The organism is Pseudomonas parasichuanensis, assembly GCF_021601385.1.
GTDB lineage: Bacteria > Pseudomonadota > Gammaproteobacteria > Pseudomonadales > Pseudomonadaceae > Aquipseudomonas > Aquipseudomonas parasichuanensis.
In genome coordinates this window covers 168827-223383 of record NZ_BQHO01000002.1, presented here as the reverse complement: position 1 = coordinate 223383, position 54557 = coordinate 168827, and the positions used below count along the sequence as shown (strand labels likewise).

Here is a 54557-nt window from a genome sequence, read left to right as displayed (position 1 = left end):
CCTGCGCTTCCACCCGTCGGTGAACCTGGGCGTGCTCAAGTTCCTGGCCTTCGAGCAGGTGTTCAAGAACTCGCTGACCTCGCTGCCCATGGGCGGTGGCAAGGGTGGTTCGGACTTCGACCCGAAGGGCAAGAGCGATGCTGAAGTGATGCGCTTCTGCCAGGCGTTCATGAGCGAGCTGTACCGCCACATCGGTGCCGACCTAGACGTGCCGGCTGGTGACATCGGCGTGGGCGCACGCGAGATCGGCTTCATGTTCGGCCAGTACAAGCGCCTGGCCAACCAGTTCACCTCGGTGCTGACCGGCAAGGGCATGACCTACGGCGGCAGCCTGATCCGCCCGGAGGCCACCGGATTTGGCTGCGTGTATTTCGCCGAAGAGATGCTCAAGCGCCAGGACAAGCGTATCGATGGCCGCCGCGTGGCGATCTCGGGTTCGGGCAACGTTGCCCAGTACGCCGCGCGCAAGGTCATGGACCTGGGTGGCAAGGTGATCTCGCTGTCCGACTCCGAAGGCACGCTGTTCTGCGAAGCCGGTTTGAGCGACGCTCAGTGGGATGCGCTGATGGAGCTGAAGAACGTCAAGCGTGGCCGCCTCAGCGAGCTGGCCACGCAGTACGGCCTGGAGTTCCGCAAGGGCCAGACGCCATGGGCCTTGCCGTGCGACATCGCCCTGCCGTGCGCCACCCAGAACGAACTGAACGCCGAAGACGCCCGCACCCTGCTGCGCAACGGCTGCATCTGCGTGGCCGAAGGCGCCAATATGCCAACCACCCTCGACGCTGTGGATATCTTCATCGAGGCCGGCATTCTCTATGCGCCGGGCAAGGCGTCCAACGCCGGCGGCGTGGCTGTGTCGGGCCTTGAGATGTCACAGAACGCCATGCGCCTGCTGTGGACCGCGGGCGAGGTGGACAGCAAGCTGCACAACATCATGCAGTCGATCCACCATGCGTGCGTGCACTATGGCCAGGAAGAGGATGGCAGCATCAACTACGTCAAGGGCGCCAACATCGCCGGCTTCGTCAAAGTCGCCGATGCCATGCTGGCGCAGGGCGTGGTCTGATGTGAGACCGCCGGGGCCGCTTTGCGGCCCGCTCGCGGCACAAGGCCGCTCCTACAGAGGAACGCGATTCCCTTGTAGGAGCGGCCTTGCCGGGGCGCCGGACCGGCCGGAAAGGGCCGTGAAACGGCCCCGGCAATTTCAGCTTTCACCTTTGATCTCGACCACTTCGATCATCTGATCCCCCGCCGGTCGTCGCCACAGCACTTCATCCCCAGGCCCGGCCCCCAGCAGCGCCCGCCCCAGCGGCGATCCCCAGTTGATCAACCCCTGCGTTGCATCGGCCTGATCTTCACCCACCAGTTGCACCTGATGCTCCCGACCGTCTTCATCGACAAACCGCACCCGGCTGCCAATCTGCACCTTCTCAGAAGACGTGGCAGCGGGCACCACCTGGGCGCTCTGCACCCGGGCAGTGAAGTAACGCAGGTCGCGTTCGGTATCCGCTAACTGTTGTTTGTCGGCGTGTTCACCCTGGGCCTGCAACTCGCCACGCCGCGCATTGAGCACGGCCACCCGCTGCTGCAACTGGGCAAGGCCCGTGGCAGTGACATAGTTGGGCTGGTCGCTGACCCGCCGTTCCACCGGCTGGTCAGCCTGTGCGGCGGCCTGGTCCTCGTTGACGAATGCTCGGCTCATGCGGGGCCTCCTTGTGCTGGAGACCATGGTGGCAGGTCGTGGGTTGCAGCGGTTGTCCGTTTGCGACGTCAGTTGTGGCGATAGGCGCGGGCGGCGCCCTGGTCCTTCTCGCGCTGCCAGTCGCGGTCGCGCTCGTCCCAATAGCGGTCATGGTACTGGCGCTGTTCTTCGCTGTTCTGCATGGCCTGGCATTGGCGGAAGCCGTCGTCCCAGCCGCTTTCGTACTGGCGGTTGTGCAGGTAGCGCGGGACGTCCTTGCGAAAATCGCCGGCCATCAGCCCGGCGGCCTGGCGGCCGCTGCTGCAGCCGTCCTGGAAACCGTCGGCGTAGGCGGGGGGATAACCCTGATTGACCATCTGTTCGTGAGTGGTTTCGCAGCCTGCCAACAGCAACAGGACAGACAGGCCCAGCCAGTACCGCGACATATCCACAAGACCTTTGGAGTGATGGTGGAGAGTCTAGGGGGTGGTTTGTCGGGCCAATGTCAAAACAGTGTCAAAGAGTCGGTGGGGCAAGCCCGCTTCCACGCCCTGGCGTGGGAGCGGGCTTGCCCCGCGAGGTATCAATACTGATACCACTTCAACTCCAGCATCACTTCGTTCTGCGCCGTGGCCAGATGGCTGAACTGGCGCGAGGCGCTCAGTCTTAACCCCAGGTCCCGGCTGATCTCCCACTGCTGGTTCAGGCTCACGCTGCGCCGCACCTCGCCATTGGCGAAGTAGTCGCCCTTGGCCTCCAGCGTCAGGTTGCCCAGGCCGTTGCGCCACAACAGGCCGCCATTGAAGCCGGCCGCCGGTGAGACGAATTCGGCGAAGTCGTTGTGATGCTCCACGCGCAGCGTGCCCAGGGCAAAGCCCAGCAGTTCATCACTCAGTTGCCAGGTACCGCCGGCACCACCGTTGACGTGGCTGACCAGCACTTCGTCATCATGCTTGCCCGGCACCCGTTCCAGCCCGCCCGCCACCTGCCACGACCAGGGCTTGAGCAGCTCATTGCGCGGCGTCAGCGAACGAATGGTGGCCAGGTCCAGGCGCTGCACCTGCCAGTCGTTGCCTTCGTACTGGCGCAGCTTGAGCTGGAGGATCTCGATCTGCGCGCCGAGGGGGAAGCTGTACAGGTTGTCGTTAAGGTCGTGGTAGGCCATGCGCAGGCCATATTCGGCGTAGGCGCGGTCATCACGGGTGCCGACGCCCAACTGCCAGGTGCGTGACTGGTGGCCATCCTCCGGCAGGCCGGGGCGCTCGATCTGCAGCGGCGGCGGTGGGTTACGATTGATCGCCCTGAGCAGCTCGAAGCTGCGCGTGGCCTGGGCCGGGTCGCGCTCCTGGCCGTTGGCCCGGTAGCGTTCCAGGCGGTAGGCGGCGTCTTGTACCAAGGCCTGGCGGTCATGGGGCAGGGCGGTGAATTCGGGGCTGCGCAACTGTTCGGTGTTGGCGCTGAGGGCCAGTACCTGCTGCTTTTCCGGTGCGTCCAGCGGCTCGGCGCGGGCCAGCAGTTCGCGCTCGCGCGACGGGCGATAGCGCACGTCGGTCACCAGCCCGGACTGTTTGACTGCCTTGACCGTGTCGGTGGGAATGGCGGTCAGAGGGAACTGCGAGGTGAGGTCCAGGCTCGGGCGCGCCACCTGCAGCAGTTCAAGCAGGCGGTAGGAGCAGTTTTCGTCGAAGAAGAAATAGTCGAACTTGATCTGCTTGAGTTCCCACACATGCTCGACCATGCGCCCGGTCTCTTCCGGCGTCAGGTCCAGCTGGTACTCCCACAGGTCGCGGTTCTCCAGGCTGCGGTACTCGGAGAGCTTTTCCTGGTAGGGCATGATCGCGAACAGCCCGGGGTAACCACCCATCAGGCCTTTCCAGGCGTACAGGATGCTGTTGTCGCTGCCTTCGATGTAGGCGCCGAAGTTGATCGCGTAGCTGAGCAGCGTGGTGTCGTCGCGGCGGGTGTTGGACTGGTCGATGCGCAGCAAGGTGTGGCCGAACATCGACGACGGGCTGTTGAGGTAGGCCGCCGGGAAGATCAGCGTCGCGCTGTGCGGGTCGATCGACTTGTACCAGGTGGCGAACTCCTGGCAATCCGGCCTCGGCAGGTCGGTCAGGCCGAGCTGTTCCTTCAGCCAGCGAGTGCGCGCCGGAAACACGCACTGCGGGTGCTTGTCGCCCAGGCTCGCCTGGGCGTATAGCGCCTCGACAGTGGCCTTGAGCTCCTGGTCCGGGTGGTGTGCGCCGTCCTCGGCGAGAAAGAAGCGCCTATCGTCCACATAGCTGCGCCAGCCGCCGAGCTTGGCGGTTTCGTAATGGCCCAGGGCGATCCAGTAGGGCGTGGCGGCCAGCTGTTGCAAGCGGGCCGGGTCGAGCTGTGGTGCGGCGTGCAGCGGTGCGCTGACGATCAGCGCCAGGGTAGCGAGGCGTTTGAGCATGTCGGGCAACTACATCCTGATGATGCCGGAAGGTGAATCGCCAAACCCGCCCCACTGAAGGGGGCGGGAGGCGCGGGACTCATGCCTCGGTGGCGTACTTGGCCAGTTGCGGGTCGCTCTTGAGCACCGCCAGGGTGTTGCTGTGGACGGTCTCGGCGGTGACGTCGGCGCTGCTGAAGATCTGCTGGAAATGCTCGTGGGTGACGGCGGCGAAATGCGCGCGGTCTTCAGGCGCCACGCCGAGGACCACGGCGTAGGTGGTCAATGCCTCGCCATTGCCCTTGGCCATGTCTTCGGACAGTTCGTTCATCATGCCATTCATGGCGAACCACGACTTGCCGCCATAGGTGAGGGAGGCTTTGGTCGAGCAGCCGTTGGTGCCCGAGGTCATGCCGAAGGTGGCGTTGCCGGATGTGCCGTTGGTGGTGGAGGCCAGGAAGTGGGCCGGGGTGCCGCGCTGGCCCTCGAACAGCATGTTGCCCCAGCCGCAGTTCGGGCCTCCCGGCGCTTCGGCCATGGCGTTGATAGAGACAGCGGCGAACAGGGTACCCAGAAGAATCCGTTTCATAGCGTTGTTCTCGTTCTCAAGTGATTACCAATGGTCAGGGTTCTGGCAACGCGCTTGCCAGTACGGGAAGTCTTGCCACCCCCCCGTGCAGCTTGGAGTTTAGGCACGATCCAAAGGTTGCGTTGTTTATTGCGAAAAATGTCTTGCGTGATTGTCATTGTTGGGCTGCGACATAAAGTCCCGCAGAGCCTTGCAAGCGGCGCGCTGGCGGCGCCAGAATGCTTTCCATCCGCCCCGCCGAAGTAAGGAAACCCAATGCCCGATCCTGTCGCCTCGCGCCTGCGTCTCGCGCCCGAAGCCCTGACCCGGCGTTTCTCCGCTGAACAGTTTGCCTTCTCCAATACCGACGATCTGGAGCCGTTTCGTGGTGTGCTGGGCCAGGAGCGTGCCGTCGAGGCCCTGCAGTTCGGCGTGGCGATGCCGCGCCCCGGTTACAACGTGTATGTGATGGGCGAGCCCGGCACCGGCCGTTTCTCGTTCGTGAAGCGCTACCTCAAAGCTGAAGGCAAGCGCCAGGCCACGCCGGCCGACTGGCTGTACGTCAACAATTTCGAGGACTCCCGCGAGCCGCGTGCGCTGGAGCTGCCGGCCGGCAGCGCCCATGCGTTCATCAGTGACATGAATGGCCTGATCGACAACCTGGTGGCCACGTTCCCGGCAGTGTTCGAGCACCCTTCCTACCAGCAGAAGAAGAGCGCCATCGACCGCGCCTTCAACCAGCGCTATGACCGTGCCCTGGACGTGATCGAGCGCGCCTCGCTGGAAAAGGACGTGGCCCTGTACCGTGACAGCAGCAACGTCGCCTTCACCCCCATGGCCGACGGCAAGGCACTGGACGAAGCCGAGTTCGCCCAGCTGCCGGAGGCGTTGCGCGAGCAGTTCCATGAAGACATCGCCCTGCTCGAAGAGCGCCTGAACGAAGAACTGGCCAGCCTGCCGCAGTGGAAGCGCGAGTCGAACAACCAGTTGCGCCAGCTCAACGAAGAAACCATCACCCTGGCACTGCAGCCGCTGCTGGCACCGCTGTCGGAGAAGTACGCCGAAAACGCGGCGGTCTGCGCCTACCTGCAGTCCATGCAGTTGAACCTGCTGCGTACTGTGGTCGAACAACTGGTCGATGACAGCAAGACCGACGCCGTGGCGCGCAAGATGCTCGAAGAGCAGTACGCCCCCAACCTGGTGGTTGGCCATTGCGGCAATGGCGGCGCACCGGTGGTGTTCGAGCCGCACCCGACCTACGACAACCTGTTCGGCCGCATCGAATACAGCACCGACCAGGGCGCGCTGTACACCTCCTACCGCCAGCTGCGCGCGGGGGCGCTGCACCGCGCCAATGGCGGTTTCCTGATCCTCGAAGCCGACAAGATGCTCGGTGAGCCCTTTGTCTGGGATGCACTCAAGCGCGCCCTGCAGTCGCGCAAGCTGAAGATGGAATCGCCACTGGGCGAGCTGGGGCGCGTGGCTACGGTCAGCCTGACGCCGCAGGTGATCCCGCTTGGGGTCAAGCTGGTGATCATCGGTTCGCGCCAGCTGTATTACGCGCTGCAGGACCACGACTCGGACTTCCAGGAGATGTTCCGGGTGCTGGTCGACTTCGACGAAGACCTGCCCATGGTCGACGAGAGCCTGGAGCAGTTCGCCCAGCTGTTGCGCACCCGGACCAACGAAGAAGGCATGGCGCCACTGACCAGCGACGCCGTGGCGCGGCTGGCCACCTACAGCGCGCGCCTGGCAGAAAACCAGTCGCGGCTGTCGGCGCGTATCGGCGACCTGTTCCAACTGGTCAGTGAAGCCGACTTCGTCCGCCAGCTGGCCAATGAAACCATGACCGACGCCGGCCACATCGAACGGGCGCTCAAGGCCAAGGCCACGCGTACCGGGCGGGTGTCGCAGCGGGTGCTCGACGACATGCTCGCCGGGATCATCCTGATCGACACTGAAGGCGCGGCGATCGGCAAGTGCAACGGCCTGACCGTGCTGGAGGTCGGTGATTCGGCGTTCGGCATGCCGGCGCGGATCTCGGCCACCGTCTACCCGGGCGGCAGCGGCATCGTCGACATCGAGCGCGAGGTCAACCTGGGCCAGCCGATCCACTCCAAGGGGGTGATGATCCTCACCGGTTACCTGGGTAGCCGCTACGCCCAGGAATTCCCCCTGGCAATCTCGGCGAGCATCGCTCTGGAGCAGTCGTACGGTTATGTCGACGGCGACAGCGCCTCGCTGGGCGAGGCCTGCACACTGATTTCGGCGCTGTCGCGCACACCGCTCAAGCAGTGCTTCGCCATCACCGGTTCGATCAACCAGTTTGGCGAAGTGCAGGCGGTGGGTGGGGTCAACGAGAAGATCGAAGGCTTCTTCCGCCTGTGCGAGGCTCGTGGCCTGACCGGCGAGCAGGGCGTGATCATCCCCAAGGCCAACGTTGCCACCTTGATGCTCGACGAGCGCGTGTTGCAGGCTGTCGAGGCCGGACGTTTCCATGTCTATGCCGTCAGCCAGGCCGACGAGGCCCTGAGCCTGCTGGTAGGCGAGGAGGCCGGTGCGCTGGATGACAAGGGCGAATTCGCCGAAGGCAGCGTCAACGCCCGGGTGGTCGAGCGCCTGCGGGTGATTTCCGAAATGATCAGCGAGGAAGAGATCAAGGAAGCCGAGAAGGAGCGGCTCGAGGAAGTGATCGCCCAGGCCAAGCCGGCATAAGTCAATAATCCGGCGCTGGCGGCGAAGTGCTACCGTTCAGCGCCGGTTTTCTAACTTTTCCGTAGGTCGGCTACAGTGGAACTTAAGGACGTCTTCAGGGTTCAGGATGGAAACAGCCTGCGAGTGTCGGGCTGAACAGGGCTCCACAGAGGGGACGCCGCCATGCGCAACCTCAGCCTTACCCGCCAGTGCCTGGGCCTGGTGACCCGCATCGAATGCAGCATTCGCCCACTGGCCGGTGACAACGGCATGTGGACCTTGCTGTTCGCCGCCGGCATGGCCGGCGAACAACCCTCGGCGATCAAGGCCCAGGGGCCGTTCCATGGCCCGATGGTGGCCGAGTCGGTGATGAATGCCATCGTCGACAGCCTCACCCTTCATGGTTACCAGGTTGCTGAAGACCCGCAGATCTGGTGCCTGCACCTGCAGGCGCAGCTGCGCAAGATCAACGGCGAGCGGTGCCGCAATCTTGGGGATTATCAGTTCCATCCTGAGACCTGACCTCACTCCTGTGATGGCGCTATCGCTGGCAAGCCTACGTCCACTGTAGGAGCGGCCTTGTGCCGCGAAAGGGTCGTAGCGCGGCCCCGGGATCTCAGCGTGAATGCAAAAGCGCCGGGGCTGCTGCGCAGCCCTTTCGTGGCACAAGGCCGCTCCTACAACAAGACAGTTGCTCCCGCCGAGTGAGTCGTTAACTGCGGCAAGCCGCCGCAGGCTTTTGCTGTCACGGGTGGCTGGCTATACTCGCGCACGCTTTTCCAGTCACCTTATGAGTCCCCACTGTCCATGGAACGTATCCTCGAAAACGCGATGTATGCCTCGCGCTGGCTGCTCGCACCGATCTACTTCGGCCTCTCGCTGGGCCTGCTGGCACTGGCCCTGAAGTTCTTCCAGGAAATCATCCATGTCCTGCCCAACGTCTTTTCCCTCGCCGAGGCCGACCTGATCCTGGTGATCCTGTCGCTGATCGACATGTCGCTGGTTGGCGGCCTGTTGGTGATGGTGATGATCTCCGGCTACGAGAACTTCGTCTCGCAACTGGACATCGACGAGAGCAAGGAGAAGCTCAACTGGCTGGGCAAGATGGACTCTTCGTCGTTGAAGATGAAAGTGGCCGCGTCCATCGTCGCCATTTCTTCGATCCACTTGCTGCGGGTGTTCATGGATGCGCAGAACATCTCCACCGAATACCTGATGTGGTACGTGATCATCCACATGACCTTTGTCGTCTCGGCATTCGTCATGGGTTACCTGGATCGCCTCACCAAGCATTGATCAGCTCGGACAACAGCCATCGCGGGGCAAGTGGCATCGGCGCCTTGATGCGACTTGCCCCGCGATCTTTCTGACCGACGGAGGCTTGTGCTTTAAAGCGGGCTGTACAAAAAATGAGCACTCACGCGTGGTTCCCGCAGCGAGGTGCACCCATGAACCTGCAGCAGCTCAACGCCGAGGCCAGGGCTGGCCATGTCGACGAACTCAACCTGATCGCCATCGAGGGCGGTGACTACCTGCTCGAAGCGCGGGTCAAGGGCCGTGCCCACCCCCTGTCCAGCCCCAGTGGGGAGCGCTTGCGCGTGCATTCGGTGGAGGATGCGCGGGGTTTGCTCAAGGCCATCCCGATGGTCTCGATGAACCTGATGCACTGGTCCGTGCAAGACGAGATGTGCGGCATGGGTACCCACCCCGAAGAAGACCTCAAAGTCCCGATTTCCCAGCGTTCGGCCTGGTAGCTGCTCGGCGCGGCACCAGTGTGCTAGGCTGCTCGCCCTTTTCATCAGGGCGCAGATGCAGTGCGCCCTCAAGCGGAGCAAGCCCATGTCCGAACTCAATCTGTCCACCGACGAAACCCGCGTCAGCTACGGCATCGGCCGCCAGCTGGGTGGCCAGCTGCGTGACAACCCGCCACCAGGCGTTAATCTGGACGCCATCGTTGCCGGCCTGACCGATGCCTTCAATGGCGCCGAGAGCCGCGTCAGCGAAGCCGACCTGTCGGCTGCGTTCAAGGTGATCCGTGAAGTGATGCAAGCCGAAGCTGCCGCCAAGGCCGAAGCCGCTGCTGCAGTGGGCAAGGAATTCCTGGCCGACAACGCCAAGCGTGAAGGTATCGTCACCCTGGCTTCGGGCCTGCAGTACGAAGTACTGACCGCAGGTGAAGGCGCCAAGCCGACTCGCGAAGACAATGTCCGCACCCACTACCACGGCACCCTGGTCGACGGCACCGTGTTCGACAGCTCCTACGAGCGCGGCCAGCCGGCCGAGTTCCCGGTCGGTGGCGTGATCGCTGGCTGGACCGAAGCCCTGCAGCTGATGAATGCCGGCAGCAAATGGCGCCTGTACGTGCCGAGCGAGCTGGCCTACGGCGCCCAAGGCGTTGGCAGCATCCCGCCGCACAGCGTACTGGTGTTCGACGTCGAGCTGCTCGACGTTCTGTAATGCCCCTATCGCCAGCAAACCGGCCCCTGTGGGAGCCGGCTTGCCGGCGATGAGGCCGGCCCTGCCGGCCTCAATTCCAATCCGTTCCCCCCGGGCGCAATGCCCGCGCGTAGCAGAACAGAAACAGGTTCCTCACCAGCTCCTTCAGCACCCCAGGCTCACTCGAATTCAATCCGTTCATGTCCAGGTCACCCTGGTCACGCAGCTCGTCGAGTGCGTCTTCCTCGAGCACGGCGCACACTTCGCCGGTCTCGCGATGCAGGATGCGTAGGTAGGGGTGGGGGCGGTCCAGCCAGGCGTCGATCAGATAAGTCATGGCTATTCTCCTTGGATAGCGGTTCCAATGAGAATAATTCTTATTATCAAAATAGCAAGTAACAATTGGCAGAAATGTTGCGCAGGGTGCAGGCGATCCTGTTGCAGGATCTGTCAGGGCCACCCTGGGGGCAGCCCCGAAGGGGAGGTCAGACCTTGCGCACGAACTCGGACTTGAGCTTCATCGCGCCGATGCCATCGATCTTGCAGTCGATGTCGTGGTCGCCGTCACACAGGCGGATGTTCTTGACCTTGGTGCCGACCTTGACCACCAGCGAGGAGCCCTTGACCTTGAGGTCCTTGATCACGGTGACGGTGTCGCCGTCCTGCAGCACGTTACCCACCGAATCCTTCTTCACCACATCGTCGCTGGCTTCGGCTTCGCCGCTGGCCGACCACTCATGGGCGCACTCGGGGCAGATCAGTTGCGCGCCATCTTCGTAGGTGTATTCGGAGTTGCATTTGGGGCAGGGTGGCAGAGTGCTCACTTCGGTTCCTTGGGTTGCAGGGCAATTAAAGGCGCACATTGTATAGGGTTTAGTGTTTTTCTGCACAAATGCATCGCGGGGCAAGCCCGCTCCCACGCCAGACCCAGGCGTGGGAGCGGGCTTGCCCCGCGATAGAAGGTAATGCGATTGGTCAGTGCGTGCGCGCTACGGCAAATTCGCTCAGCTCGACCAGCGCATCCCGGTACTCGCTGGCCGGCAGCACTTCCAGGCAGGCAATCGCACGGGCCACGTAGTCGCGGGCCATCTGGGCGGTGTAGGCCAGGGCGCCCGAGGCCTCGACGGCAATGCGGATCTGCTCCAGGTCTTCGATGCCACCTTTCTGGATCGCCTTGCGCACCAGGGCAGCCTGCTCGGGCGTGCCTTCGCGCATGGTGTAGATCAGCGGCAGGGTAGGCTTGCCTTCGGCCAAGTCGTCGCCGACGTTCTTGCCCAGGGTTTCCGAGTCGCCCTTGTAGTCCAGCAGGTCGTCGACCAGCTGGAAGGCCACGCCCAGGTGGTCGCCGAAGGTGCGCAGGGCCTCACGCTGTTCATCGGTGGCCTGGGCCAGCGCGGCGGCGCTGTGGGTCGAGGCCTCGAACAGCATCGCGGTCTTGCCGCGGATGACCTCCATGTACACCTCTTCGGTGGTGCTGGCATCGCGCACCCGCGACAGCTGCAGCACTTCGCCTTCGGCGATCACCCGGGTGGCCTTGGAGAGGATCTGCATGACCGGCATCGAGCCCAGTTCGACCATCATTTCGAACGAGCGCGAATAAAGGAAGTCGCCCACCAGCACGCTTGGCGCGTTGCCCCACAGGGCATTGGCGGTGGAGCGGCCGCGGCGCATGCCGGACATGTCGACCACGTCGTCATGCAGCAGGGTGGCGGTGTGCAGGAATTCGATGGTGGCGGCCAGCAGGCGCAGGTCGTCGCCTTCGCGGCCCAGGGCCTTGCCGCACAGCAGCACCAGCAGCGGGCGCAGGCGCTTGCCGCCAGCGGAAGTGATATAGTCGCCGATCTTCGATACCAGCGGCACGCGCGAGGTCAGCTGCTTCTTGATGATCTCGTCGACGGCGCTGAAATCGTCAGCTACCGCGCGGTAGAAGGATTGGGGTTGCATCGGCTGCTCCATTGAGGTTGCGCGGCATGCTAGGTCGCGGGTATCGGTGTGTCAAGGCGCGGCGCCCGTGGGCCCTGGCCGGTACTTGCAAGCATTTCCGGGGTTGCGTACAATCGCGCACCCTAACTTCCTGGGCAGCACCTGCCTTACGCAATTGCACCGGGCCGTTCCAGCCCCATGCAGCCATGCCAGCCAATACTCATCATATAAAGCGCTGGGTGAGCAGGATTATCGGAGAAATACCATGTCTTACGCAGTAATCGTTACCGGCGGCAAGCAGTACAAAGTCGCTGAAGGTGAATTCCTCAAGATCGAAAAACTGGAAGTCGCCACTGGCGAATCCGTGACCTTCGATCGCGTTCTGCTGGTCGCCAACGGTGAAGAAGTCACCATCGGTGCTCCAGTCGTCGCTGGTGCCAAAGTTGTGGCCGAAGTGATTTCGCAAGGCCGTCACGACAAGGTTCGCATCATCAAGTTCCGTCGTCGTAAGCACCACATGAAGCGCATGGGCCACCGCCAGTGGTTCACCGAGATCAAAATCACCGGCATCCAGGCTTAATCCCCTAGATCCCCTGAATTTATTTGGAGAATTGAACCATGGCTCACAAGAAGGCTGGTGGTAGTACCCGTAACGGTCGCGACTCAGAATCGAAACGCCTTGGCGTGAAGATGTATGGCAGCCAGGTCGTCAAGGCCGGCAACATCATCGTCCGTCAGCGCGGCACCCAGTTCCACGCCGGCTACGGCGTTGGCATGGGCAAGGATCACACCCTGTTCGCCAAGATCGAAGGCGTGATCAAGTTCGAGAAGAAAGGCGAGTTCAACCGCCGTTACGTGAGCATCGTCGCCGCTTAATCGCGACGTCGCTCCAGAAGCCCCGTCATGCGACGGGGCTTTTTCGTTTGTGTTGAGCCTCTTGCAAAGCTGTTTGTTTGGGCTGCCGGCGTTGGGTTCTGATCGTACGGGGCCGCCGCGCTCATCTTCGCAAGAGCCTCAGGATTTTCTGGTTTTCGACTCGTCAGCCGACGAGAGGCGGTATTGAATGAAGTTTGTAGACGAAGTATCCATCCGGGTAAAAGCGGGTGACGGCGGTAACGGTTGCATGAGCTTCCGCCGCGAAAAATTCATCGAGAACGGTGGCCCCAACGGCGGTGACGGTGGCGACGGCGGCTCGGTGTACATGGTGGCCGACGAGAACCTCAACACCCTCGTCGATTACCGTTACACCCGCCACCACGAAGCCCAGCGCGGCTCCAACGGCGGCAGCACCGACTGCACCGGCAAGAAAGGCGACGACCTGTTCCTGCGCGTGCCGGTCGGTACCACCGTGATCGATGCCTCCACCCAGGAAGTCATCGGCGACTTGGTTACCCCAGGCCAGAAGCTGATGGTCGCCCAGGGCGGCTGGCACGGCCTGGGTAACACCCGCTTCAAGTCCAGCACCAACCGTGCGCCACGCCAGACCACCCCAGGCAAGCCGGGTGACCAGCGCGACCTGAAGATGGAAATGAAAGTCCTGGCCGACGTCGGTCTGCTGGGCCTGCCGAACGCCGGCAAGAGCACCTTCATCCGCTCGGTATCGGCCGCCAAGCCAAAAGTCGCCGACTACCCGTTCACCACCCTGGTGCCGAACCTGGGCGTGGTCAGCGTCGATCGCTGGAAGAGCTTCGTCATCGCCGACATCCCCGGCCTGATCGAAGGCGCCTCCGACGGTGCCGGCCTGGGTATCCGCTTCCTCAAGCACCTGGCCCGTACCCGCGTGCTGCTGCACCTGGTCGACATGGCGCCGCTGGACGAAAGCAGCCCGGCCGATGCCGCCGAAGTGATCGTCAACGAGCTGACCCGCTTCAGCCCGTCGCTGGCCGAGCGTGAGCGCTGGCTGGTGCTGAACAAGGCCGACATGGTCATGGACGACGAGCGCGACGAGCGGGTCAAGGAAGTGGTCGAGCGCCTGCAGTGGGAAGGCCCGGTCTACGTGATCTCGGCGATCTCCAAGCAAGGCACCGAGAAGCTCAGCCACGACCTGATGCGCTACCTCGAAGACCGCGCCGACCGCCTGGCCAACGATCCGGCCTACGCCGAAGAGCTGGCCGATCTCGACCAGCGCATCGAAGACGAAGCCCGTGCCCAGCTGCAGGCCCTGGACGACGCGCGCACCCTGCGCCGTACCGGCGTCAAGAGCGTGCACGACATCGGCGACGATGACGGCTGGGATGATGATTTCGAGGACGACGAAGACGGCCCGGAAATCATTTACGTGCGCGACTGATCGGTTGCAGTACACTGAACGCCGCTCTCTGGAGCGGCGTTTTTGTATCTCAGGTATCTACAGATTCGACATAGGTTGGAAGAGAAGATGCGAAGCAAGGTGACTGGCGCCAAGCGCTGGGTCGTGAAGATCGGCAGCGCGCTGCTGACTGCCGATGGCAAGGGCCTGGACCGTGGCGCCATGGCGGTGTGGGTCGAGCAGATGGTTGCCCTGCGTGAAGCGGGCGTGGAACTGGTGCTGGTCTCCTCTGGGGCCGTGGCCGCTGGCATGAGCCAGTTGGGCTGGGCCACCCGACCGAGCGCGATGAACGAGCTGCAGGCCGCCGCCGCGCTCGGCCAGATGCGCCTGGTGCAGGCCTGGGAGTCGAGCTTCGGCGAGCATGGCAAGCACACCGCACAGATCCTGCTGACCCACGACGACCTCTCTGACCGCAAGCGTTACCTGAACGCGCGCAGTACCCTGCGCACCCTGGTCGACCTGGGCGTGGTGCCGGTGATCAACGAGAACGACACCGTGGTCACCGACGAGATCCGCTTCGGTGACAACGACACCCTGGCCGCGCTGGTGGCCAACCTGGTCGAGGCTGACCTGCTGGTGATCCTCACCGACCGCGACGGCATGTTCGATGCCGACCCGCGCAACAACCCCGAAGCCCAGCTCATTTACGAAGCCCGTGCCGATGACCCATCGCTCGACGCCGTGGCTGGCGGCACCGGTGGCGCCCTGGGCCGTGGCGGCATGCAGACCAAGCTGCGCGCCGCGCGCCTGGCCGCCCGTTCCGGCGCCCACACCATCATCATCGGTGGCCGTATCGAGCGCGTGCTGGACCGCCTGAAAGCCGGTGAGCGCCTGGGTACCCTGCTGTCGCCCGAGCGTGGCATGCTCGCCGCGCGCAAGCAGTGGCTGGCCGGCCATCTGCAGACCCGTGGCACCCTGGTGCTGGATAACGGTGCCGTACAGGCCCTGCGCCAGGCCAACAAGAGCCTGCTGCCGGTCGGCGTGAAGACCGTGCAGGGCAGCTTCCGCCGTGGCGAGATGGTGGTCTGCGTCGGCCCCGATGGCCTGGAAGTGGCCCGTGGCCTGGCCAACTACAGTGCGCTGGAAGCGCAGAAGATCATCGGCCAGCCGTCCGATGCCATCGAAAGCGTGCTGGGCTACAGCGCCGAGCCCGAGCTGGTGCACCGCGACAACCTGGTCCTGGTCTGAGGAAGCGAACGTGCTGAAAAGGATGATTGCCGTGGCAGCCCTGGCGCTGCCGATGCTGGCCGGGGCCGAGGAGATCGGCCAGGTGTCCACCGTGTTCAAGTTCGTCGGGCCCAACGACCGTATCGTCGTCGAAGCCTTTGACGACCCCAGGGTTGACGGCGTGACCTGCTACCTGTCGCGGGCCAAGACCGGCGGCCTGAAAGGTGGGTTGGGCCTGGCCGAGGACCGTGCAGAGGCGTCGATCGCCTGCCGACAGGTCGGGCCGATCCACTTCAAGGGTGAGTTGAAAGATGGCGAGGAGGTGTTCAAGGAGCGTACCTCGCTGGTGTTCAAGACCATGCAGGTGGTGCGTTTTCTCGACAAGAAGCGCAATACGCTGGTGTACCTGGTGTACAGCGACCGTGTGATCGAAGGCAGCCCGCAGAATGCGGTGACGGCGATTCCGATCTTGCCGTGGGCGCAGTGATACCTGCTTGATCCTCGGGAGGCCTTCGGCCTCCTTTCGCTGGCAAGCCAGCTCCCACAGATTCAGCGAGACCCCTGTGGGAGCTGGCTTGCCAGCGAAAGGGCCGCAAAGCGGCCCCTATTCCCTCAGGCCAGTTCCTCGGCCTCATCCTCGCGCACGATGGCCTTCACCTCGTCGCGACGGCTGATGTACTTCCAGTCCGCCTCGTCGATATAGATGCCATTCGGCCCGCTACCACCTTCCAGATCGATCGCCACCCGCGCCGACACCTGCGGCTTCACGCTCGCCAGGATCGGCACGAAGCCCAGTTGCTGGCTGGTTTCCAGCAACGCCGCCTGGTTGCGTTCGTCGATGTCCGCCGCCTCGTCCAGGTAGTACGGCAGGCGAATGCGCCCGGCCAGGTCGCGGTCCATCAGGTGCAGCAACAGGTACATGTTGGTCAGCGCCTTGATGGTCATGGTGGTGCCGTTGGAGGCAGCGCCGTCGATGTCGGCGTGGATCACCGGCTGGCTGTTGATCTTGGTGATCTCGAACGCCAGCTCGAACAGGTCCTTCAGGCCCAGCTGGTTGTGGTTGGCCGCCACCAGCCGCGCCAGGTATTCCTTGGCCTCTTCGTTCTTGTGGTCCTGGTCGCTGTTCTGGGTCAGGTCGAACACCGACAGGGTCTCGCCTTCCTCGTACTGGCCGGCGCTGTGGATGATCTGGTCGATGTGCTTGAGCGCCTCCTTGTTCGGTGCCAGCACCACGCGGAAGCTCTCCAGGTTGGACACCTGGCGCTTGTTGATCTCGCGGTTGAACAGCGCCAGCTGGTGTTCCAGGCTGTCGTAGTCGCTACGGATGTTGCGCAGGGTCCGGGCGATGTCGGTGACCGCCGCGCGGCGCGCCTTGGCCAGCGTGAGCGCTTCCTCGGTACGGTGCGAGTAGGCGTTGATCAAGAGCTGCAGGCGGCGCTCCATGTCATCTTCGCTGTCGAACTTGGCCACGCCCTTGAGGCGCACCTGGGCGTACAGCGCCTCGATCTGGTTGTCCACCCGCTGCAACGCCTGCCAGCTGTCCTGGTAGTCGTTGAGCAGCGGCAGCAGGTTGTCCATGGAGTCGTCGATCGCTTCCATGAACGGCGTGCCGAAGGGCAGGTCGGCCGGCAGCAGCTGGCGACGGCGCAGGGCGTCTTCCAGGGTGCGCTGCTTGGCTTCCAGGTCGGCGATCTGCCGGCCTACCAGCTGCAGCTTGGCGGAGAGCTGCTGGACGCGCTCGGTGAAGGCGTCGCTGGAGCGCTTGAGCTCGTCCTGGGCCGCTTCCAGCTGGCTCAGTTGCTCCATCTTCTCCGGCTCTTCGGCGGCCAGGGTCTCGGCGCGGCGGAAGTCTTCCAGGGCCTTTTGCGCATCCAGTACCTGCTGGTACAGCGCTTCGGTCTGTGCCTTGCTGGCGGCGCGGTCGAGGGCCACGGCCTGCTGGGTCTTGAGCTGCTTGAGCTCTTTGTCCAGGCGTTCCTTTTGGTCGCGCAGGGCGGCGCGGTCGGCCAGGGCCTGCAGCGCGGGCGGGTCGATGTGCGAGATGTCGATGGACAGGCCTGGCACTTCGAAGCGCTCGCCCTTGAAGCGGTCGAGCACGCCTTCCAGGGTCTTGACCCAGAGATCGCTGTCATCCAGCTCGATGCCGCGGTCACCCAGTGGCAGGCTGAACAGCGCACCGTTGAACAGGCGCATCAGGCGGTCGACGTCCTGCTGGGAGAACTCTTCGCGCAGGCGGGCATAGCTGTTGTTGTCGGCGTGGTCGAGCTGCAGCTTGACCGCCTTCACGCGCTTCTCGAGGTCGCGCACGCGCTCGTCGAGGTCTTCGGCGGAGAACTGCCGCGACTGGGCCAGGGCGCCGGCCAGTTCGTCGTGGGCGTCCTTGGCGGCCAGCAGTTGCTGCTCCAGGGTCTTGACGTCGGTGACCAGGGCGAAGCGGTGCTTGAGCACCGACAGCTCACCCAGCCAGCGCTGGATACCGGTGATTTCGCGCTCCAGGCGCATCAGCTCCTGGGTGCCGCCGCGCTGGTCGTTCTGCAGGCGGTCCTGCTCGCCACGGTAGTGCTCGGACTGGATGACCAGCTCTTCCTTGCGCGCCATGGCGTATTCCTGCCAGGTACCCAGCAGGTTGTCGAGCAGGGGCGAAATGCGGTGCAGCTTGCCGCGCAGGATGTCGCGCTGGGCCACGCCGCCGGCCAGGGCCTCGACCAGTGGGCCGGCAGCCACCAGGGCGTTGTAGTCGCCCTCCATGCGGCGCACGTCGCGGAAGGCCTCTTCACAGGCGGCGATGTAGTCGACGCTGCCCGAGCGCAGGCTGTGCTCGAAGGCGTCGAGGAACAGCTGCTTGAGCTTGGCGGCGGTGATCTCGCGCATGTGCAGCAGGTTGATGAACAGCGCGCGGAAGGTCTTCAGGCTCTGCTCGCTGGTGGAGCGCAGCGGGATCAGGGTCAGGTCCAGCGGTACCGAGGTGTGGCCGCCGACCAGCAGTCGACGCAGTTCGTCCGGCTTGAGCTCGTAGGCTTTCAGGCCGTTGCGCTCGAGGTTGGTGAACAGCTCTTTCTGGCGCAGGCAGGTGTCGTCTTTCTGGTAGTGGGCCAGGTCCAGCTCGCCCTGGTAGGCGAAGAACTGGTGGCCGAAGCCGCCACCCGGGCCGCGGCCGACCACGCCGATCACGTGGGGGCCGTGGGGCAGGTTCAGTTCGCAGAGGATGTAGCTGGTGTCGCTGGCGAAGTAGAAGCGCCGCGACTGCTCCAGGCTGTACTTGCCGAAGCTCATGTCCGACATGCGCGCCAGGATCGGGAACTGCAGGGCGTTGATCGACGCCGATTTACCCAGGTTGTTGGCGCCATAGACCGACAGCGGGTGTTCCAGGGGGAACAGGCCCAGGCTGTAGCCGGCGGTGTTGAGCAGTGCGAAGCGGCGGATGCCGTAGCGTTCCTGGCTCATGCGTCAATCTCCTGTTGCTCTTCGCGGATGGCCCGGGCCAGGGCGTCCTCTTCGCTCTCCTGGCCGTCGAACGGCGTGAGGTCGAGCGGGTCGTCGGTGCGGTTGAGTTCTTCGGGGGTCTCTTCCACCACCAGTACGGGGATGGGCAGTGGCAGGTCGCTGTGCAGGGTGGCGGCGAGGTCGCGGTCCTGCTGCACCGACAGGCACACGTCGAGGAAGCGGTGCATCGGCGGCAGGAAGCGGTAGATGCCACCCTCTTCGTGGGCGAAGCCGAGCTGGGTCATGCGGCGCAGGATTTTCTCTTCCAGCTCTTCGACGGTCTGCACTTCGGCCTGGAAGAACAAGTCGCGGTACTTGTCCAGCAGCGACGGCAGTTCGTCACGGCCGATGCTGCCGCCGTCGAGCACGGCCATCGGGTCGCGGCCCTGGTCGGCCAGGTGTTCGACCAGGATGAAGGTGAACAGCGACAGGCGCTGGGCGGTCTTGTTGACCTGCGCGGCAGCCTGCTCGGGGACGAAGTAGTAGAAGCCGCGGGTGTCGCAGACCAGCTCGAAGCCGAGGGCCTTGAACAGGGTGCGGTACTGGTCCTGGAAGTTCGACAGTTGGGCGTACAGCTCCGGGTCGCGGCGGCTGACGTGGAAGCCCTTGAACAGCTCGCGGAAGATCGGCGCGAGCTGGGACAGTTCGGAAAGATCAAGATGCATGGGCGGGGCTCGCGGTAGGTTCGGTCGTGGTGGCCGGCGTGTTTTCGCGGCTGGACGTCAGGGCGAAGGAGCGCAGGCTGACCAGGTGTTCGCGGGTGATGTATTCCTGGCGGTCGAGGCGCTGGCGGGCGAAGCGCTTCTCGCGCGACAGGCGCGAGAACCAGTACAGCAGTTCGTCGGTGGCGCCCTCGGGTTCCTGCTCCAGCAGCCAGACCATCAGGTCCGGCAGCGGCAGGGCGTCCTCGCAGCGCTCGAGCATTTCCTTGACCGTGCGCGGGGCGCGGGGCAGCGGGCCCTTTTGGGTCTTGTGCGCTTTCGGGAAGCGCGCAGGCTTGGGCTCGAAGCGGGCCAGGGCGTAAACGTAGGCTTCGACTTGGCTGGCACTGCCGAGGAAGGTGCTCTGCGGGCGGGTGAACATCGGCATGGCCGCTTGCGGCACGGCGTCGATGCCCTTCTTGCGGATCACCGACAAGGCCAGCGCGGCGCCACGGGTCACGGCATTGTGCCGGCGCGCTTCTTCACGCAGCGGCAGCAGCAGTTCGCGGGCATGGCGCAGGGTGAGCTGGGCGCTGGTCTGCATCTCGAGGATGCGCGCGTGGGTGCGCAGCAGCATGTCGTCGTCGACCAGGTGGCCCAGGCGCGCCTGCTCGCCCAGCAGGCGCAGCAGCACGGTCTCGACCTTGCGCACGCCCTGCTCGAAGGCGCCGTCGGCGTTGACCAGCTGGATCATCGGCTCGACGTATTCGTCCCAGGTCGCCAGTACTTCGGCGTAACGCTGGCGCAGGGGGATCTGCCGGTTGCTGGTCTTGGCCCGCTCGGCCACCGCCACCAGCGCCTGCTCGTCGTTGTCGAGCTTCTTCAGCACGTCGCGCACGCGCATGTCGAGCAGGCGCAGCTGGCGCGCCAGGTCGTCACTGTCGCGGTTGTCGAAGGCGTCCTGGATATGCCCGGCCAGGCGCTCCAGGTGGCGCAGGTAGGCTTCGATCTCCAGGCACAGGCCCAGCCGGTGTTCGCGGCGCAGGTAGGCGAGGAAGTCGTGGATCTGCGCGTTGAGCTCGAAACGGTTCGGGCTCTTGGCCACCGGGACCAGGATGTCCAGGCGGATCCACACGTCGAGCAGCTGGGTGATGTCCTGCGGCGTGCTTTCCACCTGCTGGCGGGCCAGCTGCTGGCGCAGTTCGATCAGGCTCAGGGTGCCCTGGTCGAAGCGCTCGCACAGCGGCTCGATCAAGGCCCAGTGTTCGGCTAGGGCGCGCAGGACGCGCTTGGGTTCGATCATTGGCGGGTCGACTCGTTGCCAAATAAAAGGGGCGATTGTACTGCATACGGGGGGGAGGATTTCACCCCTTGGTCTGTAATGGGGATAACCCTGATCTTTCTGAGGGATTCACCGGCTTCATCGCGGGGCAAGCCCGCTCCTGCAGGCTTGCGCAGGCCCTGTAGGAGCGGGCTTGTCCCGCGATGAGGCCGGCACTGGCGATAATTTCCGCCAGCCTGTTGCAGCGCGATCTCCCCAACGGCGTTAGAATGCCCGACTGATTTCTCCCGGATGTCCGCGCCTTGCTGATCGAGTCCCGCCGCCGCGCCTACCTGTCCGCCATGCAAGTGGTGCACTGGCTGCCGCGTGCCGAACTGCCGTTCGCCGCGCCGTCGCGGCCGGAACTGCTGCTGCCGGTGGCGCCGGTCGAGGACATCGACTTCGAAGTACGCCCGGCGGCACCCGCGCCCCGGGAAGCGCCGGTGGCGCCGCAGCCGCGTGCAGAGCGGCCAAAAATCGAGATTCCGCGGCCAGGCAGCACACCAAAGCCTGCTGCCAAACCCGCCGAAACCGAAGAACAGGCGCCCGCGGCGCGCCCGGTGCCCGTGCCACCGCCACGCTTTGCCCTGCAACTGCTGCGCGCCGGCAACTGCCTGCTGCTGGTGGAGCTGGCCACCGGCCAGCCATTCCAGAGCCGCGACCCGTCGTACCTGCTGCTCAAGGACATGCTGCGCGCCGCCGGCCTGCCCGACGCGCCGCAGATCATCGGCGAGCCGGTGCGCTGGCCACTGCTGATGCGCGGCAACATGGACCAGGGCCCGGACGCCGCCCGCGACTTCGTCCAGGGTTTCATCGCCGCCCGCCTGGAAGAAGTGCCCAGCACCTGCCTGTGGCTGATCGGCCTGCCCGCCATTCGCTTCGCCGGTCAGGCCGACGACGAGGCCTATTACCAAGAACTCAAGGTCGACCTGCTCGGCGATGCCTGGGCCTTGCCCGGCCTTGAACTGTTGATGGACGAGCCGCAGCGCAAGGCGGACGTCTGGAAAGCCATGCGCCAGCTGATGGCGCGCTGGAAGAGCGTTGAATGAGTGAGTCGATCAGTTTCCGCCCGATGACCGAGGCGGATCTGGATGCCGTGTTGAAAATCGAATACGCAGCCTTCAGCCACCCCTGGACCCGCGGCATCTTCCAGGATGCGCTGAAGTCGTACGAAGTGTGGCTGATGTTCGATGGCCAGCAGCAGGTCGGCCATGGCGTGATCAACGTGATCATCGACGAGGCGCACCTGCTCAACATCACGGTCAAGCCGGAAAGCCAGGGCCGTGGCATGGGCCTGCGCCTGCTCGAGCACCTGATGGCGCGGGCCTATCAGCTCAATGGCCGGGAATGCTTCCTGGAAGTGCGCGCCAGCAACCAGTCGGCCTATCGGCTGTACGAGCGTTACGGCTTCAACGAAATCGGCCGGCGCCGCGACTACTACCCGGTGGCGGGTGGGCGTGAAGATGCGTTGGTGATGGCCTGTACGCTGCTCGAAGACTGACAGGCGTGTAGCCCGTCAGGCAGGTTTGCAAAACGGGCTGAGCGCACATAGGATGAACTCCGACTACGTAGACAGCAGAAAATTTGTCGGCGGTGCTGCGTAGGCTTTGGTAAGCCAAGGTCATATGAAGGGAATTCGCAGGCGCATGGGTTGTTCCGCTTCAGTGCGGGAGACTTGCTTTCGAGGCCGTCCTTCCTCCGTAGTCATGAAATATTCCGAATCTTGGCCTCCGTCGCGTGATACGCCGTGACGGGGGCCAAGTACGTTTTACCTCCCACACTACAGACTTTCACGACGGCCACGGCGTAGTAGCTACCTGTGCCGATCATCACCTTGCGGCCCGTGTTGAACAGGATGCCTTGGGCATGCTTGGGTTTGTTGAGCCCGACCTGGCTGTAGGCGCTATAGGCGCTGACCAGAATCTGCAGCGTCTCCTGCGCTGTGCATCGGTCCTTCGTTTCCCTCGCGTGCAATGGATGTGCGATGGCTTGTAGATCGATTCGAATACCTCGGCACTGTGGCGTCGGCCAGCTCATTTGTTTGCAGATACGACGAATGCGGTCGAGTTGTTTATTGGTTAGCAGGTAAGTGAACTCGGCTGCCTGCTGCGCTTGATGCAGAGATACGCCTGCTTCCTGCAAGGCGACTGCCTGGTTCAGCAATCTGCTGAACGCCTCAGCGAGGCTTTCGTCTCCCAATTGGCTAAGCGTTTTGTGCATGGCCGACTTCCTGTCGTGTGCAAAAACGAAGAAACCGGCACAAGGCCGGTTTCTTCACCCCAGTAGCCAATGAAGCGAGTCATTGCGGGGCTGCGCGGTGGACGGATTATGTCGTGTGCAAGAGAGGCATCAAAGCGCCGAATCCACCCCATTCGTTTCCAAAGGTTTACGCAAATCCCGCAAGCTACGGGTCACTGCCCCGGTATTGCACTTGGCCGCCGCCTGCTCCGGCGTCATCTTGCGGATGGTGCGGTAGAACAGCTCGCAGGTCTGTTTCTTCTGCGTCACCTGCCATTTGCTGGTGCAGGCCTGCAGGGTCAGCTTGGCGTCGGCCTGCGAATTTCGCCCCATGCCGGCCTGCCAGCAGGCGGCGGAGAGGTCCTGGCCCATCATTTTCAAACCGGCGGCATCGGCCTTGTCCTGATCGCCGTCGTAGCCTTTCGGGTCGGCGGCGTACCAGATGGCGCTGGGGTGGTTGGCGCCCAGCACCGGCACCTTGGCGCCACCTGCCGTGGGGGTGATGCTGACCAGGCCCAGCACGTTGACCTTAGGGCCATACTGTTGCTCGATCCAGGCACGCACCGGCGAGCCGAAGGCGACCATTGGCAGTGCCTTGCCGTCCTTGGTGACGGTCATGTCCTTGACCATGTTCACCTGGTAATCGTGGAAATAATCGTAGACCCCGGCGAGTGCGCCACCTGCATCGGACGGCGCGGCGATCGGGGCGATGTCGACAATGGTCTGGTAGGCTGGGGTCTGGTTGGCTTCGATGCCGTTGAAGGTCAGCAGCTCGGCCCAGCGGTCGGTGGTGTTGGACTGGAGGTAGTCCTGGAAGTGGGTCAGCGAGTAGTCCGGCGGGAAGTGCAGCAGCTCGATGCTGCGGCGGTTTTCCAGGGCCATGCCCAAGGGCAGGAACAGGTACCAGCTGAAGTCCCAGCCACCTTTCTGGTTGAGGCGAGTGGCGCCCTGGTAGGCCAGCTCACCGTTGTCGAGCAGCTTGCGCAAGGGCTCGGTGTAATCGGCCGGTACACCCGTGATATGAGCATGCAGCTTGTCGTTGTCGCGGGTCACCCGCACCTTGGCATTGGCATAACCATCGCGTTGCACGCTCTGGGTGAGGTAGTGCTCGACCGTCTGCTCCAGGGTCCAGGCGCGGTAGCAGATGACGTTGCAGTTGTTGGGGTAGGCGAACAGCCGGGTGGCCCGCTGGGCGTCGCCCAGGTCGATCTGCGCGTCGGCCATGGCCAGCCCGCTGAAGGCGAGGGCGGCCAGGCCCGAGAGTGCAATCTTGTGCATGCTTAACTCCATGTCAGTGGCCGCCAGGACGGCGGGCGCGCCCATGGTGGATGAAGAGGTGGGGCGATGAAAAGCACCAAGGCATGGCTATTGGCGGGTGCGCTTTCCTGCGTGGGCGTAGCCCAGGCCGACGAGCGCGATGTGTGGATGTTCGCCCAATGGGCGGGGGATCACGAAAACCGCAGGTTCCGGGAAATGCTGGTGGATGCACGGTTGTATGGGGTGGTGCCAATTCATCAACTGCTGCGTTCGGCCTCGGACTGGCGCCAGTGCCGGGCCTCGCCGTTTGCGGTGCCGCCGGCCAGCCACTGGCCGGCGGTGCGTTCGACAGTGTCATTGATCAAGCTGCTGGGCGAGCAGGGCATCCTGCGTCAGTTCGAGGTGGTCTCGGCTTATCGCGACCCTGCCCTCAATGCCTGTGCCGGCGGTGCGCCGAGCAGTGCGCATATGCGCGCCTTTGCCGTCGACCTGCTGCTGCCGGCCTGGGCCGACCCCAATCCGCTGTGCAGTTTCTGGCAGCAGCACGGCCAGGCCTGGAACATGGGGCTGGGCCGCTATCCGTCAGGGCGCATCCATATCGATACCGCCGGCTACCGTACCTGGGGCGGCGATGGTGGTGCCGGTTCGTCGTTCTGTGCCAAACCCAAATGAGCCAGGCAGGCCCGGCACTCGCCGCTGACCCACTGGGCGAAGCGCTGGCGCTTGCTGCCATCGTCCAGGGGGTGGGGGCTGAGCAGGTGGTAGCTGGAGCCGTCGCGCAGAAAGCCGAAGGGCGCCTGTAGCTGGCCGCTGTCCAACTCGTCGCGGACCATCAGTGCCGACGCCATGGCCAGCCCCAGCCCGGCACTGGCGGCCTGGATCGACAGGTAGAAGTGCTCGAACTCGCTGCGCTCGCGTTGCGCGATGCCCTGGCCGCTCAGGCGTAGCCAGTCCGGCCAGGCGCTGGGGCGGGTGGCGCTGTGCAGCAGGCGCGGGCTTTCGCGGCCGGGCGCGCCGACCGGGCCGATCCATTCGTCGCAGATCTTCAGGCTGTGCAACTGGCGGTCCCAGTGGAAGTCGTCACGCCTGAGCGCCAGGTCCACGCCGCTGCGGGCAAAGTCCACTGCGCCGCCAGCGGCCACCAGGTGCAGTTGCAGATCGGGATGATTGGCGTGAAAGCGCGGCAGGCGCGGGATCAGCCAGCGCATGGCGATGGTCGGCTCGCAGGACACCACCAGCACGTTGTCGGGGGGCTGCTGTTGCAGGCGCTGCACCGTGCCCTGCAACTGCTCGAAGATCGCCTGGGTGGTGCCGTGCAGTTCACGGCCGGCGCGGGTCAGGAAGATCGCCCGGTTGCGCCGCTCGAACAGTTCCAGCCCAAGGCTCTCCTCAAGCAGGCGTATCTGGCGGCTGACGGCGCCGTGGGTGACGTGCAGCTGTTCGGCGGCGCGCACGAAGCTTTCGGTGCGGGCGGCGACGTCGAAGTAACGGAAGGCGGTGAGTGGGGGGAGTTTCATGGGGCTACCTGTTCCGGCCCTCTGCAAAAATATGTGAAGAAAACTAGCAGATATTTAGCACTATAAATCGATTTTTAGCGGTTCAAAGTCCCTCGATACTCTCGCTATCTGTGAATCATCATTGAGGAAAAATCAGTGAGCGAACTTATCGCCATCGCCCTGTTCACCGTGCTGGCTGTCATCAGCCCTGGCGCCGACTTCGCCATGGTCACCCGCTGTAGTTATGCACAGGGCCGCAAGGCTGGCCTGGCCGCAGCCGTGGGCATCGCCCTCGGTGTGCAGGTACATGTGCTGTACACCGTCTTCGGCATCGCCGTGATCATCAGCCAGAGCCCGGCGCTGTTCCTGGCGATGAAGCTGCTGGGGGCAGGCTATCTGGTGTACCTGGGTTACCAGTCGCTGACCAATACCTCGCCCGTCAGCCTTGGCGGGGAGGGGGCGCCGGCGGGCCTGGGCAGGGCGCTGCGCACGGGTTTCCTGACCAACGCCCTCAACCCCAAGACCATGCTGTTCGTGGTCAGTGCCTACACCCAGGTGGTCAAGCCCGGCAGCCCGCTCCTGCTGGACTTCGCCTACGGGGCGTTCATGTCGTTCGCCCATGGGGTGTGGTTCAGCCTGGTGGCGGTGTTCTTTTCCAGTGCGGCATTGCGCGAGGCCATGATCGTGCGGCAGCGGCTAGTCGATCGGGTGATTGGCGTTGCACTGATCGGGCTTGGGCTGGCTGTGGCGGTCAGCGGGGCGCGATGAGCCTGAGGGATTGTGTCACGGCACGGCAGCATGCTAATGATAGGTATTACTATTTGCGCCTGGCTCTTCCGTGTCCGATCCTGCTGCTGACCTCTATCACGCCAATCATCGCTGGCTCTGCGCCTGGCTGTATCGACGGCTGCACTGCCCGCACGATGCAGCGGACCTGGCCCAGGACACGTTTCTGCGCGCGCTGCATGCGCCGCAGCTGGGCGGCATCGAACAGCCCAAGGCATTCCTCGCCACCATCGCCCGGCGGCTGTTGAGCAATCTTTACCGGCGTCGGGCGCTCGAACAGGCTTACCTGGAAGAGCTGGCCTGCCTGTCCGAGCACTGTCACCCCTCGCCCGAGGAACTGGCCCTGGTGCGTGAAGCCCTGGCCGAGATCGACCGCCTGCTGGACGGCTTGCCGCCACGTGCCCGCCAGGCGTTCGTCCTGTATCGCCTGGAAGGTCTGAGCCAACCGGCCATCGCAGAGCAGTTGGGCATTTCGCTGGCCACTGTGGAGCGCGACCTGCGCCGGGCTTTGCTGCACTGCCTGGGGGTGGGGCAATGAACAGCCACGAACAGGCAACCCGTGATGCGGTGGACTGGCTGTTGCTGCTCGAGCGTCTGCCCCCGGATGACGCCGCCCATGCCAGCTTCCGTCAGTGGCTGGCGCAGGGGCCTGCGCATGTGGCGGCCTGGCAACGGGTCAATGGCGTGCTGGCTGCGCCATTGGCCGATTTGCAGGCCAGCGGCCAGTTACCCATGGCCGCCCGGGCCTTGCTCAGCAGCCCGCAACTGTCACGCCGTCGGCTCATGGGCGGCGGGCTGGCGGGCCTGTTGCTGGCCGCGGGAGGGGTGGCGTGGCTCAACCGGTTGATGCCCGTGGATCAGTTGTTCGCCGACCTGCGCACGGGCACTGGGGAGTGCCGCAGCTTCGTCCTCGGCGATGGCAGCCGTGTGGCGCTCGATGCCCGCAGTGCGGTTGATGTGCGTGTGTCCGGCAGCCAGCGCGAATTGCACCTGAAGGCGGGCGGCATCGTGCTGCAGGTTGCGCAGCAGCAGGCGCTGCCGATGATCGTGCGCTGTCGCGACGGGCGGTTGCAGTGCAGCGACGCGACCTTGCTGCTGCGCCAGCAGCAGGCGACCACTGTGCTCAGCGTGCAGCAGGGCAGCGTGCTGCTGTCCACGGCCCAGGGCGACAGCCTGGCTGTGCAGGCGGGGCAGGTGGTGCGCTTCGACGGTGAGGGGATCCAGCCGCAAGCCGCGTCGTTGTGGTCGCGCAGCACTTGGACGCAAGGCCATCTCGATGTGCGCGACGAGCCGCTGGGCGATGTGGTGGAGGCGCTGCGCCCCTATCGCGCCGGGCTATTGCGCATCAGCCCGCAGGCGGCGCGTTTGCGGGTGTATGGCAGCTTCCCGTTGGCGCAGGTGGAGCGCACCCTGCAGGCGCTGGCCGAGACCTTGCCGGTCGAGGTGTCCCACAGCGGTTTCTGGCTGACGCGTATCGAATTGCAAAACGGGTGAGGGGATTGCCGGCCTGGCGTGTCCTGTCTGCAACATCCACTCACTTTGAGCGTCATCCATGTCCAACCTTGTGTTTCGTCCGCGGGCGCTGGCCTTGGCCATTGCCTTGGCCGCCAGCGGCGGTCTGCCTGCTCTGGCCCACGCCGCCGAGGCGGTCAGCAGCCTGCACAGTTACGATCTTGCCCCAGGCCCATTGGCCGACACGCTGGCGCGTATCGCCCGTGACAGCGGCCAGGTGCTGTCGGCGGCGCCCGGCCTGGTCGAGGGCCGCCAGGCGCCCGCCATCAGGGGGCGGATGAGCGGCGCCGAGGCTGCCACGCGTGCCCTGGCCGGCAGCGGCCTGGTATTGAGCATCACCCCAAGCGGCACCTGGAGCCTGCAGCCAGCGGCAGACAGTGCAGCGCTTGAGCTGGCGCCGACCCAGGTCGACAGCCGTACCCTGGAGAATGCCTGGGGGCCAGTTGAGGGGTACGTGGCCAAGCGCACCGGCACGGCCACCAAGTCCGATACCTCGGTGCTGGAAGTGCCGCAAACCGTGAACATCGTTACCGCCCAGCAGATCACCGCCCAGGGCGCGCAGACCGTGACCGAGGCCTTGCGCTATACCCCCGGCATCACCGGCGGTGGCTTCCCGGACCGTGTCGGCCTGTTCGACGAAGTCACCGCACGGGGCTTCGTGCCCGCGCCGTTGTACCTCGACGGGCTGCACCTGCCTTATGGCAATGGCAGCACCGGTGGCGCCATGCAGATCGACCCCTACACACTCGAGCGCATCGAAGTGCTCAAGGGGCCGGCCTCGGTGTTGTACGGGCAGAATCAGCCCGGTGGCATTATCAACATGGTGTCCAAGCGCCCGACTGCCACACCCCTGCATGAGATCGTGATCGGGGGCGGCAGCCAGGATCGGCGCCATGGCGCCTTCGACTTCGGCGGCCCAGTGGATGAACAGGGGCAATGGCTCTATCGCCTGACCGGCACCGTCACCGACAAGAACGGCGAGATCGACTACGTCGAGCAGAAACGCTACATGCTTGCCCCCAGCCTGACCTGGATGCCCAACGAGCAGCTGACCCTGACCCTGTACGGGCACGTCCAGAAAGACAACGACGTTCCCGAGGCCCAGGGCCTGCCGGCTGTCGGCACGGTCTTCAGTAGCCCGCAGGGGCGCATCAAGCGCAGCACCTTCATCGGTGAGCCGGGCCTGAACAGCTACGACCGCGATCAGTTCAGCATCGGTTACGAAGCGAGTTATGTGCTCAACGACACCTGGACACTGAAGCAGAACACCCGCTATGCCTCGGTCGATGACCGTTATGTCGCGCCCCTGCATGGCTATCGTTTCGTCACCAACCCGCAAACCGGGGCGAACGATCAGCGTTACATGACGCGCTATGGTGTGGACTGGGCGCAGAACAACAAAGTGCTGGGCATCGACAACATCGCCCAGGCGCGCTTCGCCACCGGCGATATCCAGCACACCGTGCTGATCGGCGTTGACCGCTACCACTTCAACTCCAAGTTCCTTGGCCGCTATGACTACAACCCGCCGATCATCGACCTGTACAACCCGGTCTACGGCCAGGGCTTGAACTACGTCAACCCGAACCGTTGGGACAATACTATCGACCAGACGGGCCTGTACCTGCAGGATCAACTCGATTGGGGGCGCTGGTTCCTGACCTTGGGCGGCCGTTACGACTGGGCCAAGACCGACAATCGCCAACCGTTGGCCGGCACCCGCACAGGCAGTCGCGACGAGCAGTTCAGTGGGCGTGCGGGCCTCGGGTACAAGTTCGACAACGGCGTCACGCCTTACGTGAGCTATGCCGAGTCGTTCCAGCCGCTCAGTGGCACCGATGCCGATGGCAAACCGTTCGAGCCGTCGACCGGCAAGCAGTACGAAACCGGGATCAAATACCAGCCGGTGGGGCAGGAGAGCTTCGTGCAGTTGTCGGTGTACCAGATCGATCAGAAGAACGCCCTGACCACCAACCCCGGCAACCCGAGCTACAGCAATCAGTCCGGGGCTCTGCGCTCGCGCGGCGTAGAGCTGGAGGGCAAGTTCAATGTCGCCCGCGACCTGAACGTGATCGCGTCGGTGGCGCGTAACCAGGTGAAGTTCACCAAGGACAATGACGGCCGCGAAGGGCGCAACCTGGCCGGGACGTCGCCATTGACCGCCGCGTTGTGGCTGGACTATCAGGTGCGCGGCGACACATCGTGGCGCGGTGTGGGCGCAGGCATCGGTGCGCGCTATGTGCGTGGCAGCGATGGCACGGAAACCGCCGAGGACCACTTCGTGATCCCGTCCTACACGGTCTACGACGCCATGCTGTCCTATGACTTCGGCGAGTCCCCGTTGCAGGTGCGCGGGCTGAAACTCAAGGTCAACATGCACAACCTGGAAGACCGTAAATACATCAGCAGTTGCACCAGCGATGTGGACTGCTATTACGGCGAAGGGCGCACCATGACCACAGACCTGACCTACAACTGGTGAGGTCCCGTTCACCTGCCTGCGCTGAGCGGGCAGGTGATTGGAGGAATGGGTTTTTCGCGGACAAAGAAAAAGGGCTTATCTTTCGATAAGCCCTTTTAGAAGGTGGTTACACAGTCATTTGAACCTGATCGTAATGTGCCTGTATTTAAAGGGTTTTCCGGTTTCGTGTTTTTTGGGGATACACCAGGGGATACACGGTGCTCGTTGCTGGGCCGTTTTTGCCCGTTTTTCTCATGCTTGCCGGTGATCGTCCCGGAGCACGCTGCGACGTTATCGCCACCCTGTTTCGGGGTAGTGCCTGGCACCTGTCACGGCAAGATCGCGGTAAGGCCACCGGGTGAACGGATCGTTCACCCCCACCGGGGAATACCAGCGGCCAGGAAGGGGGCGATTTGAAATCGAACCCAGGCCTAACCAGCCGGTTTTGCTCATCGCTACAAGCCCTAGATTCCGGGTATGTAACCTGGCGTCCCGTTTCGGCGTATCAGGCGTGACGCTCCATGCGGTGCCGCTGGCAATTACGGGGAATCCCGTAATTACAGCCCCATTTGCCTGATGATCCTGCGCGGTTCCATTCCATTGCGAAGCGCTCGGCTGGCGTCCATGGTCATCTGGTCCAGCGCCTTGCTCTCGAATGCCTCGGCCATGGCGGCGGCCTTTCTGACGATCAGTAGCGCCAGCTCAGGCGGGAAGGTGATCGGCTCCGGGTCGGGTAGGTAGTCGCAGTCGATAACGGACATGGTGCGGCCCTCGATGTGGTGGCGCCTGATTATCTGATAACTACCCAGCATCCGGGTAGTTTGCCCACGGCTACCGGCCACCTGTCCCGGCCTGCTGTCAGGGTTTTAAATTTTCGCGCAGTCTGTCCGTCTATGTAGGTAACGCTGCTGGCGTTAGCTCGCCAAAGCGGGGCGAGACTACCAATATCAATCGAGACTGCCGGAATTGGTAATTTCGGCGCTCAGGGCTTCCCTGATTTGCCTGCGGGGTTTCCCCATGCAAGCCTGCTGGTTTTCCGCATCCTTGGCCGCTGGTTTGCCCCAGGCTGATATCAGGGGTACATCACTTTGGTCGCCCCCTTCACAGGCCCGGCATGTCAGGTTTTGTCAGGTTCTGAACCGCCCGATTTCTCTTGACGAGCACACTTGGAAATTCTTGACGGTTTCCGCTCCCACAGGTCAATCGGATACAGCGCCAGACCTTGCACAGCAAGGCTTACAGCCAATCCTGCTCAAGCGCCAGCGGCTGAATCCGTCAAGGCCCTGTCAAGGATTCCGTCAAGGCCTGTCAAGAATTTCGCCGCCCCTGGCCATTCTGGACGAGTAGACGCCGGTCGATGGTGGACAGCCTCCCGCGCATCAGGAAATTCACCGCTCCTACGGCATTCCACCTGCTGGTGCTGGCGCTGATCCGTCCAAAGCTGTCCAAAATCCGTCAGGGGTCTGTCAGGGGTATGAGACGGCCACGGCCTCGACTTTGACGGCTTCCCGCATAGGCCGGGCTTCTGACGCCCACCCGGTGCTGGTTCCGTCTCATGCCTGTCTCACATTCCGTCAAAGCGTGGTCAAAGTGGCAGGCACTCGGCGCCGTGTGGATTCCTACACAGTGTGTCGCTTTCGACACGGTGGAACCTGAGAAAACCTGAGATCGGATCGGCTGGCGCTGGGCAGCGAGCATTGTGGTTTTCATGTGGTCGTTCATGGGGTTGTTTTCGCAAAGCGGCATGTTGCCAGGAGAAAACACTGCAATACCGTGGAAACCACAGTGGAAACCTCCACCTGGAAACCATAACTTTTGATAACAGGCAGGTCGCCCAGGTTCGCACGGAAGGTTCGCGCTATGGGGTTGCGAACATGTGTGCGAACCACCGGTGCGAACTGGCGCAGCGCCAGCGCCAGAATGCGTACTAACAGTGCGTACCTGGCTGCGCACCGTCGCAGGGTTGCGCACTCCGACTGCGTGACGATCGTGCGTGAAGCGCTGCGCGAACCAGGCCAGGGCACTGCCTGCTGGAGCTGCTCATTTCGTGGATACCAGGGTGGATACCGAGTGATCTGTTCCGCGCCAGCGCCCCGCCAGACGTTGACAAATGTTGACATCGGAGCGGCCCAGCACCGCCCGCCGGGCTCCCGCCCTGTTAGCAAATGTTAGTGCCTGGCCGGGGTGGGCCTAACTCCCCTCAGCATGTGCCCCGTGCCACGAAACGGCGCCTTTTGGGTATATGGCTATACGGCCAAACAGGGTGGCAAAAAGTACTGAAACGATCCTGCTCATCATGAGCCATTTTGCGTAAGCCATCAGCATCGCTATTACTTAGCCATCTGCCGGGGAGGCGCGAAACATGCAACCAAGATTCGTTATCGTTCCTGCCGTGCCAATCGAGGGTGAATCCTTCCGTATTGGCAATCGTCTTTACGTCGCCACCACTTCGGGCGGCTTTGATATCTACGACAACCAGGAAAAGGAAAGACTGAGGCGCGGCTTTGCTAACCGTTCAGAGGCGGCGGCTGCATGTGATGAGATGAACGCCGAATCACGCAATCCAGAGGCACGATTACCCTAGATGCGAAGAGACTGAGGCGCCACGAAACGGCGCCCCTCAGTTTCGTGGCGCGGCCTACCCGATCAGGTTGAAAACAATGGCCTCGCTCTCGGCCATGTCGTCGCGCTCACTGGCGATCAGGTAGCGGAACACCGCCAGCGCTTCGGCCTTGTCTCGGGGTCGTATCTGCGCCAGCAGGCCGAACACAAACCAATCCCGCGCCGTGGCTTCGGGCGGTCCGTCGCTGGCGTCACGGTCTGCGGCGTTGCGAAGGCGGTAAAGCTGATCCCAATACCCCAGTTCGTACAGGCAATCGGCCAGCGTGTGAGGCAGCAGCTCAGGGTGGGCGTTGAACCGGGCAGCCACCTGGCCCTTGTCGAAGTCACCGAATTGGCCGGTAGCCTCCAATCCGCTCAGCGCTTCGATGCAGAACGTTTCCGCCTCAGTGTCGGCCAGCAAGGCGTCACCGAATCGAGCGGCGCCCTCTAGCCTCAGTCTGTGCTGCTCAATGGCCCGAGTAGCCAGCGCCTCCAAGTCAGCGAAGCCAAACGACGATATGGCGGCGAACGGGTGGCCGGGGTTGGTGGACACTATGTGATCGCGGTAGCGCTTCTCCAGCACGTCGAGCGGTGTCCTGATCTTCTTGGCGCCCTCCATTGCCCGGTCAATTAGCGCAGCCTGGCCGGTGCCGATGATCGAGCGCAGCCACAGCACCGCATCCACCTCCTTGTCACCAGTGACCACCTCCTGCGGCGGCAGCTCGGGCACGCTCGGCAGCGTCTCAGCGCTGGCGCTGATCGGTGGCAGGGTGAACAGGGCGCGGTGCTGCTCGTTATCCCGGAACGCCCCCGAGCGCGATACCAAGGTCTTCACCGTTCCCAGCGGCAAGCCGGTAATCTCGGCCACCTCTCGGAGCGAGTGACGGCGGCGCAGGTCCAGCACCAGGCGGCGCTGATCGTCTGAAACCCGGTGTCTCATCTTTTCGGCTGAATCAGCCTGTTTCAGCATGACCATGGCTTACACCACCCTCAGAGTGGGTGGCAGCTTCGGCCCGAACGGCGCACCAGGTGCGAACGGGTCAGGCAGTACGCCATCGGGGCATTCCCTGATGAAGTCCGCCATGGCCGCGTGGCAGGCGTTGAACAGCGGCGCATCATTCCAGTCTTGCCCCCGGCGCTCTGCGCTGTCCTCCAGCGCATGAGTAAACACCAAATCTCCCAGACTGACGGCGCCATCTTGCCTGGCCTGCTCGCGCTCCACGTTGTTCACGCTCAGCAGGTCGCACAGAAGGTCGAACCCCAGGGCAGGGGCCAGACCGTCACGGTCGAACAGCACTGACCGCCCGAACCCGGCTAGCGCGGCCTTGGCCTTGCTCCACTCATCCTCTCGGTGCGCCGTTGCCATCTGATCCAGATCGGCAATGGCCTGGCGGGTGAACGGCAGGAACGCTTTCAGCTTGCCCGCCTGGCGGCGCATGGCACGTCGCTCAGAGTGGACCGTATCGAGGTTGCGGCTGATGTTGCGGCAGATGCGCCGGGTGGTGATGAGTTGCGTGCTGGCGCTGATACCGGGCTTTGAAGCGATATCGCACAGGCGCATGGTCGGAGTGGGCGTCATGGGTTGGCCTCCATGGGCGTGTTGTCGTAGGTGGTGCGCAGCTCGGCACCAATCGGGCAATAGCGGCCACCAGGCGCATAGCAGCCCCGGCAGGTCATGACATGGCTGATGTATTGGTCGCGGGCCTGGCGCCATTCAGGGGTGGCATTGGCAGCGTTGGTGTACGGGCTGGGCGGCAATGGCGCAGGCTCGACCAGCACCAGGCGTGGACGATTCGGGGCGCGTTTCGCCATGGGTGGTTTGCCAGCGCCAGCAACGTTCGGCGGCATGTGATTGAGCAGGTCGGAAAGGAGGCTCATGGCGTCACCTCACCCGGATTTCCGTAATGCCCAAATGTGTCTGTGAAAAAAAATCGGGGGAACGGGGGAACGCGGGGAACACCCAGTGTTTCCGGGGCTTCCAGAGGGGGTATGTGTTCCCCACGCAAAAAACGGGGGAACAGTGATAACCAAACGAAAGGAGCACCACAGGCGCTTATATTCAAAAACATGTTTGTGTTCCCCCTGTTCCCCAACACTTCAATAAGGGGGAACGGCTACAGGCCGCGTATTTGCTGGCTGTTCCCCCGTTCCCCCTGTTCCCCACGTTTTTAGGTTCCTGTGAATTCGGGCATTGGCGCTTTGGCTTCGGGGTTTGGTTCATGGCGTCACCATGCCCTGATAGCTGCTAATCAAATGTTCCTGTGAATTCAAAAAGTGTGGGAACAGTGGGAACAGTGGGAACAACCCAGTAAATACGCGGCCTCCAGCGGTGTTTTTCTGTTCCCAGTTTGTTCCCACCCCGTTTTTTGTGGGAACTGTGATAACCAAACAAGGCAGACTGGCCGCGCCCTTATATTGGAAAGCGATTGTGTGTTCCCACTTGTTCCCACTCTTTTTATTAGGTGGGAACGGCTGGAAGCCCCGGATTTCAAGGCTGTTCCCACTGTTCCCACTGTTCCCACCGAATCTAGGTTCCTGTGAATATGGGCAATCTCGGCTAGTGGCGTTGGTGGTCATACAGCACCACCTTCACTGTCCAGGGCTTCGGGGTCGATCACATACAGCCAAGGTGAACCGCCACCCGGTACGCGGTACTTCTTGGCGTGCCGCTTCCGATCCGCTCCACGCTCAGCAATCGCGCTGGCGCCATCCAGCGCTTTCACGATGCGGCTCAGCCCGTACCCATGCGCTGCCTCGATCAATGCCGACTTGTTGAACAGGTACAGTTGCTTGCCGCCTGAGACTTTCCAGTACCCGGCCCGGTTGAACACCTTGGCGTCAGGCGTCTGGTCATTCACGTCCGAAAACCGGCTACTGCCGTGCTTGTCGATGAAATCGAGGATGCCCGCCAGTATCTGGCGATCCTCGGCATTGCCACCGCCCACCCGGCTCAGCCATTCGCCATACAGCAACTGGCAATCGGCCAGAGCGCTACCCGGCGTCCAGGGCAGCAAGTCATAGGCAATGGCCATTTCCCCCGCCAGCGCGATCACTGCGAAGCGATCCGCCACCCGTCCGGCTTGGGCGTTGTCTTCAACAAACTGGGCGCGGATACCGGCGAAGTCTTCTAGCAGGCCGGGGCGGTCGTCGCTGGCCAGCAGCTTCTCCACGAATGCCGGGCCGATGTGCCCGTGGTTCGCTCCCGCAGCCACGGTGAGCTGGCGGTGGAAGTCGGCTCCCTCCAGGCCGTGCAATTCGTCGAAGGCGCGGTGTGTACGCGTACCGGCGTTCACGTCCACCATGCGCAGCTCAGCGCCAGCGTGGGCGGCGTTGCCGCTGATGGCCGCGTGTTCAGACAGGGAACGCTCACCGCTGGAGAGTGCCAGCAAGCGCCAGCTCAGTTTGCCGCGTGCCTCCCGGTCACGGGTCATGGTGCCCTTGCCCTGGCCGTTGGCGAGCGAATAGGCCATTTCCTGTACGCGCTTGGGGTCAGCCCGTTTGATTTCGTCCAGGGGCAGCATGGTGTCGTTGCGGCTCGATGCCTCGATTTCCAGACCGCCCTTGGTCATATCCCACGATGCGGCGAATATGCCGGGGTCGCCCCATACGGATGAGCCGATCAATTGCGCCAGTGACTTGCCGCTGGAGCTGTCGCCCACCAGGTGAACACCGCCACCCAGCACGCCCACCAGGCTCAGCAGCGGGCCAGCCAAGGCGCAACCAATGGCCAGGGTCAGTACCGGGTTCCCCTCGCACTTCGCCGCTACCTCGGCCTTCCAGCCGTCCAGGCTCCCGCGCACGCTGAATAGGTTTTGCCCTTTGCCGCTGGCCTGATAGCGCACCTTGTCACTGCCGATGGTGCGCCCAGGCAGCACGAAGGCGCCCGACTCATGCCAGCCGGGGCGGCAGGTGGTGGCGAACACTTCGGCGGGGCGCTGGTCCAGCAGGTACTCCATGAACTGGCCGCGCTTCTTGAGCGCGATAATCACGCCCATGCCAAACAGTGTCCGCCTGGCGTCTTCACCGCTCCCGCCGAACACCTCCATGGGAATGATCCAGTCCTTGGGGCCGCTGTCGGTGAGCAGGCGCAGATACCGGCCTTCGCTGCCATCGTCGCTATTGGTGGTGCGTGCCACCACCGTCACGGGCGTGGCGATCCATTCATCAGTGATGGGGCGGTCGGTCTTATCGTCGTCGCTGTCATCATCAGCGGCGCTGCGCTTGAACCCGTGCCAGTACACGCCGGGCTTGAGCCTGCGGCCTTTCTCATTCGTTACCCAGTGCTCGTACACGCCCCAGCAGGGGCGATCTGGCTCGACCATGGGCGCCTCTGGGCGCAGGTTGATAACGTTGTTCTCAGGCGGGCGCATGGTGGCACCTCCAGGCGGCTAGGTCGTTGAAGTCGGAAAGGGTCAGCGGCGCATCGGCGGGCCACTCGGGGAAGGTCACAAGGCCACCACACGCGGCAGCGGCGTCATGGGCAGCGGTGCGCCCCGGATTACCCTTGCCCTCGGCTTCGGTCTGGCGGTCGTCGTCGCCCGCGACGATGATTTCGGTGTCGGGGTAGTCGGCCCGTAGCGCCAGCGCCACCGGTTTCAGGTTCCCGGCATTCATCGCGCAGGCGACCGTGTAGCCGCTTTCGTGAAGCGTGGCTCCCGTGGCCCAGCCTTCGCAGATACACAGCGGCCTGCCCGGCGTGATGCGCCCCAGCGGCGAGTAGGCGCCATTGATCCGCCCGCCATACAGAAAGCGCTTGTCACCGTCCGGGGCGATCCGTTGCAGGTTGACCAGCACGCTCCCGGCATACAGCGGCACCAGCAGATCGTCACCACGCTGGCGTAGGCCGTGGGCACGAATGCCCTTGGCGGCCAGGTAAGGGTGGGCCGGGTCAGCACGGCGAGCGTCACGCCACCAGCGTTGAGCCTGGCCAGCCGCTTTGAGCTGGCGCCGTTGCCGTTCGGCTTCGCGCTGGCGCCGGGCCTGCTCGATGCGCTGGCGCACCTGCTCAGATTCGCGGGCGTCTACCGGCTCACGGCTACACCAGGTGCTGGTGCCGCCCGTCTTCCAGCTCCCGAACGCACCCGAGGCGATGCCATCGGAAAATAGGCAGTACCAGCCATTGAGCGTGCCGGGCTTGTCGCCGGGGACGTGGAAGCGGTGAATGTCGCCATCGTCCAAGGGCAGCCAGTCGAGCGGCCCATAGGCCGACTGGAGCACGTCACGGAAAAGGATCGTCGCGTCGGTCATGCGGCCCCCAGCGGCGGCGTGAAGCGCTTGGCCAGCCGTTCCAGTTGATTGGTAAGACGCTCCAGCTCGGAGCAGTGACGGCCAGCGTCACGCTCGGCAATGCGCAGTTCCAGGAAGCCCGCCAGCATTTCCACTAGCAGCGCATAGCTGGCGCTGTCGATATGAGCGCCAGCAGCAGGCGGCCCCCCGGCCCCCTTGCGCCGAATCGGCGTGACCTTACTCATGGCCACCCCCTTGGCGATCAGCACCAGCGAAGGCCCGGCAGACCTGGCCATTGTTCACCGCGTGCCAGTAGGTCAGATCGTCCAGCGATTCGACGAGGCAGGCCGTCACTACGGCCTCAGCACTACGCAAAACTACACGCCCACACTCGGCATCGGCCTGGCTCAAGAACGGCCCCAGCAAGGCCCGCTCGGCCTTCGGGTGGCTCAAGTAAAACAGCTCGGTGGCTTTCTTCGGGCAAGCCGATCCGGTCAGCGCTTGCGCACTGTTTTGAAGTTTCATCGATTTATCCTTGGGCTATGGACTTACGCCGGGATGCCTAAGTCAGTTGCAAGATCGTGAACGTCGCGATGGGCCATGCGAGCAATAATGTTGATCGCAGACTGAATGCCAGCTTCGCCACGATCATCAATCTGGGCAGGCGGCACAGCGTCCCCAGGGGCGCCCTTGTGCCCGCCGTTGTTGAGCAGTACCTCGGCCAGAATGCCAATCGCATCTAGCGATTCCAGGGCGAGCTTGGCGATCAGTTGGTGATTTAGCTGGTTGGTTTTCGACTTGGTGCTCACAGCTCACCCCCTTGCTCGGCAATTACGCTGTCCAGCATTTCGGCCCAGGCCATGGCAGTGTGCTGCGCCAGCACAGCGGTGACGCGGGCGACGATGATTGGCGTAGCCGGTGAGGCGATCACAGCGAGCGCCATGCTCAGCAGAACTAGCACGCCTTGTACGTCGCGCAGGTCGTCTTGGGTGTCGTCAGGCATGTGGATAGGGGGAGTCATACAAGCGCTCCATCAGTTACGGCTTTGAAACGCTCCACGAGCGCGGCGCCTGGACGCGGTTGACGTTGACATTCCACAAGCGTGGACTGGACCTTACCCGACATGCGCAAGGCGTCTTCCAGGCCAGCCAAAGAGTCGCGGCAGCGCCCCCGAATGCTGATCGAAGCGCATGGGAAATCGGCTTTCACCATGGCGGCAATACCTGCCGCAAGGCTGCGCCCGACCACCGGGGGAAAGTGGAGCGCTTGCTGGCCGGGGATCGTGACCACGACTTGGGATTGGATGTAGCCCTGTACGGCCTCGGAGGTCTGCTGAATGTGAGTCACTGGGCACCGCCTTGCGCGTCCAGGGCGCGGGCTTTTGCCATGGCGGCGTTGTAGCGCTTGAGACGAACACTCAGCGAGCTATCAGCGTGAAGGGCAGCGATGGCCATTGCGCGGTGGGCAGCGGCGCGGATTTTGGACGGATTGAGGGCGTGTTTCATTGGTGTAGCTCCCAAGTCTTGAGAGCCACCGCGATCTGCCGCCAAGCAGGAAAGGGTGGCGAGTTGCACAGGATTGGCGGACCGGAGACTTAGGAACCCGGCGCACACGAAGGTGCTCCTGCGCAACCCGCCATAACACAGAAACGCGGGCACAAAAAAAGCGCCTGCATTCGGAATGGGGGCGCTGTTGCGCCATAAGTCAATCGACCCGCCAAGGTCGGTCGCTGAATTTGCAGCGACGGACGCAATGTATCCCCGTACATTTTGGAATGCAACCCCCTGTTTCAGATTGGACAACGGCAGCGCTGGGTGGATGGCGGGCGTCATGCGGCAATCCTCCGCTGGTGCTTGTCCTGCAATTTACGGACGTAGGCCAGCAGGTTGGTCTTGCGCTCGGCATAGGTCATACCCGCGCAGATCAGCCCCGAGTCGCGCAGTTCGGCCAGGGTGACAATCTCCAGCTCGGCAGCGCTCAACTGGTCACGGTCCCGACCTGCAAAGGAACCGGTGACAACCTGATTGATGAGCCGAGATTCGTTGATGAAGTGGTGCCGCTGGGGTGTTTTGCCTTGGGCTTCGCAGTTGAGCGCGATGGCGTCACACACGGCCTTGTGGCCGATGGCGGCCTCACGCCGGGCGTTGGTCCAGGACTTCATGTCACCGCGCAGCAGGGCGTCTACCTGCTCATCGCACCAAACAGCGAAGTCCACCGAAAGCCACCGGGCGAAGGCTACGGCCAGCTTCGGGTGAAGCCAGGTGCCTTGGTTTTTACCGCCGCGCTTGGTCATCGACCAGGCGTTACCAGATGATCCGGTAACGGTGCGACGGTTGAGTGCTTCCAGGTATTCGATGGTCGAGGGGAGGCTAAGCCAATCGTTTGGCCGCTTGCCGAAACGGTCGGCAATCTCGGTTGCATGAAGCCAGCCGTCACCGTTGAACCGCACGGCCTGGCCTTCGTAGTCGAGTGGAACGATACGAGCGCTCATGCGGCCACCTTCTGGCGTTTTGCCGCACGGTTGAACATCAGCGCCAGCACCTTGTCCGCGTGCTCATGCGAGCTTTCCAGCAGGCGGTAACGGGTACAGTCGCAGGGTTCGCCCCAGTTGTTGGGCGACTTCTCGGGGATGTGCTCGAACACCAGGCCGTAACTGCTCTCCAGCACGGGAATGGTCGAGTTCAGGCAGGTGTCACCGACCCAGCGCGGCGCCTCGAAGCGATTGAGGGTGCCGAAGTGGCGGACGTACACCAGGACGCGGGCGATCTTGGTTGGGGCAGTCTCCAGCAGTTGGGCGGGGCTGGCGCTGGTGGTAATATCGCCTTGCGACTGGCTGCGTTTCTCTTCGGGGATCGTGGCCTTTTTCATTTTAGGCCACCTCGCGCAATGCGATGCGCTGGCGCACCCAGGCAATAACCTCAGCCAAAACGAACCCCACAGGCGAGCCACGCGACTTGCTGTTGCTCAGCGATACCGGGCGGGGGAAAGTCGGATCATCCTTGAGGCGCTTGTAGACGGTGGCGCGGGCCAGGCCGGTGATGGCCTCGACCTCTGGGAAGCGGATGATGGTGTTGGCAGGGTCGAACTGGTGTGTAGTGGCAGCGCCGAATTGGTATGCGGTGGCTGCTTCGATTGGGCGAATGTTGCTCATGTCTGTATCCCGTTGTTGATGGCGACGGGGTTCAGATTTGCAGAAAGGATCGGGTGACCAGCAACCTTTCAAGGTGGGCATCAGGTGGGCATATAGACTGTCATGATAGGTGCCCACATCACCATCCTTTCAGGTGGGCACCACAGCTACAGGTGGCGGATTTACTGGCGTTTTCAGGTGGGTGCCTTCCTATTCTTGCGCCCACCATTCCTTAGATTCGCTGGACGAAGAATGAGATTCACAGCTTCAGCCATGTTGGCGCCAGCCCCCCTTTCTCGAAGGTATTTAATAACAGCCTCCCGTGTTGGCGCAGTGTTCGGATCATCATCATCATAGGTTGACCACATCTGTTTGATCGCATCGTCCACGAACTCCAGGCCCTCAGAGGTGTGGCCGTAGTAAGGAAGCGAGAGCGGCTGAGGTGGAGGATCGGCGACTTCGGGTGGTTGCGGGTGGGGCGCTGGCATTACGGCTGCGATTGACCTAGTAGGTCTGGAGATCTGCACACGTTCAGTAGTGATCCATCCCACCAGCGATGCGCGGGTGATGATGGTCTCTGATAAGCAAATATCTGCATCCCTATCAGTAGGTTTGATGGTTCTGATTGTCTTCTCGGCATTACCGTTAAAGTCGTAGTCAATGAAAACGGCCTTACATGCTACGGGACTAATCAAACCCTGACGGATGGCCGACAGAATGCCAAGAGCATTGCCGTGCGCTCTTTTCCATCGAGGCAGACGGCGGTGTTTAGCTTCTTCGAGAGAGGCGGTATCGAACGGATCAATGGACGCCATCAAAAGGGCCGCTTGCTCCACCGTGAACTCCATCACCTGCTTCCAATGACTCAGATCGGGCAAGTCATCTTCGTATTCCATTCTCACGCCCTCCCAGGCGCTCCCAATCTTGAATAGATCGGTTGGCCAAGCGGATGGGAAGCCCGCTTTTCGCTCCGTCGAGCTAGGCCAGCCGAAAACCGTTGCCTGCTCGAATACTGGCTATCCGAACAGTGATGGCATTCAGTCTATATCTGTCTATGCGGACAATGGAAGGCCCGCATCAGGCCCTCTTGATCGACACGACATTGCCTTTGACCAGGGTGTCTTGGTGGTCGGCATACCATTGCATCATGGTCGTGCGCTGGGTCAGGTACTGGGCCTTGTTGTAGATACCGGCCACGCCTTCCTTGACGTGCGATAGCTGCGCCTCGATGTGGTTTTCGTCGAAGCCGTGCTCATTGAGGATCGTCGAGGCGATGTGCCTGAATCCGTGGCCGGTCTGCCTGCCCTCGTAACCCAGGCGGCGCAGGGCCATCAGGAACACGGTGTTGCTGCGGGGCTTGGTGGTATCACTGCGCCCAGGGAACAGCAGGGGATAGGCCCCAGTGAGTTTGCGCAGGTCGATCAGCAATTCCACGGCCTGGCGGGGCAGGGGGACTAGATGTTCGCGGCGGCGCTTCATCCGTTCGGCGGGGATCGTCCACAGTGCTTTATCTAGGTCGAACTCATCCCACCGGGCCTCTCGTATCTCAGATGGTCGGCAGGCGAGCATGGCTAGTAGGTGTAGGCCGATCCGAACGTCTATGGCGCTGGGATAAGCGCGGATGGCCCGTAGCAGTGGTGGCAGTTCATCCACAGGGACGTGGGCGTAATTCTCAGACGGCTTGGTCTGGAGAAACTTGTGAAGGCCTTCCAGTGGGTTATGGGTGGCGCGGCCAGTGACGCGGGCCAGGTCGTAAATCTCCTGGCAGCGGGCGCGTATTCGGCTGGTCTGCTCGATGATGCCCTTTTGCTCCATGCCGCGTAGGAAGTCCATCCACTCCATCGGCAGTATCTCGGTGTAGACACGCTTGCCGAACACAGGGAAGACGTGAAGCTCCAGCGAGCCGATGGTTCGGGTGGCTGTTCCATCCGTCCAGCTTTTGCGCTTGGTGGCGTACCACTCCCGCGCCAGATGCTCGAACGTATTGTTCGCGGCCTCCAGTTCGGCGGCCTTCCTGGCTCGCTTGGTGGCGAGTGGGTTCCCGCCCTTGGCGGCGTCGTCTCGCAGGATCGCCGCTTTCTGCCTGGCCTGTGATCCGGTTAGCTGGTGATCGCCCGTGCCATAGCCGCCCAGGCCAAGCCACGACCATTTGCCGTCCGGTTTCTTGTAGCGCAGTTGCCACGACTTGCTGCCGTCTGGGCGCACGCGCAGATACAAGGCGTTGCCGTCCAGCTCGCGGTACTCCTTCGCTTCTGGCTCAAGGGTGGCTATCACGGTGTCGGCCAAAGGGCGGCGCTTGATTTCGCTGCGCTTCATTTCCTTGTATCCCCCAGTTTCAATTATTTCTCAGGGTACACGAGGGGATACACGGCGGGAAGATATAGGGGGAGATAAGGAGATACAGTCAGAAACAAGAAAGCCCACACAGGGCGGGCTTCTTGAGGTGTTTCGTAGACTGCTTGAGGCAGGTCGAAACAGGTGTTTGGTGGCTACACAGGGACTTGAACCCCGGACCCCAGCATTATGAATGCTATGCTCTAACCAACTGAGCTATGTAGCCAACTTGGCGCGCATTATTAGCTCGAATCGCAATCCTGTCAACAACGTTTTTAAAAAAAATTGCCAACCTTTCAAAAACTTAGCCGGGAAGCTCGCTTCAACGGACGATCAGCCCTTGCCCAAGCACGTTGTACAGGCGCAGATGCTGGTCGCTGGCAAGGCGCTCCAGGCTCTGGGCCGGGTGATCGAGGTCGAAACTGCCACTGACGCGTCGATGACCGGCCTCTTCATTCAGTAGCCACACACGTTGCCCCTGATAGGCCGCCAGGCGTTCCAGTACCTCGGCCAGGGGCCTTTGGCTGGCCTGCAAACGGCCACTGCGCCAGGCGTCGGCTGTTTTGCTGTCGATCTTTTCCACGGCATTGATGTGGTTGCCGTTGAAAGTCACCCGCTCCCCGGCACTGACCATACGCTGGTCGCCACCCTGCAGGACGGCGGCCTTGCCACTCAATACCAGCAGTTCATCGTGGTCGCTGTAGCGGGCAATCTGCAGGCGGGTGCCGAAGACCTGGATGCGTGCGTCGTCCACCTGCACTTCCATGGCCCGGCCATCGAGCATCACTTCCAGGTAGACCTGGCCCTGCACCAGGTGCAGTTGCCGGGTGCGGCCGCGCAAATCGACGTTCATGGCGCTGGCGCTGTCCAGATGCAACGTCGAGCCATCGGCCAGGCGCATGCTGCGCCGTTCGCCGCTGGCTGTGTGCAGTTCGCTGGCCAGGCGCTGCATCTGCGGCCAGTAGAGCCATGCCAGTGTTGCCAGCAACGCCAGGAACAGCAGCGCCAGGTAAATCCCGCCGCGGCTGCGGCGGGCCTTGGCAACCCGCGGCCGTGGCCGGGCAGCCGGCACCTGCAGTTGCTGCCAATAGGCTTCGAGCTGGGCATAGGCCCGGGCGTTGAGTGGGTCCTGGCACCAGCTGGCGAAGGCCTGACGCAGCGCTTCGTCACAGCCAGGCTGGCGCAGGCGTGAGAACCAGTCCAACGCTTCCTGCTCGGGGTCGGGCTGTGGCTGCAAGGCGGGCATCGGGCTCATGGGATGGTTCTACTCGCAAGGGCAGGGCGGTTTTGCCCAGCGTTTACGGGAGGTGAGGCCTGAGGATGCTAAATATATTGAGAACCATTTACAAGTACGTTGCATCTGGAAGCACGCCCGGAAAAATAAAAAGGTAGCTTCGTATCTATTTGTTTCACGATAATCGGATCCCAACCTGTGCACGGAAATCCAGCCCATGGCCACCAGCAGCACCCAGACCGCCAGCGCCATCAGCACGGCCAGCCAGGCCAACCCGCTGGTGATGCGCATCATCACCTTCTGCGCCCTGGCACACCTGATCAACGACCTTATCCAGTCGGTGCTGCCGGCGATCTACCCGATGCTCAAGGCCAACTACAACCTGAGCTTCGCCCAGATTGGCCTGATCACCCTGACCTTCCAGGTCACCGCCTCGCTGCTGCAACCCTGGGTAGGCTTTTTCACTGACAAGCGCCCAACGCCAAACCTGTTGCCCCTGGGCACCCTGTGCACCCTGGTGGGCATCGTCATGCTGGCGTTCGTCGGCAGCTTCCCGATGATCCTGCTGGCCTCGGCGCTGGTGGGTATCGGCTCGTCGACCTTCCACCCCGAGACCTCGCGCATCGCCCGGCTGGCCTCGGGCGGGCGCTTCGGCCTGGCGCAATCGACCTTCCAGGTCGGTGGCAATGCCGGTTCCGCGCTCGGCCCACTGCTGGCGGCGGCCATCGTCATCCCGTTCGGCCAGAGCCACGTGGCCTGGTTCGGCGTGGCCGGGCTGCTGTTCTTCGCCGTCACCCTGATGCTGCGCCGTTGGTACAAGGAGCACCTCAACCAGGCCAAGGCGCGCAAGGCAGTGCAGGCCACGCACGGCATCTCGCGCCAGCGGGTGTTCATGGCGCTGCTGGTGCTGGGCCTGCTGGTGTTCTCCAAGTACTTCTACATGGCCAGCTTCACCAGCTACTTCACGTTCTACCTGATCGAGAAGTTCCAGCTGTCGGTGGCCAGCTCCCAGCTGCACCTGTTCCTGTTCCTCGGCGCGGTGGCTGCCGGCACCTTCTTTGGCGGGCCGATCGGCGACCGCATTGGGCGCAAGGCGGTGATCTGGTTCTCGATCCTGGGCGTGGCGCCGTTCACCCTGGCGCTGCCCTATGCCGACCTGTTCTGGACCACCGTGCTCAGCGTGGTGATCGGCTTCATCCTCGCCTCGGCGTTCTCGGCCATCGTGGTGTATGCCCAGGAGCTGGTGCCGGGCAACGTGGGGATGATTGCCGGGATCTTCTTCGGGCTGATGTTCGGCTTTGGCGGGATTGGCGCGGCGTTGCTGGGGTATGTGGCCGACCTGCGTGGGATCGAGTATGTGTACCGGGTATGCTCGTACCTGCCGTTGTTCGGGTTGTTGGCGGTGTTCCTGCCATCCACCGGTAAACGCTGAGTCTGTCGGGGCTGCAGCGCAGCCCCGGCGTTGACGACTTCAGCCACCTTGGCCTAGAGTGCCGCCTTCTTTCATTTACCTGCGTAGTTCCCGTGATGCGCCGTACCGATGTCTTCCACTCTCCCCGCCGGCCTGTCGCCCCGACAGTGCGCCGCGCGTGGCCGAGCGACACGGTGCTCAAGCGTCGGCGCAGCGTGCTGTTTGCCTTCACCTTCTCGCCACACCTTGCCCTGAACTGATTCGCGCCCCTGCGTTGCATGCCTTCCCGGCGTGACGGCGGGCGTTTGCGTCCGATCATCTTTCAGTGGATTCAACTGCCGGCCAGGGCCAGAGCCCCTGCGCGCCGGCGGCAAGGAGTGGTACATGAACATGCGTTTGTTGGCGGGCCTGTTGTTCGCCGTGTCGGTGGTCGGTTTCAGCCTTGGGGCGAGCCTGCCGCTGGTGTCGTTGCGCCTGCACGAGGCTGGGGCGGGAACCCTGGAAATCGGCATCATCTCGGCGATCCCCGCCGCCGGCATGATGCTCTCGGCGTTCATGGTCGACGCCTGCTGCAAGCACCTGACCCGGCGCACCATCTACCTGCTCAGCTTCAGCCTGTGCACCCTGAGCATCGCCCTGCTGGAGTGGGCCTTCGACTCGATGCTGTGGCTGGCCCTGCTGCGCCTGGGCCTGGGCATCGGTATGGGCATCGCGATCATCCTCGGCGAATCCTGGGTCAACGAGCTGTGCCCGGACCACAACCGCGGCAAGATCATGGCCCTGTACGCCACCAGCTTCACCGGCTTCCAGGTGCTGGGGCCGGCGCTGCTGGCACTGCTCGGCGCTGACAGCCCTTGGCTCACCTACATCGTCACCGCCTGCTACGGCCTGGCCCTGCTGTGCATCCTGTTCACCGTGCCCAACGACCATGTCGAACACGAGGAGGATGACAAGAGCTTCGGCCTGGCCGGCTTCTTCCGCGTCGCCCCGGCGCTGTGCGTGGCGGTGCTGTTCTTCTCGTTCTTCGATGCGGTGGTGCTGTCGCTGCTGCCGGTGTACGCCACCAGCCATGGTTTTGCCGTGGGCGTGGCGGCGCTGATGGTGACCGTGGTGTTCGCCGGCGACATGATCTTCCAGCTGCCGCTGGGCTGGCTGGCCGACCGGGTCGAGCGCACCGGGCTGCACCTGGTGTGCGGTCTGGTGGCAATGAGTATCGGCATCGCCTTGCCGTGGCTGCTGCAGATGACCTGGTTGCTGTGGCCGCTGCTGGTGGTGCTGGGCGCGGTGGCGGGGGGCATCTACACCCTGGCGCTGGTGCTGATCGGGCAGCGTTTCAAAGGGCAGGACCTGGTCACGGCCAATGCCAGTGTCGGTTTGCTGTGGGGCGTGGGTAGCCTGGTCGGGCCGCTGGTCAGTGGTGCGGCGATGGATGTGGCACCCCATGGGTTGCCGATGGCGCTGGCACTGATGGCCGGATTGTTCGTGTGCTTTGCCCGCCAGGCGTATCGGCGGGTGGGGCGCTTGCAGACGGCTGTGGACTGAAGCTTCGGCGTTGGTCCGATCGCCGGCAAGCCGGCTCCCACAGGCGGACGCGGGATCCTGTGGGCGCTGGCTTGCCAGCGAGATGGTCGACGCGGTCTGGAACCTTCCACTAGACGGCGCCGATATTCACCCAGTAACGCGTGCGGTAGTCGATGCGCACCGGCAGGCTGCGCGCAATCAGCAGCAGGATCTGGTCGGTGTCGCCCAACTGGTAGGTGCCGGACACCTTCAGCCCGGCCACCTCCGGCGCACAGCGCAGCAGGCCCGGGCGGTAGCGCGACAGCTCGTCGACGAACTCGCCCAGTGGCATCTGCTGAACGCTCAGCACGCCCTCGGTCCAGCCCCAGGGGTCACCGTACAGTGCGGCGGGTTGGGCGTTGCCCGCCGCCGACACCTGCAGCACATCACCGGGTTTGACCTGATGGGCTGCGGCGGTGGCGGGGAACAGTGTCACGCCGCCCCGGCGTACCGCCAGCAGCAGGCCCCGGGCGTTCTCGCGCAGCAGAAGCTGGCCACCCTGGGTGTCCAGGGCACCGATGCGGGTGGCGATACGGAACGGGCGACTGTCGTTGCCATTGCTGTCCAGGCTGACTTCGCCCCGCACCAAGGTCAATTGGCGCAGGTCGGCACTGAATTGCAGGTCGATGGCACTGGCGGTGTTGAGGCGGACACGGCTGCCGTCACTACCCTGCAGCTCACGGCGTTCGCCCGTGGCGGTGCTGCTGTCGGCCAGCAGTACCGGTAGCCCCAGCGGCTCGCGTGCGGCCCAGCCAAGCGTGCCACCCAGCGCCAGCACCGACAGCAGCTTGAGGTGGTCACGGCGGTTCATGCGTTGGCGCTCACTGCCTTGCAGGGTGCGTCGGCTCAACTCACCGGGCAGCCCGGCCAGTTCGTCACCCAGTTCGCTGACTCGTCGCCAGGCCTCGGCGTGTTGCGGGTGGCTGGCCAGCCACAGCTTGAACTGCTGCTCGGTACGCGGGCCGGGGCTGTCGTAGCGCAATTTCACCAGCCAGTCGATGGCCTGGTCGACCTGGGCCTGGGTGGGTTGCTGCTCAGGCGTCGGCATAGCGCAACCGGTAACAGACGCCCAGGGCCTTGGCCAGGTCGCGCTCGACCGTGGCCCGCGACACGTCCAGGTGCTGGGCGATCTGGGCCAGCGGCAAGCCGTCGAGCTGGGCCATGAGGAAGGCTTGCCGCGCACGCGGCGCAAGGCGCTGCAGGGCGCGGTCAAGGCGTTCGAGGGTGTCCAGGATGACCAGGCGCTGTTCTTCGCTGGGCGCCTGCAGCTGGGGCAGGTTGGCCAGGCTGTCGAGGTAGGCCTGTTCCAGGGCGCGGCGGCGGAACTGATCGATCATCAGGCCACGGGCAATGCTGCTCAGGTAGGCTCGCGGTGCTTTGAGCGGTGAAACCTGGCGGGCCTTGAGCAGGCGCACGAAGGTGTCCTGGGCGAGGTCGGCGGCGTTGTCACGGCAGCCGGTACGGGCGCTGAGCCAGCTGCGCAACCAACGATGGTGGGCGCGATAGAGCAGATCGACTTCGGCCGGTTGCAGCGTGTCAGGGATCTGCATCGTGTGGAGAGCCTTGCCCGGTTAATGTGATTGTGAATTGTTCTCAATTTTATGCGGGCCCATGCAGTCAGATCAATGGCATACCAAGGATTCAATGGGCAAGATTGTGCGTTCTGCCGATGAACGGTTGCGCTAGGCTGAAGCTTTTCAGCCTGTTCGAGTAGCACGATGATCCTTGCAGACCTTACGCCCCGTGCCTTCAAGGCCGCCGCCGAGTTTCTCGCCGGGCAGGATGAGGACTGGGCGCGGCATATTGCCGCGACCGGCCCTTGCCGGCATGCCGCGACCCCCGGGCGTGAACCCTACGAAGCATTGGTGCGGGCCATCGCTTACCAGCAGCTGCACGCGCGGGCGGCGGAGGCGATCCTTGGGCGATTGCTGGCGCTGTTTCCCGGGCAAGGCTTTCCTGCCCCCGAGCAATTACGACTGGTCACCCCGGAGGCGATGCGCGCCTGCGGTTTTTCCGCCAGCAAGACGGCGACCCTGCAGGGCATTGCCCAGGGCAGCCTGGAAGGTATCGTGCCCAGCCGCGACGAAGCCTTGACCCTGACCGATGAGGCACTGATCGAGCGCCTGGTGACGCTGCGCGGCGTAGGGCGCTGGACGGTGGAGATGCTGCTGATCTACAGCCTGGAGCGTTCGGATATCCTGCCGGTGGATGACTTCGGCGTACGCGAGGGGTATCGGCGGATGAAAGGCTGGGAGAAAGCGCCGACACCTGCGCGGATGCGGGCGCTGGGGGAGGCGTGGAGCCCGCACCGGACCGTGGCGGCTTGGTACCTGTGGCGGGCTTGAGGCATCCCCTCAAACCGGATTACCTGCAAGAATCGGAGTGATCGCGGTATCCAGGCCTGTCAGGCTGAGCCCATCGACTCCTGGAGAGGCGCCATGAAGCCCACCTACACCACCGACGCCGAGCGCTGGCACGCTGTGCAAACCCGTGACAGCGCGGCCACCGGCCACTTCGTCTATGCCGTGCGCACCACTGGGGTGTACTGCCACCCGGCCTGCAAATCGCGCCTGGCCAAGCGTGAAAACGTTGAGTTCTTCACTAACGGCAAACAAGCCGAGGCGGCCGGTTACCGCGCCTGCAAGCGTTGCGCGGAGGGCAACCACGGGGTACGCCGCAGCGAGTTGGTAGCGCGCGCCTGCCGCCTGATCGAAGCCAGCGACACGGCGCCCAACCTCGACCAGCTGGGCGCTGAGCTGAACCTCAGTCCGTTCCATCTGCACCGCCTGTTCAAGGCCGAAACCGGCCTTACCCCCAAGGCCTATGCCTCGGCATTCCGCGCCCGGCGCCTGCGCGAGGGGCTGGAGGCTGCCGGCAGTGTCACCGAGGCCATCTATGACGCCGGTTACAACTCCAACAGCCGCTTCTATGAAAGTGCCGCCGAGCGCCTGGGGATGCGCCCCCGTGAGTACCGGGCCGGCGGGCAGGGCGCGACCATCCGTTTTGCACTCGCCCAGTGCTCACTGGGGGCGATCCTGGTGGCGCAGAGCGAACGCGGCATCTGCGCGATCCTGTTGGGCGATGAACCCGAGCCGTTGCTCCAGGACCTGCAGGACAAATTCCCCAATGCGCACCTGATTGGTGGCGATGACACCTTCGAGCGCCTGGTTGCTGATGTGATCGGCTTTGTCGAAGCCCCGGCGCTGGGCCTGGCGCTGCCCTTGGATGTGCAGGGCACGGCGTTCCAGGAGCGGGTCTGGCAGGCGCTGCGCGAAGTGCCGGCGGGCAGCCGGGTCAGCTACACCGACATCGCCGAGCGTATCGGCGCGCCCAAGGCTGTGCGCGCCGTGGCCCAGGCCTGCGCCGCCAACACCATCGCCGTCGCCATCCCGTGCCATCGTGTGGTGCGCCGCGATGGCGACCTCAGCGGTTACCGTTGGGGTGTGGAACGCAAACGCCAGCTGTTGGCCCGAGAAACGGCACCCTCCTGAGCGGCCGGACCGCGTAGAATTCACGCCCTGTCGAGTTGTATAGAGGAATATTCGATGAGGCGTGTCAGCCTTGACCGATTCTATGTGGGGATTCTGGCCCTGCTACTGTGGGTGGCCGTGCCCGTCTGGGCTGCACCAGCCACCCCGGTGTCGCGCCTGGCCGTGGCCGAGCAACAGGTGCTGGATGAAAATGCCGGCCTTGAGGAGCTGAGCGAACGGCTCGACCAGATCCGCCAGGGCGTCACCAGCAACGCCAACGACGACCTGCTCGCGCAGTTGCGCCAGTCGGCCTTGCAGGTGCAGCGTCAGGCCGATGTGCTGGTCACCGCGCGCACCGCCGATGTGCAGCGGGTGGACGACCAGCTCAACGTGCTCGGCCCGCCGATGCCGGAAGAGGCCGAGAGCCTGACCCGCCAGCGCAAACAGCTGACCGACGAAAAGAACGCGCTGCTCGCCGAGCAGAAGGACACCACCGCGCTGGCCCAGTCTGCCCGTGACTTGTCCACGCAGATCGTCAACCTGCGCCGTAGCCTGTTCAACTCGCAGATCACCAGCCGCGCCGCCAGCCCGCTGAGCCCGGCGTTCTGGTCGAGCCTGATCCGCCCCACCGATGACGACGTGGCGCGTCTGCGCGACCTGCGCGCAGAGGCCGCCGACGCCATGGCCAGCGCGTTCAGCGCCGAGCACCGTTGGTTGTTCATCAGCGCCCTGGTGGCCGCAGTGCTGGTCTGGACCCTGGTGCGCCGGGTGCTCGAGCGCTTGCTGGCCAATGCCATGGTGCGCTGGCTGCCCGTAGGCCGGCTACGCCGCAGTGCCCTGGCCGTGAGCGTCAGCCTGGCGACCCTGGGCACCATCTCCGGCTCGGTGTCGTTGCTGCGCTGGGGCCTGGAAAGCAGCGCCGAGCTGGGCACCGACCTGGCCAGTCTGACCAACCACGTGCTCGCCCTGGTGGTGTTCAGCGCCTTCATCTCCGGCCTGGGCCGCGCCATGTTGATGCTGCAGCGCCCGTCGTGGCGGCTGCCGCCGATTGCCGACGAAGTGGCCAGCGCCCTGAGCTGGTTCCCCAAGGTGCTGGCCCTGACGCTGATGGTGATGCTCACCCAGGAGCGCATCAACAGCGTGATCGGTACCAGCCTGGCGCTCACCCTGGCCACCAACGGCCTGACTGCGCTGGTGGTGTCACTGCTGTTCGTCGCTGCGCTGGTGTGTTACCGCCGTGCCCGTCGCCAGCATGGCCTGGAGCGCCCCAAAGGCCTGATCGGGCTGATCCCGTTCGTGATCGTGGTGTGGGTGGTGGCGATCCTGCTGACGCTGGTGGCCGGTTACCTGACCTTGGCCTACTTCCTCACCGCCAAGTTGCTGTGGATCAGCGTGGTCACCGTGTGTGCCTACCTGCTGGTGACGGTGTTCGGCGACCTGTGCGAAACCCTGCTGTCGCCCCGCCAGCCCGGCGGCCTGGCACTGGCCTCGGCCCTCGGCCTGCAACAGCGTCACCAGGCTCAGGCCAGCACCATCCTGGCGGGTATCGGCCGCACCGTGCTGCTGTTCGCCGCCGCCTTGCTGGTGTTCATGCCCTCGGGCACCAGCCCGGGTGAGCTGTTGTTGAGTCTGGCGGACTGGGACGGTACGGGCGGCAAGGTGCTCGGCAACCTGAACATCGTGCCCCAGGACATCCTGTTGGCGGTGGCCATCTTCATCGGTGGCTGGTTCGCCATCCGTGTGGTCAAGCGCTGGCTCAGCGATCGCCTGCTGCCCGAAACCGACATGGACGCCGGTATGCGTGCCTCCCTGGTAACCCTGGTGGGTTACCTGGGCTTCCTGTTCCTGGCCATGCTGGTGATGTCCACCCTGCACATCAACCTGACCAGCCTGACCTGGGTGGTCAGTGCGCTGTCGGTGGGTATCGGTTTCGGCCTGCAGCAGATCGTGCAGAACTTCATTTCCGGCCTGATCCTGCTGACCGAGCGCCCGGTGAAAGTGGGCGATTGGGTCAGCCTGGCGGGCGTGGAGGGCGATATCCGCCGCATCAACGTGCGCGCCACCGAGATCCAGATGTCCGACCGCTCGACGGTGATCGTGCCCAACTCGCAGTTCATTTCGCAGAACGTGCGCAACGTGACCATGGCCAATGCCCTCGGGGTGGTCGGCATCACCCTCACGCTGCCGCTGGAGACCGACCCGGCCAAGGTGCGTGAAGTGTTGCTGGCGGCTTACCACGAGCATGAGTCGATTCTCGATGCACCGGCCTGCTCGGTGACGTTCAAGGACCTGACCAGCAGTGGCATGGTGATTGGCGTCAGCGGGTACGTGGCCTCGCCGCGGCAGGTATCGAGCACCCGCAGCGACCTGCTGTTCACCATCCTTGGGCGCTTGCGCGATGAAGGGATTCCCCTGTCTTCGCAGCAGACCATGGTGCTGGTGCAGGACAACGGGCGGCCGGCTGACGAGCCGGCGTGATGTTGCACAAGCAACTGCCTTGCACCGCTTCTCTGTAGGAGCGGCCTCGCCGGGGCGCCGGACCGGCCGGAAAGGGCCGCAAAGCGGCCCCCAGCGTTACCACATAAATTGCCGGGGCTGCTGCGCAGCCCTTTCGCGGCACAAGGCCGCTCCTACAGGGGGCGTGCCTCGCGAATGGTTGCTCAGTGCTGCTTGGCCCGCCTGATACGCAGCAAGATCAGCAGCAACACCAGCAGCACCGGCGGTGCCATCCCCAGCAGCGCCTCCCGCGCCGCCAGCCCCGCACCCAGCACATTCAGCCCGCCGTACAGCAGCTTGAACAGGTTCAGCAGGTAGTAGGTGATCGCAATGATCGACAAGCCTTCCACCGCCCGCTGGATCTTCACCTGGGCGTCGGCCCGGGCATTGAGGCTTTGCAGGATCCCGGCATTCTGTTCTTCCATCTCCACCTGCACCCGCGCCTGCAACAGGTCGCCGAGGTTGGCCACGTTCTTCGCCAGCTGTTCCAGGCGCTGTTCGGTGGCCGCGCAGTAGCGCACGGTCGGCTTGAATCGCCGCTCGATGAACACCCCCAGGCGCTGGCAATCCCCCACATGGCTTTCACGCAGTTCGCCCAGGCGTTCGAACACCAGTTGCGCATAGGCCTGGGTGGCGCCGAAGCGGTGGCGGGTCTTTACCGTGCGGCTGACCACCTGGCGCGACAGCAGGGCAATGGCTTCGAGCAA

58 protein-coding genes and 1 tRNA gene (2 of these 59 running past the window's edge) are annotated in these 54557 nt (G+C 63.7%); 24 read left to right on the top strand and 35 right to left on the bottom strand.

Translation table 11 applies throughout. The features are described from left to right. On the top strand, positions 1-1066 hold the 3' portion of the coding sequence (gdhA, locus tag L6D77_RS02670) for an NADP-specific glutamate dehydrogenase (protein ID WP_232881933.1). Its footprint begins 275 nt before the window's first position; the window shows 1066 of its 1341 coding nt (coding positions 276-1341); its start codon lies beyond the left edge, outside the window; the stop codon is at positions 1064-1066. Positions 1067-1204: 138 nt separating this feature from the next. Here gdhA and L6D77_RS02665 read toward each other — a convergent pair whose 3' ends face one another. The 4 genes from L6D77_RS02665 to L6D77_RS02650 all read right to left on the bottom strand — a co-directional run bounded on the left by L6D77_RS02665 (position 1205) and on the right by L6D77_RS02650 (position 4686). After that, positions 1205-1702, bottom strand: a complete 498-nt coding sequence (locus tag L6D77_RS02665; RefSeq protein WP_232881934.1) for a GreA/GreB family elongation factor — start codon at positions 1700-1702, stop codon at positions 1205-1207. Between the two features lie 68 nt (positions 1703-1770). Further along, on the bottom strand, positions 1771-2127 hold the full coding sequence (locus L6D77_RS02660) for a hypothetical protein (RefSeq protein ID WP_232881936.1): 357 nt from the start codon (positions 2125-2127) through the stop codon (positions 1771-1773). A 137-nt stretch (positions 2128-2264) separates the two neighbouring features. Beyond that, positions 2265-4118: an Lnb N-terminal periplasmic domain-containing protein gene (locus L6D77_RS02655; RefSeq protein ID WP_232881938.1), complete on the bottom strand. Its 1854-nt coding sequence runs from the start codon at positions 4116-4118 to the stop codon at positions 2265-2267. 79 nt (positions 4119-4197) lie between these two features. Next, on the bottom strand, positions 4198-4686 hold the full coding sequence (locus L6D77_RS02650) for a DUF3015 domain-containing protein (RefSeq protein WP_232881940.1): 489 nt from the start codon (positions 4684-4686) through the stop codon (positions 4198-4200). A 255-nt stretch (positions 4687-4941) separates the two neighbouring features. Here L6D77_RS02650 and L6D77_RS02645 point away from each other — a divergent pair, with 255 nt between their 5' ends. The 5 genes from L6D77_RS02645 to L6D77_RS02625 all read left to right on the top strand — a co-directional run bounded on the left by L6D77_RS02645 (position 4942) and on the right by L6D77_RS02625 (position 9816). Next, the gene (locus tag L6D77_RS02645) at positions 4942-7380 is read left to right on the top strand and encodes a Lon protease family protein (RefSeq protein ID WP_232881942.1); all 2439 of its coding nucleotides are present in this window, start codon (positions 4942-4944) and stop codon (positions 7378-7380) included. A 162-nt stretch (positions 7381-7542) separates the two neighbouring features. Continuing rightward, on the top strand, positions 7543-7881 hold the full coding sequence (locus tag L6D77_RS02640) for a PA4575 family protein (RefSeq protein WP_110996200.1): 339 nt from the start codon (positions 7543-7545) through the stop codon (positions 7879-7881). A 285-nt stretch (positions 7882-8166) separates the two neighbouring features. Continuing rightward, complete coding sequence (locus L6D77_RS02635) at positions 8167-8655, top strand: TIGR00645 family protein (protein WP_110996199.1); 489 nt, start codon at positions 8167-8169, stop codon at positions 8653-8655. A 152-nt stretch (positions 8656-8807) separates the two neighbouring features. Next, the gene (locus L6D77_RS02630) at positions 8808-9113 is read left to right on the top strand and encodes a DUF6482 family protein (protein WP_125465577.1); all 306 of its coding nucleotides are present in this window, start codon (positions 8808-8810) and stop codon (positions 9111-9113) included. Between the two features lie 85 nt (positions 9114-9198). Continuing rightward, positions 9199-9816 (top strand): BamJ family beta-barrel-assembly machinery protein, encoded by a 618-nt coding sequence (locus tag L6D77_RS02625; RefSeq protein WP_153787194.1) that lies wholly within the window; start codon positions 9199-9201, stop codon positions 9814-9816. Between the two features lie 70 nt (positions 9817-9886). Here L6D77_RS02625 and L6D77_RS02620 read toward each other — a convergent pair whose 3' ends face one another. The 3 genes from L6D77_RS02620 to L6D77_RS02610 all read right to left on the bottom strand — a co-directional run bounded on the left by L6D77_RS02620 (position 9887) and on the right by L6D77_RS02610 (position 11739). Then, positions 9887-10132 (bottom strand): PA4570 family protein, encoded by a 246-nt coding sequence (locus tag L6D77_RS02620; protein ID WP_232881943.1) that lies wholly within the window; start codon positions 10130-10132, stop codon positions 9887-9889. 148 nt (positions 10133-10280) lie between these two features. Further along, positions 10281-10619: a zinc ribbon domain-containing protein YjdM gene (locus L6D77_RS02615; protein ID WP_125465575.1), complete on the bottom strand. Its 339-nt coding sequence runs from the start codon at positions 10617-10619 to the stop codon at positions 10281-10283. Between the two features lie 151 nt (positions 10620-10770). Next, positions 10771-11739, bottom strand: a complete 969-nt coding sequence (locus L6D77_RS02610) for a polyprenyl synthetase family protein (RefSeq protein ID WP_232881945.1) — start codon at positions 11737-11739, stop codon at positions 10771-10773. Positions 11740-11983: 244 nt separating this feature from the next. On the opposite strand from L6D77_RS02610, the gene rplU reads away from it, so the two are divergent. From rplU to L6D77_RS02585, 5 genes are all read left to right on the top strand, one after another. Further along, the gene (rplU, locus tag L6D77_RS02605; protein ID WP_060512528.1) at positions 11984-12298 is read left to right on the top strand and encodes a 50S ribosomal protein L21; all 315 of its coding nucleotides are present in this window, start codon (positions 11984-11986) and stop codon (positions 12296-12298) included. A 38-nt stretch (positions 12299-12336) separates the two neighbouring features. Further along, positions 12337-12594, top strand: a complete 258-nt coding sequence (gene rpmA / locus L6D77_RS02600; protein WP_008092023.1) for a 50S ribosomal protein L27 — start codon at positions 12337-12339, stop codon at positions 12592-12594. Positions 12595-12781: 187 nt separating this feature from the next. Then, a complete protein-coding gene (gene cgtA, locus L6D77_RS02595; protein ID WP_232881957.1) occupies positions 12782-14008 on the top strand; it encodes an Obg family GTPase CgtA in 1227 nt (408 codons plus the stop codon). Positions 14009-14095: 87 nt separating this feature from the next. Continuing rightward, positions 14096-15214 (top strand): glutamate 5-kinase, encoded by a 1119-nt coding sequence (gene proB / locus L6D77_RS02590; protein ID WP_232881970.1) that lies wholly within the window; start codon positions 14096-14098, stop codon positions 15212-15214. A gap of 22 nt (positions 15215-15236) precedes the next feature. Continuing rightward, positions 15237-15680, top strand: coding sequence for a CreA family protein (locus L6D77_RS02585; RefSeq protein WP_232882128.1), 444 nt, complete (start codon positions 15237-15239; stop codon positions 15678-15680). Positions 15681-15805: 125 nt separating this feature from the next. Here the strand turns inward: L6D77_RS02585 and mksF are convergent, their stop codons facing one another. The 3 genes from mksF to mksB are packed head-to-tail and all read right to left on the bottom strand — an operon-like array spanning position 15806 to position 20620. Next, a complete protein-coding gene (gene mksF, locus L6D77_RS02580) occupies positions 15806-18637 on the bottom strand; it encodes an Mks condensin complex protein MksF (protein WP_236169963.1) in 2832 nt (943 codons plus the stop codon). After that, positions 18634-19341 (bottom strand): Mks condensin complex protein MksE, encoded by a 708-nt coding sequence (gene mksE / locus L6D77_RS02575; RefSeq protein ID WP_110996189.1) that lies wholly within the window; start codon positions 19339-19341, stop codon positions 18634-18636. The genes mksF and mksE overlap by 4 nt, the downstream gene beginning before the upstream one ends. Then, complete coding sequence (gene mksB / locus L6D77_RS02570; protein WP_232881974.1) at positions 19331-20620, bottom strand: Mks condensin complex protein MksB; 1290 nt, start codon at positions 20618-20620, stop codon at positions 19331-19333. The genes mksE and mksB overlap by 11 nt, the downstream gene beginning before the upstream one ends. A gap of 281 nt (positions 20621-20901) precedes the next feature. Between mksB and L6D77_RS02565 the strand changes: the two genes are divergently transcribed. Together L6D77_RS02565 and rimI are read left to right on the top strand one after the other, a co-directional pair. Next, a complete protein-coding gene (locus L6D77_RS02565; RefSeq protein WP_232881976.1) occupies positions 20902-21687 on the top strand; it encodes an energy transducer TonB in 786 nt (261 codons plus the stop codon). Next, the gene (rimI, locus tag L6D77_RS02560) at positions 21684-22139 is read left to right on the top strand and encodes a ribosomal protein S18-alanine N-acetyltransferase (protein ID WP_110996186.1); all 456 of its coding nucleotides are present in this window, start codon (positions 21684-21686) and stop codon (positions 22137-22139) included. Before L6D77_RS02565 ends, rimI begins: the two co-directional genes overlap by 4 nt. A gap of 203 nt (positions 22140-22342) precedes the next feature. Here rimI and L6D77_RS02555 read toward each other — a convergent pair whose 3' ends face one another. Further along, the gene (locus L6D77_RS02555) at positions 22343-22858 is read right to left on the bottom strand and encodes a hypothetical protein (protein ID WP_232881978.1); all 516 of its coding nucleotides are present in this window, start codon (positions 22856-22858) and stop codon (positions 22343-22345) included. Positions 22859-22987: 129 nt separating this feature from the next. After that, positions 22988-24154: a hypothetical protein gene (locus L6D77_RS02550; RefSeq protein ID WP_232881980.1), complete on the bottom strand. Its 1167-nt coding sequence runs from the start codon at positions 24152-24154 to the stop codon at positions 22988-22990. 66 nt (positions 24155-24220) lie between these two features. On the opposite strand from L6D77_RS02550, the gene L6D77_RS02545 reads away from it, so the two are divergent. Beyond that, positions 24221-24805: a D-Ala-D-Ala carboxypeptidase family metallohydrolase gene (locus L6D77_RS02545; protein ID WP_232881982.1), complete on the top strand. Its 585-nt coding sequence runs from the start codon at positions 24221-24223 to the stop codon at positions 24803-24805. Here the strand turns inward: L6D77_RS02545 and L6D77_RS02540 are convergent. Beyond that, the gene (locus L6D77_RS02540) at positions 24745-25650 is read right to left on the bottom strand and encodes a LysR substrate-binding domain-containing protein (protein ID WP_232881984.1); all 906 of its coding nucleotides are present in this window, start codon (positions 25648-25650) and stop codon (positions 24745-24747) included. The two genes, L6D77_RS02545 and L6D77_RS02540, sit on opposite strands and share 61 nt — an antisense overlap. Before the next feature lie 135 nt (positions 25651-25785). On the opposite strand from L6D77_RS02540, the gene L6D77_RS02535 reads away from it, so the two are divergent. From L6D77_RS02535 to L6D77_RS02520, 4 genes are all read left to right on the top strand, one after another. Further along, positions 25786-26397, top strand: coding sequence for a LysE family translocator (locus tag L6D77_RS02535; protein ID WP_232881986.1), 612 nt, complete (start codon positions 25786-25788; stop codon positions 26395-26397). A gap of 70 nt (positions 26398-26467) precedes the next feature. Then, entirely contained in the window at positions 26468-26953 is a 486-nt protein-coding gene (locus L6D77_RS02530; RefSeq protein ID WP_232881987.1) for a sigma-70 family RNA polymerase sigma factor, read from the top strand. Further along, positions 26950-27909: a FecR domain-containing protein gene (locus L6D77_RS02525; protein ID WP_236169962.1), complete on the top strand. Its 960-nt coding sequence runs from the start codon at positions 26950-26952 to the stop codon at positions 27907-27909. The genes L6D77_RS02530 and L6D77_RS02525 overlap by 4 nt, the downstream gene beginning before the upstream one ends. Before the next feature lie 58 nt (positions 27910-27967). Beyond that, positions 27968-30409 carry a TonB-dependent siderophore receptor gene (locus tag L6D77_RS02520; RefSeq protein WP_232881989.1) on the top strand — a complete coding sequence of 814 codons (2442 nt, stop codon included), beginning with the start codon at positions 27968-27970 and terminating at the stop codon, positions 30407-30409. Between the two features lie 536 nt (positions 30410-30945). Here L6D77_RS02520 and L6D77_RS02515 read toward each other — a convergent pair. After that, positions 30946-31149 (bottom strand): hypothetical protein, encoded by a 204-nt coding sequence (locus tag L6D77_RS02515; RefSeq protein WP_169898427.1) that lies wholly within the window; start codon positions 31147-31149, stop codon positions 30946-30948. A 1601-nt stretch (positions 31150-32750) separates the two neighbouring features. Here L6D77_RS02515 and L6D77_RS02510 point away from each other — a divergent pair. Then, positions 32751-32972 (top strand): Arm DNA-binding domain-containing protein, encoded by a 222-nt coding sequence (locus L6D77_RS02510; protein WP_236169961.1) that lies wholly within the window; start codon positions 32751-32753, stop codon positions 32970-32972. A 54-nt stretch (positions 32973-33026) separates the two neighbouring features. Here L6D77_RS02510 and L6D77_RS02505 read toward each other — a convergent pair whose 3' ends face one another. The 18 genes from L6D77_RS02505 to L6D77_RS02420 all read right to left on the bottom strand — a co-directional run bounded on the left by L6D77_RS02505 (position 33027) and on the right by L6D77_RS02420 (position 44934). Further along, entirely contained in the window at positions 33027-33965 is a 939-nt protein-coding gene (locus L6D77_RS02505) for a hypothetical protein (RefSeq protein WP_236169960.1), read from the bottom strand. A 3-nt stretch (positions 33966-33968) separates the two neighbouring features. Next, positions 33969-34568, bottom strand: coding sequence for a hypothetical protein (locus L6D77_RS02500; protein ID WP_236169959.1), 600 nt, complete (start codon positions 34566-34568; stop codon positions 33969-33971). After that, positions 34565-34867, bottom strand: a complete 303-nt coding sequence (locus L6D77_RS02495) for a hypothetical protein (protein ID WP_236169958.1) — start codon at positions 34865-34867, stop codon at positions 34565-34567. Before L6D77_RS02495 ends, L6D77_RS02500 begins: the two co-directional genes overlap by 4 nt. Positions 34868-35562: 695 nt before the next feature. Further along, positions 35563-37359, bottom strand: coding sequence for a DUF927 domain-containing protein (locus L6D77_RS02490; protein ID WP_236169957.1), 1797 nt, complete (start codon positions 37357-37359; stop codon positions 35563-35565). Further along, a complete protein-coding gene (locus L6D77_RS02485) occupies positions 37346-38236 on the bottom strand; it encodes a toprim domain-containing protein (protein ID WP_190977239.1) in 891 nt (296 codons plus the stop codon). The genes L6D77_RS02490 and L6D77_RS02485 overlap by 14 nt, the downstream gene beginning before the upstream one ends. After that, positions 38233-38460 carry a hypothetical protein gene (locus L6D77_RS02480; RefSeq protein ID WP_236169956.1) on the bottom strand — a complete coding sequence of 76 codons (228 nt, stop codon included), beginning with the start codon at positions 38458-38460 and terminating at the stop codon, positions 38233-38235. The genes L6D77_RS02485 and L6D77_RS02480 overlap by 4 nt, the downstream gene beginning before the upstream one ends. Further along, on the bottom strand, positions 38453-38740 hold the full coding sequence (locus L6D77_RS02475) for a hypothetical protein (RefSeq protein ID WP_236169955.1): 288 nt from the start codon (positions 38738-38740) through the stop codon (positions 38453-38455). The genes L6D77_RS02480 and L6D77_RS02475 overlap by 8 nt, the downstream gene beginning before the upstream one ends. Before the next feature lie 23 nt (positions 38741-38763). Then, on the bottom strand, positions 38764-39024 hold the full coding sequence (locus L6D77_RS02470) for a hypothetical protein (protein ID WP_236169954.1): 261 nt from the start codon (positions 39022-39024) through the stop codon (positions 38764-38766). Then, positions 39021-39236: a hypothetical protein gene (locus L6D77_RS02465; protein ID WP_236169953.1), complete on the bottom strand. Its 216-nt coding sequence runs from the start codon at positions 39234-39236 to the stop codon at positions 39021-39023. The genes L6D77_RS02470 and L6D77_RS02465 overlap by 4 nt, the downstream gene beginning before the upstream one ends. Then, positions 39233-39562 carry a hypothetical protein gene (locus L6D77_RS02460; RefSeq protein ID WP_236169952.1) on the bottom strand — a complete coding sequence of 110 codons (330 nt, stop codon included), beginning with the start codon at positions 39560-39562 and terminating at the stop codon, positions 39233-39235. The genes L6D77_RS02465 and L6D77_RS02460 overlap by 4 nt, the downstream gene beginning before the upstream one ends. Continuing rightward, a complete protein-coding gene (locus L6D77_RS02455) occupies positions 39559-39720 on the bottom strand; it encodes a hypothetical protein (protein ID WP_236169951.1) in 162 nt (53 codons plus the stop codon). Before L6D77_RS02455 ends, L6D77_RS02460 begins: the two co-directional genes overlap by 4 nt. A 323-nt stretch (positions 39721-40043) precedes the next feature. After that, positions 40044-40706, bottom strand: a complete 663-nt coding sequence (locus L6D77_RS02450; protein ID WP_236169950.1) for a KilA-N domain-containing protein — start codon at positions 40704-40706, stop codon at positions 40044-40046. Next, entirely contained in the window at positions 40703-41083 is a 381-nt protein-coding gene (locus tag L6D77_RS02445; RefSeq protein WP_190977233.1) for a hypothetical protein, read from the bottom strand. Before L6D77_RS02445 ends, L6D77_RS02450 begins: the two co-directional genes overlap by 4 nt. Before the next feature lies 1 nt (position 41084). After that, a complete protein-coding gene (locus L6D77_RS02440; RefSeq protein WP_236169949.1) occupies positions 41085-41366 on the bottom strand; it encodes a helix-turn-helix transcriptional regulator in 282 nt (93 codons plus the stop codon). Positions 41367-41539: 173 nt separating this feature from the next. Further along, positions 41540-42241, bottom strand: a complete 702-nt coding sequence (locus L6D77_RS02435; RefSeq protein WP_236169948.1) for a hypothetical protein — start codon at positions 42239-42241, stop codon at positions 41540-41542. A 181-nt stretch (positions 42242-42422) separates the two neighbouring features. Then, the gene (locus L6D77_RS02430) at positions 42423-43661 is read right to left on the bottom strand and encodes a tyrosine-type recombinase/integrase (RefSeq protein ID WP_236169947.1); all 1239 of its coding nucleotides are present in this window, start codon (positions 43659-43661) and stop codon (positions 42423-42425) included. 167 nt (positions 43662-43828) lie between these two features. Then, positions 43829-43905 (bottom strand) — tRNA-Met (locus L6D77_RS02425). A gap of 96 nt (positions 43906-44001) precedes the next feature. Next, the gene (locus tag L6D77_RS02420) at positions 44002-44934 is read right to left on the bottom strand and encodes a FecR family protein (protein WP_232881990.1); all 933 of its coding nucleotides are present in this window, start codon (positions 44932-44934) and stop codon (positions 44002-44004) included. Positions 44935-45130: 196 nt separating this feature from the next. Here L6D77_RS02420 and L6D77_RS02415 point away from each other — a divergent pair, with 196 nt between their 5' ends. Together L6D77_RS02415 and L6D77_RS02410 are read left to right on the top strand one after the other, a co-directional pair. After that, complete coding sequence (locus L6D77_RS02415; protein ID WP_232881991.1) at positions 45131-46345, top strand: MFS transporter; 1215 nt, start codon at positions 45131-45133, stop codon at positions 46343-46345. A 363-nt stretch (positions 46346-46708) separates the two neighbouring features. Beyond that, positions 46709-47866, top strand: a complete 1158-nt coding sequence (locus L6D77_RS02410) for an MFS transporter (RefSeq protein WP_232881992.1) — start codon at positions 46709-46711, stop codon at positions 47864-47866. Between the two features lie 109 nt (positions 47867-47975). On the opposite strand, the gene L6D77_RS02405 is transcribed toward L6D77_RS02410, so the two are convergent. Beyond that, positions 47976-48932 carry a FecR domain-containing protein gene (locus tag L6D77_RS02405; protein WP_232881993.1) on the bottom strand — a complete coding sequence of 319 codons (957 nt, stop codon included), beginning with the start codon at positions 48930-48932 and terminating at the stop codon, positions 47976-47978. After that, entirely contained in the window at positions 48919-49434 is a 516-nt protein-coding gene (locus L6D77_RS02400; protein WP_232881994.1) for a sigma-70 family RNA polymerase sigma factor, read from the bottom strand. Before L6D77_RS02400 ends, L6D77_RS02405 begins: the two co-directional genes overlap by 14 nt. A gap of 168 nt (positions 49435-49602) precedes the next feature. Between L6D77_RS02400 and L6D77_RS02395 the strand changes: the two genes are divergently transcribed. The 3 genes from L6D77_RS02395 to L6D77_RS02385 all read left to right on the top strand — a co-directional run bounded on the left by L6D77_RS02395 (position 49603) and on the right by L6D77_RS02385 (position 53832). Next, the gene (locus L6D77_RS02395) at positions 49603-50229 is read left to right on the top strand and encodes a DNA-3-methyladenine glycosylase family protein (RefSeq protein WP_232881995.1); all 627 of its coding nucleotides are present in this window, start codon (positions 49603-49605) and stop codon (positions 50227-50229) included. A 93-nt stretch (positions 50230-50322) separates the two neighbouring features. Further along, complete coding sequence (gene ada / locus L6D77_RS02390; protein ID WP_232881996.1) at positions 50323-51375, top strand: bifunctional DNA-binding transcriptional regulator/O6-methylguanine-DNA methyltransferase Ada; 1053 nt, start codon at positions 50323-50325, stop codon at positions 51373-51375. 54 nt (positions 51376-51429) lie between these two features. Continuing rightward, positions 51430-53832, top strand: coding sequence for a DUF3772 domain-containing protein (locus L6D77_RS02385; protein WP_232881997.1), 2403 nt, complete (start codon positions 51430-51432; stop codon positions 53830-53832). Between the two features lie 182 nt (positions 53833-54014). Here the strand turns inward: L6D77_RS02385 and L6D77_RS02380 are convergent, their stop codons facing one another. Then, positions 54015-54557, bottom strand: partial view of a DUF3422 domain-containing protein gene (locus L6D77_RS02380; protein ID WP_232881998.1) — the 3' end only. The gene runs 675 nt beyond the window's last position; 543 of the gene's 1218 nt are visible here — the last part of the coding sequence; its start codon lies beyond the right edge, outside the window — the gene reads right to left on this strand; the stop codon is at positions 54015-54017.

Bases quoted from the DNA above. Each gene is read 5' to 3' on its own strand.
- L6D77_RS02665 (WP_232881934.1), bottom strand. From the start codon at position 1,702: ATGAGCCGAGCATTCGTCAACGAGGACCAGGCCGCCGCACAGGCTGAC.
- L6D77_RS02660 (WP_232881936.1), bottom strand. From the start codon at position 2,127: ATGTCGCGGTACTGGCTGGGCCTGTCTGTCCTGTTGCTGTTGGCAGGC.
- L6D77_RS02655 (WP_232881938.1), bottom strand. From the start codon at position 4,118: ATGCTCAAACGCCTCGCTACCCTGGCGCTGATCGTCAGCGCACCGCTG.
- L6D77_RS02650 (WP_232881940.1), bottom strand. From the start codon at position 4,686: ATGAAACGGATTCTTCTGGGTACCCTGTTCGCCGCTGTCTCTATCAAC.
- L6D77_RS02645 (WP_232881942.1), top strand. From the start codon at position 4,942: ATGCCCGATCCTGTCGCCTCGCGCCTGCGTCTCGCGCCCGAAGCCCTG.
- L6D77_RS02640 (WP_110996200.1), top strand. From the start codon at position 7,543: ATGCGCAACCTCAGCCTTACCCGCCAGTGCCTGGGCCTGGTGACCCGC.
- L6D77_RS02635 (WP_110996199.1), top strand. From the start codon at position 8,167: ATGGAACGTATCCTCGAAAACGCGATGTATGCCTCGCGCTGGCTGCTC.
- L6D77_RS02630 (WP_125465577.1), top strand. From the start codon at position 8,808: ATGAACCTGCAGCAGCTCAACGCCGAGGCCAGGGCTGGCCATGTCGAC.
- L6D77_RS02625 (WP_153787194.1), top strand. From the start codon at position 9,199: ATGTCCGAACTCAATCTGTCCACCGACGAAACCCGCGTCAGCTACGGC.
- L6D77_RS02620 (WP_232881943.1), bottom strand. From the start codon at position 10,132: ATGACTTATCTGATCGACGCCTGGCTGGACCGCCCCCACCCCTACCTA.
- L6D77_RS02610 (WP_232881945.1), bottom strand. From the start codon at position 11,739: ATGCAACCCCAATCCTTCTACCGCGCGGTAGCTGACGATTTCAGCGCC.
- rplU (WP_060512528.1), top strand. From the start codon at position 11,984: ATGTCTTACGCAGTAATCGTTACCGGCGGCAAGCAGTACAAAGTCGCT.
- rpmA (WP_008092023.1), top strand. From the start codon at position 12,337: ATGGCTCACAAGAAGGCTGGTGGTAGTACCCGTAACGGTCGCGACTCA.
- cgtA (WP_232881957.1), top strand. From the start codon at position 12,782: ATGAAGTTTGTAGACGAAGTATCCATCCGGGTAAAAGCGGGTGACGGC.
- proB (WP_232881970.1), top strand. From the start codon at position 14,096: ATGCGAAGCAAGGTGACTGGCGCCAAGCGCTGGGTCGTGAAGATCGGC.
- L6D77_RS02585 (WP_232882128.1), top strand. From the start codon at position 15,237: ATGATTGCCGTGGCAGCCCTGGCGCTGCCGATGCTGGCCGGGGCCGAG.
- mksF (WP_236169963.1), bottom strand. From the start codon at position 18,637: ATGAGCCAGGAACGCTACGGCATCCGCCGCTTCGCACTGCTCAACACC.
- mksE (WP_110996189.1), bottom strand. From the start codon at position 19,341: ATGCATCTTGATCTTTCCGAACTGTCCCAGCTCGCGCCGATCTTCCGC.
- mksB (WP_232881974.1), bottom strand. From the start codon at position 20,620: ATGATCGAACCCAAGCGCGTCCTGCGCGCCCTAGCCGAACACTGGGCC.
- rimI (WP_110996186.1), top strand. From the start codon at position 21,684: ATGAGTGAGTCGATCAGTTTCCGCCCGATGACCGAGGCGGATCTGGAT.
- L6D77_RS02555 (WP_232881978.1), bottom strand. From the start codon at position 22,858: ATGCACAAAACGCTTAGCCAATTGGGAGACGAAAGCCTCGCTGAGGCG.
- L6D77_RS02550 (WP_232881980.1), bottom strand. From the start codon at position 24,154: ATGCACAAGATTGCACTCTCGGGCCTGGCCGCCCTCGCCTTCAGCGGG.
- L6D77_RS02545 (WP_232881982.1), top strand. From the start codon at position 24,221: ATGAAAAGCACCAAGGCATGGCTATTGGCGGGTGCGCTTTCCTGCGTG.
- L6D77_RS02540 (WP_232881984.1), bottom strand. From the start codon at position 25,650: ATGAAACTCCCCCCACTCACCGCCTTCCGTTACTTCGACGTCGCCGCC.
- L6D77_RS02525 (WP_236169962.1), top strand. From the start codon at position 26,950: ATGAACAGCCACGAACAGGCAACCCGTGATGCGGTGGACTGGCTGTTG.
- L6D77_RS02520 (WP_232881989.1), top strand. From the start codon at position 27,968: ATGTCCAACCTTGTGTTTCGTCCGCGGGCGCTGGCCTTGGCCATTGCC.
- L6D77_RS02515 (WP_169898427.1), bottom strand. From the start codon at position 31,149: ATGTCCGTTATCGACTGCGACTACCTACCCGACCCGGAGCCGATCACC.
- L6D77_RS02510 (WP_236169961.1), top strand. From the start codon at position 32,751: ATGCAACCAAGATTCGTTATCGTTCCTGCCGTGCCAATCGAGGGTGAA.
- L6D77_RS02505 (WP_236169960.1), bottom strand. From the start codon at position 33,965: ATGGTCATGCTGAAACAGGCTGATTCAGCCGAAAAGATGAGACACCGG.
- L6D77_RS02500 (WP_236169959.1), bottom strand. From the start codon at position 34,568: ATGACGCCCACTCCGACCATGCGCCTGTGCGATATCGCTTCAAAGCCC.
- L6D77_RS02495 (WP_236169958.1), bottom strand. From the start codon at position 34,867: ATGAGCCTCCTTTCCGACCTGCTCAATCACATGCCGCCGAACGTTGCT.
- L6D77_RS02490 (WP_236169957.1), bottom strand. From the start codon at position 37,359: ATGCGCCCGCCTGAGAACAACGTTATCAACCTGCGCCCAGAGGCGCCC.
- L6D77_RS02485 (WP_190977239.1), bottom strand. From the start codon at position 38,236: ATGACCGACGCGACGATCCTTTTCCGTGACGTGCTCCAGTCGGCCTAT.
- L6D77_RS02480 (WP_236169956.1), bottom strand. From the start codon at position 38,460: ATGAGTAAGGTCACGCCGATTCGGCGCAAGGGGGCCGGGGGGCCGCCT.
- L6D77_RS02475 (WP_236169955.1), bottom strand. From the start codon at position 38,740: ATGAAACTTCAAAACAGTGCGCAAGCGCTGACCGGATCGGCTTGCCCG.
- L6D77_RS02465 (WP_236169953.1), bottom strand. From the start codon at position 39,236: ATGACTCCCCCTATCCACATGCCTGACGACACCCAAGACGACCTGCGC.
- L6D77_RS02455 (WP_236169951.1), bottom strand. From the start codon at position 39,720: ATGAAACACGCCCTCAATCCGTCCAAAATCCGCGCCGCTGCCCACCGC.
- L6D77_RS02450 (WP_236169950.1), bottom strand. From the start codon at position 40,706: ATGAGCGCTCGTATCGTTCCACTCGACTACGAAGGCCAGGCCGTGCGG.
- L6D77_RS02445 (WP_190977233.1), bottom strand. From the start codon at position 41,083: ATGAAAAAGGCCACGATCCCCGAAGAGAAACGCAGCCAGTCGCAAGGC.
- L6D77_RS02440 (WP_236169949.1), bottom strand. From the start codon at position 41,366: ATGAGCAACATTCGCCCAATCGAAGCAGCCACCGCATACCAATTCGGC.
- L6D77_RS02435 (WP_236169948.1), bottom strand. From the start codon at position 42,241: ATGGAATACGAAGATGACTTGCCCGATCTGAGTCATTGGAAGCAGGTG.
- L6D77_RS02430 (WP_236169947.1), bottom strand. From the start codon at position 43,661: ATGAAGCGCAGCGAAATCAAGCGCCGCCCTTTGGCCGACACCGTGATA.
- L6D77_RS02420 (WP_232881990.1), bottom strand. From the start codon at position 44,934: ATGAGCCCGATGCCCGCCTTGCAGCCACAGCCCGACCCCGAGCAGGAA.
- L6D77_RS02415 (WP_232881991.1), top strand. From the start codon at position 45,131: ATGGCCACCAGCAGCACCCAGACCGCCAGCGCCATCAGCACGGCCAGC.
- L6D77_RS02410 (WP_232881992.1), top strand. From the start codon at position 46,709: ATGAACATGCGTTTGTTGGCGGGCCTGTTGTTCGCCGTGTCGGTGGTC.
- L6D77_RS02405 (WP_232881993.1), bottom strand. From the start codon at position 48,932: ATGCCGACGCCTGAGCAGCAACCCACCCAGGCCCAGGTCGACCAGGCC.
- L6D77_RS02400 (WP_232881994.1), bottom strand. From the start codon at position 49,434: ATGCAGATCCCTGACACGCTGCAACCGGCCGAAGTCGATCTGCTCTAT.
- L6D77_RS02395 (WP_232881995.1), top strand. From the start codon at position 49,603: ATGATCCTTGCAGACCTTACGCCCCGTGCCTTCAAGGCCGCCGCCGAG.
- ada (WP_232881996.1), top strand. From the start codon at position 50,323: ATGAAGCCCACCTACACCACCGACGCCGAGCGCTGGCACGCTGTGCAA.
- L6D77_RS02385 (WP_232881997.1), top strand. From the start codon at position 51,430: ATGAGGCGTGTCAGCCTTGACCGATTCTATGTGGGGATTCTGGCCCTG.